Below are 57,671 nucleotides of genomic sequence, written 5' to 3' on the forward strand. Positions count from 1 at the left end.
CGCCGAGCCGCGGATCTGGGTCGGGAACATCTCGCCCAGCATCACCCACATCACCGGGCCCCAGCTGACGTTGAAGAACACGACGTACAGGTTCGCCGCGACCAGGGCGATCAGCCCCGAATGGCCGGGCAGGGCGACGCCGCCGGCCCCGTCCGGCAATGCGGTGGAGAACGCCCAGGCAACCACCGCCAGCGTCACCGTCATGCCGGCCGACCCGACCAGCAGCAACGGCCGGCGGCCGATCCGGTCGATCAGCGCCATCGCCAGCAGGCAGGCGCCGATCGACAGCACCCCCGACAGGATGTTGATCTGGAGCGCGTTGCTTTCGGTGAAGCCCACCGCTTCCCAAAGCGTTGCGCCGTAATAGAAGACGACGTTGATGCCGACGAGCTGCTGGAACACCGCCAGCCCGATGCCCACCCACAGGATCGGCCTGATCCGCCCCGTCGTCCGGTCGATCAGGTCGGCGAGCGTCGGGCGGTGATGGTCCGCCGCCAGCGAGGCGCGGATATCGGCGACCGTGCGCCGCGCCGCCGCCGCGCCGAACAGCCGGGTCAGCACCGCCTCCGCCCGGACGTCATGCCCCTTCACCACCAGATAGCGGGGGCTTTCCGGGATGAAGTACAGCGCGACCAGATAGAGGGCGGCCGGGATCACCTGCAGCCAGAACATCCACCGCCAGGCCGGATAGTCGAGCCACAGCGGCGCGATCGATCCGCCCGCGAACCGGGCCAGCACGTAATTGGCGACGAACGCCCCGGTCAGGCCGGTGATGATCATCACCTGCTGCACGCTGGACAATCGTCCGCGCACCGCCGCCGGGGTGACTTCGGAGATATAGACGGGCGAGGTGACGCTGGCCGCGCCCACCCCCAGCCCGCCGATGATGCGCGCGAGGATGAAGATCGCGGACGATCCCGCCGCCCCCGCCAGCAGCGCGGAGACGATGAAGAGGATCGCGGCGACCATCATCGTGCCCCGCCGCCCGATCCGGTCGGACAGGCGACCCGCCCCGAACGCGCCGATCGACGAGCCGACCAGGATCGCGCCGACATTCACGCCGATGCCGAGCCGGCCGAGATCGAACGCCGCCTCCAGCCCCTTCTGCGTGCCGTTGATGACTCCGGAGTCATAGCCGAACATGAAGCCGCCGATCGTCGCCACCGCGACGATGCGGCCGATCAGCGCACGATTGAGCCCGGTATCGTTGGTATCGGCATCCACGGCCATGATCCTCTCCTTGCGGCGCTCTTCGAGGGGCGCTCCGATTCGTTGGTGGTCGGCGGGCGCGGGGTCAGCGCCAGCCGGCATCCACCCAATATTCGTGTGCGGTGCACATCCGTGCGTCGTCCGAGGCGAGGAACAGCGCCAGCGCGGCGACATCGGCAGGCTGGATACGCCCATCCAGACATTGCGCGGCGACGATCTCCGCCTCCCCCTCCGGCGTGTACCAGCGTTCCTGCCGGGGCGTCTGGACGTTGCCGGGGACGATCGTGTTGACGCGGATGCCGTCGCGGCCGAGATCGCGGGCGAGGCTGCGGGTCAGCCCCTCGGTCGCGGCCTTGGCGGTCTGGTAGAGGATCAGGTCGGGCAGGGCGAGATGCCAGCTGATCGACCCGAAATTGACGATCGCGCCGCCACCCGCCTCGCGCATCGCGGGCACCACCGCCTGTGCCGCGAAGAACAGGTGGCGCAGGTTGACGTTCATCCGCTCGTCCCAGAAGGCGGGGGTCACGTCCTCGATCCGGTGGCGATCATCGTTGGCGGCATTGTTGAGCAGCACGTCGACGCCGCCCAGTTCGTCCGCCAGCGCGGCCATGCCCGCGGCCAGATCGTCCAGCCTGGTGAGGTCGCAGTGCCGGTAGACCGGCATGTGGCGCGCCCCGTCGCCGGTCCGCGCGACCAGCGCCGCCGCCTCGCCGTCGAGGATGTCGAGGAAACCCACGCGCGCGCCCTGCGCCACGAACGCCTCGACCAGCCCGCCGCCGATCCCGGAGGCGCCGCCGGTGACGATCACGCGCCGGTCCTCCAGACTGGGGTAGACGGCGCGGCGGTGCGATCCGTGGGTGGCGCGTCTGGTCTGTTGCAGCATGGCATCGTCCGGAAGGGTCATGCCGCGAGCAGGCCGCGCATGGCGAGATTGTGAAACAGGCCGGCGATGCCCATCGTCCAGACGGGGGCATCGCGCGAGGTGGTGACCGGGTTGACGAGCGTGCCGAGCCGGTCGCTCGCGATGGTCACCACGTCGCCGACCTTGTGGGTGAAGCCGCGTCCCGCCTCGTCGCGGTCCTGCGTCGGCGCGAACAACGTGCCGCAGAACAGCACGAGGCCGTCGGGATAGTGATGCTCGCTCAGCGCCTGACGGAGCAGCTCTTCGGGATGGCGGCTGATCTCGCGCATCGTGCTGGCCCCATCGAGGCGATAGCCGTCGGTGCCCTCGATCGTCATCGCGATCTCCGCCCGTGCAACATCGTCCATCGTGAAGCTGTCGTCGAACAGCCGGATCAACGGCCCGAGCGAGCAGGAGGCGTTGTTGTCCTTCGCCTTGCCCAGCAGCAACGCGGAGCGGCCCTCGAAATCGCGCAGGTTTACGTCGTTGCCCAGCGTCGCGCCGATCGCACGGCCATCCGGGCCGGCGACGACGACGACTTCGGGTTCGGGATTGTTCCAGGTGGAATCGGAACGGAAACCGACAGGTGCCCCCCAGCCGACCGTGGACAGCACCGGCGACTTGGTGAAGATCTCCGCATCGGGGCCGATCGCGACTTCCAGATATTGCGACCACATTCCCTCGGCGATCAGCCGCTGTTTCAGCGCGTCCGCCTCCGCCGATCCGGGGACGACCCCGCGCAGATCGCCGCCCAGCGCGCGCTCCAGCCCCTCGCGCAGGCTCGCGGCGCGGCCATGATCGCCGCGCGCGCGCTCCTCGATCACACGTTCCAGTGCCGATACCGCGAAGGTGACGCCGGCCGCCTTGACGCAGTGCAGGTCGATCGGGCTGAGCAGGTCGAACCCCGCCAGCGTCTCCGCATCGATCGGCGTCCCGCCATCGAACGCGCGATCGGCGATCAGATGCGCCACGGTCGGGCGGACGCGGGCCATGTCATGGGCGACGCCGCCGCGCAGCATGATCGGGGACGGTCCATCGGGGGTGGCGATGCGGCCGATGAACGATCCGTCGCGCCAGTCATGGGGCAGTGCGTCCAGCCAAGGCCGCCTGTCGAGTGCCATCAATCCGCTCCACTCCCGTTGTGTTAGCGGTATCGTTCATGCCATACATGCCGTCAAGGGCGCGCCGGAACGGCGGTCCCGTACATCGGCGATCTGGCCGATTACGGTATCAATCCGATCGATCGGCCCCAATCGCGGCATATCGCGATGGGCCGCCATCGATGACGAGGGAGTGGATGATGAGGAAAGCGGTAGTCGCGGCGTTGCTGACCGGCAGCGTCATCGCCGGTCCGGCATGGGCACAGACCGGCCGATACGAGCGGATCGAAGGCGGCGTGGCGGTCACCCCGGCGGGTGGAACGGCGTCGCGCGTCGCGGTGACGGTGCATGGCGACGGCATCGTCCACGTCGTCGCGACGCCCCGCGCTGGCTCCATTGCCGCCAGCCCGCCCGCCGCCAGCCTGATGGTGCCAGCCGCCCCGGCAGCGGGACCCTATACCGTCACCGAACGGGCGGGCCATGTGCTGATCGCCGCGACGCGCTCGACCGCCGATATCGATCTGGCGGATGGTCGTGTCCGGTTCCTCGACGCTGCGGGCCAGGTGCTGCTGGACGAGGCCGGGGCGCCCGCCTTCGCGCCGACCCGCGTCGACGGCAAAGCGTTCGTCACCGTGTCGCAGCAGTTCAATCGCGGCACCGACGAGGGGCTCTATGGCCTTGGTCAGCACCAGAACGCGCAGATGGACTATAACGGCGAGGACGTCGAACTCGCGCAGCACAATATGGACATCGCGGTGCCCTTCGTCGTCTCGACGCGTGGCTACGGGCTGTTGTGGGACAACGAGTCGATCAGTCGCTTCGGCAACCCCCGGCCCTATGCGCTGGTGGGCGAGGGCGGCGGCAAGGGGATGAAGGTCACCTCCGGCGGTAAGCCGGGCTTCACCGCGCATTACTATCTGGACGGCAAGGAGGTGGTGACCCGGCAGGAGCCGACCATCGACTACCAGTATATCAACGACCAGACCAAATGGCCCGACGCCGCCAAGGCGAAGACGGTGGCGGCGACCGGCGGCCAGAACACCGCCGGCAACGCGGTGCAGAAGCAGACGGTGGTGTGGACCGGCGACGTCACCCCCACCGTGACCGGCAACCACAAGTTCCAGCTCTACGGTTCCAGCTACTACAAGGTGTTCGTCGACGGGCGCGAGGTGCTGAACCGCTGGCGCCAGAACTGGAACCCCTGGTACGCCAATTTCGACGTGGCGCTGACCGCCGGGCGCACGGCCGCGATCCGGATCGAATGGGAACCGAACGCGGGCTATATCGCGCTGCTGCACAACGATCCGCTGCCCGAGCCGGACCGCCATTCGCTGTGGTTCACCAGCGAGGTGGCACAGGCCAAGAATTACTGGTTCGTCCCCGGCGGCAGCATCGACGGCGCGATCGCGGGCTATCGCCAGCTGACCGGCAAGTCGGAGATGATGCCCAAATGGGCTTACGGTTTCTGGCAGTCGCGCCAGCGTTACGACACCGCCGCGGAGGTGACGGGCGTCGTCGACAAATACCGGTCGCTCAACATCCCGCTCGACAATATCGTCCTCGACTGGCGGTACTGGCGTGATCCCGAATGGGGCAGCCATCGCTTCGATCCGGCGCGTTTCGCCGATCCGAAGGCGATGGTGGATCAGGTCCATGCCAAGGACGCGCACTTCATGATTTCGGTCTGGCCGAAATTCTATCCGACCACCGACAATTACAAGGAACTGGCAGCGGCCGGCGCGGTCTATCAGGGCAATCTGAAGCAGGGGAACAAGGACTGGGTCGGCCCCGGCTATGCCAGCACCTTCTACGATCCCTATAATCCCGCCGGCCGCCGCATCTTCTGGCGGCAGGTGGAGGACCGGCTGGCGACGCTGGGCACCGATGCGTGGTGGGCCGATGCGAGCGAGCCGGACATGCATTCCAACCTGTCGATCCCGGAGCGGATCGACACGATGAAGCCGACCGCGATCGGCCCGGCGGCGCAGTATTTCAACAGCTTCCCGCTGATGAACGCGCGGGCCTTCTATGACGGCTGGACGGCGTTCAAGCCCGATGTGCGGCCGTTCCTGCTGACCCGCTCGGGGTTCGGCGGCCTTCAGCGTTATGGCGCGGCGGTCTGGTCGGGGGACGTCGCCAGCCGCTGGTACGATCTGCGCGCCCAGATTTCGGCCGGGGTCAATGCGTCGATGTCGGGCCTGCCCAACTGGACGCACGATATCGGCGGCTTCGCGCTGGAGGACCGGTTCGCCAGCAAGACGCCCACCGCCGCCGATCTCGACGAATGGCGCGAACTCAATCTGCGCTGGTTCCAGTTCGGTGCGTTCAGCCCGCTGTTCCGCAGCCACGGCGAATATCCCTATCGCGAGATCTATGAGATCAGCCCGGCGGGGTCGCCGATGCGGGCGTCGATGGTGTGGTACGACGAGCTGCGCTATCGCCTGATGCCCTATATCTACACGCTGGGCGCCGACACCTATGGCAGGGACGGCAGCATCATCCGGCCGCTGGCGGCGGATTTCCCGCAGGATCGGGCCGCACGCGGGCTGGCGGACGAATATCTGTTCGGCGATGCCTTCCTGGTCGCGCCGGTGACCGAGTACCGCGCCCGCGAGCGCGAGGTCTATTTCCCCGGCACCCGCGACTGGTACGACTTCACGACCGGGCAGGCGTATCGCGGCGGCGGCCGGGCGACGGTGAAGGCGCCGTTCGAACGCATGCCGCTGTTCGTGCGCGCCGGGGCGATCGTGCCGATGGGGCCGGTGATGCAGCATGTCGACGCCGACCGCGCCGCACCGCTGACCATCGTCGTCTATCCCGGGGCCGATGGCCGTTTCTCGCTGTACGAGGACGACGGCACCAGCCTGGGTTACAAGCGGGGCGCGTACAGCCGCATCGCCATCGCCTATGACGATCGGACGGGCACGGTGACGCTCGGCGCGCGGGAAGGGCAGGCATGGTCGGGGATGCCCGCGCGGCGGACCATCCGCGTGAAATGGGCGGCGGCGGGCAAGCCGGTGACCGACGGCAACGGGTACGACGCCCAGACCGTCTATGACGGCCGAGCGACGACGATCCGCCGTCCCTGATCGACCGAAGGGGGCAGCGGATCATGCGATGCCGCTGCCCCCGTTCCGTGCCCTGACGCTACGCTGGGCCGGCCCTTCGCCAAAGGCGACCGGACGCCGGGGCGCCGTGTCCATCACCGTTTCGACAGATGGATGGTCGTGATCGACATCGGGGCCGCGATGATGGCGGGGCGGGCTGTCGGAGGCTGGGGCGCGCCGGCTTCCGCGTCACGTCCGGTGGCCGTGACGGTCGTGGTCGCCGTCCATGACCCCGGTGCCGCCACCGTCAGCCGTCGCGGCGAGATGCCGGCATTGACGTGGACGAACGCCAGATCGCGGCCGTCGCCGGACACCGCGCCGACCGTATCGGGATCATCGACCCGCACCAGCCGGTAGCCGGGCCGGATCGACCGGCTGAAATTCGCCATGGCCCAGTATCTGGTCGTGAGGTGGATTGGGTGGGGTGCCGTGGCAGGCGCCCGCAGGTCCATCTTGATGAGGCCCCAGTTCGATCCGGTGCCCCGTGCGCCCCCCGATAAATCCTCCACCGCCTGCCAGAAGACCCAGGCGACCGGTTCCAGCCGCTTCAGATCGGCGACGATGTGATCGGCCAGCGCCAGCGCGGGGCGGATATCGTCGAAATCCTCCGGCAGCTTGTCGCCGGGGGTGTCGTTTTCGGACATCCACAGCGGGATGCCCGATGCCCGCGCGACGTCACGCACGCCGGTCTGGTGAAGCGTGCCATAGCTGTGCACGTTCAGTTGCCCGATGCGCGCCCGCGTCGCGGCCGGGTAGGCCGCCCAGTCGGTCAGGAACAGGTCGGAACTGGTCTCGTCCATCGCGGCCACGACCGTCGCCAGCCGCTGCGTCCGCAGCGCTGCGGCGGTGGCGTCGATCATCGTCGCCTGCCGGGCGGGTGACCAGTGCGACCCTTCCTGCCGGTTGGCGGCGAACCAGTAATCGGTGTTGGGCTCGTTGACCGGCGACAGGGTGCGAAAGACGATGCGGTGCTGTCGCTGCAGACGATCGACCACGCGGGTCAGATAGGTGGCGAAGCGCCCTTCCTGGCCGGGGCGGAGATTGTCGTCCTTGCCCTTTTCGGCCCCCGACACGCGACCGCTGACGGTCATGAACCATGGCGGCGAATTGGAAAATGCCTCCAGGATCGGCGTCTTCACCCGCGCGGCGATCGCATCCAGCCACCAGCGTTGCCGGGCGTCGGCGGACCAGTCCCACATCTCCGGCTGGTCGGGATTCCACCAATCGGTGCCCACCGCCCCCGCTGGTTGTCGCCAGAAGCCGGGGATTGCCCCGCCCGGCCGCAGATATGGCGGGGTACCTGCCCGGTTGCCCCCGCCGATGTTATACCGGGCGATCGTGAAGCCCAGGCCGTTCCGGCCATAAAGCAGATCCGCCAGCTTTTGCCGGACCGGATCGGGATAGCCGCCGGTCACATCGGCGAACCAGGCTAGTGCCGTGCCCCAACCCTCGAACGCCGGGCCGGGACGATCGATCTCCGGGGTGATCGTGATCGCGACCGTCGGCTCGACGGCGGTTGCTGGTGGGGGCAGGACTGGATTGCGGGCGGACACGGCGGTGGGCACGAAGCACAGAAAGGCGGCTATCCCGAACAGGGGGAACCGGGTCATCCGGTCACCCGTATGCCGAGACGGCCGTTGAAGCGAATGGCGAAGACGGGGGAGGGATCGGCATCTGCGGTGAACGTCGGACGATCCTCTGGTCCGGCCAGATAGCGAGGGTCTGGCGCCACGGACGGTAACGTCATCGGCATTCCGATCGTCGCCATGATGCTGTCAGCGCTCCGCCCCATATCGCTGGATATCCTCTCTGATGTTCCGAACATCATGCTCTGGATCGCATGGAAAGGAAACGATTTGTCCTGGCTGCGGCAATGAGGCCGGTGCGAGATACCCGATTATTTAGGCCAGCTATGCTGATATAATATACGAAACTGCTTGCTGCGATGCTTTATTGTCCCGTAACAGGTCGGACAATTGGCGGTGACGATCCATGCGAGATCGGGCCGCGTCCAAAGGGGGGGATGACCGATGATACGTATGGCGCGATTGCTGGCTGGGGTGTCGGTTTCGACGATGCTGGTCATGGCAACGGGTGCGGCGGCGCAACAGGCGGTTCCTGCCGCGGGGCAACCGGTGCCGGCATCCGGGCAGGACAGTCCGACCAGGTCGATCACCGCCGATCAGGTGGCGCAGCAGCCCGAAGCCGACGACGACATCATTGTCACTGGCGTCCGCGCCAGTCTCAATTCCGCGCAGGAAATGAAGCGCAATGCCAGTCAGATCGTCGACTCGGTGAATGCGCAGGACATCGGCAAGCTGCCTGACGTCAACACGACGGAAGCGCTTCAGCGTATCACCGGTGTCCAGATCCAGCGCCGGTACGGCGAGGGGGCCACCGATTTCGACCATCGTACTTCGCCCGCGGTCACTGTTCGCGGCCTGACGCAGGTGCAGAACTTCCTAGACGGCCGTGCCATTTATTCCGCATCGGGTGGGCGCGCCTTCGATCTGGAAGGTATTCCGCCGGAATTGTTGTCCGGTATCGACGTTTACAAGAACGCACCGTCGAATATTATTGAAGGCGGTGTCGGCGGCGCGGTGAATCTGCGCACGCGCCGGCCGTTCGACACGCCTGATCAGGTCATCAGTTTGACCGCCCGCGGCAATCATTATGACCGTGCCGACAAGTTCGGGGGATCGGTTTCCGGTCTCTACAGCAACCGCTATGACACCGGGATCGGCGAGATCGGCTTCCTCGTGAACGCCGTCTATTCCAAGAGCCAATATCGTCAGGACGGCCTGCTCGCCAACCAGCAGGCACCGATCGTGGCGGGATCGATCGCCGGCGCGCCGGCCAATGCGCAGATACCGCTGGGCTTCCAGGTCTACGACGACAGCGGCGATCGTCGTCGCTTCGGCATTGCTGCCGCCGTACAGTGGCAGGCGGGCGAGAACCTGCTGGTAACGGGACAGTATCAGGGCACCAAATACTGGTTCAACCGCACCGGCGCCTATTACTACCCGATCAACAACCGGAATGCGGCTGATCCGCTGCCGGGCGCCGCCTTTACCTTCAACAGCGAAGGCTATGCGACATCCGGTACGCTGCAGCGTCAGTTGTTCGAGACGGGCCGGTTCGACCAGGAACTGTGGAGCGCCAGCCAGAACCTGACGCTGAATGCGGAGTGGAAGACATCCGACCGCCTGACTATGCGGTTCGATGCGCAATATCTGAATAGTTATTATAATGCCGACCGCAACGGCCATGTGCTGTCGCTGTACCAGCGGACGGGCCAGGATTCGACGACGGCGGCCAACGTCTCGATCGTCGATTTCGATCTGCGGGGCAAATACCCGCGCTGGGACGTGCGCAACAAGGCGCTGCTGACCAATCAGGCGAACTACACCACGCCGTTCATCGCGGACTCGTTGCAGCGCAACGATGCCGACACGCTCGCCCTCGCCTATGACCTGGAGTATGACGTCGAGGGCGGATTCCTGCAGAAGCTGCGCGCGGGTGCCCGTTTCTCGGACAACTCGATCGATCTGCGTGGCACCTGGAACGGCGTCGGCCTCTATGCAAATTACGCGCCCGGTGCGTCCAACGTGCCGGCAGGTGCCCTGCTGCCGTCGCTGTCACGCAATCCGCAGCTGTCCATGCCGGGGCCGTCGAAGAACTGGTTCGATGGCAACAGCGTGACCGGCGGCATCCTCTACCCGGCATTTCCGGCCGGTGACGGCGTATGGGCGCAGACCAAGGCGCTGTATGCGTTGTTCGGGGCGCAGACGAAGGATAATTTCACCGCCGGCGATCTGAACAGCCAGACGGAGAAGACCTATACTGGCTGGGCGATCGCAGATTATGCGTTCGAGGCGGGCGGCGTGCGCGTCGACGGCGGGATCGGCGTCCGCGTGGTGAAGACCGACCTGACATCGCGGGGAACGCAGTTCAACGCGAACGGCACGTCATCGCCGTTGGCGATCGACAAAAGCTACACGCGGGCCCTGCCCAGCGTGAACGTGCGGGCGCGCCTGACCGACGAATTCCAGATGCGCTTCGCCTATTCGAAGGGGCTGGCGCGTCCGAATTTCGACCAGCTTTCGACCAACCTGACCCTGAACAATCCCAATCAGGTCAATCCCGTCACGGGCCGGCCCAGCGCCAGTTCGGGCAATCCCCAGCTGAACCCGATCGAATCGGACAATTTCGACCTGACGGCGGAATGGTATTTCGCGAAGGCCGGGTCGCTCACCGGTGGCGTGTTCTACAAGAAGGTAAAGGGGTTCCTGGCCGGTGGTATCCTCGTCCAGTCGTTCCAGGGACGCGACTACGACGTCAGCACGTCGCTCAATTCGGGTAATGGCGAGGTCAAGGGTGCCGAGATCGGCTACCAGCAGTTCTTCGACTTCCTTCCGGGCCTGTTGAGTGGGTTTGGTGTCCAGGCCAACTACACCTTCGTCGACTCGAACGTCACCAACCCCTTCGCCAGCGCGGGTGGGTCGCTGCCGCAGCAGCTGCCGCTCGAGAAGCTGTCCAAGCACAGTTACAATCTGGTCGGTCTTTATGAAAAGGGTCCGCTTACCGCGCGCGTGGCGTGGAACTGGCGGTCCAGCTATCTCGACCAGACGACCGGCGCAGGGGCGAACGGTGTGGCGCAATATGCCCGTCCCTATGCGTCGCTGGATGCGTCGATCAGCGTGAACCTGAACGATCACGTCGCCCTGTCGGCGGATGTCGTCAACCTCAACAACCGGATGAATGTTACGTACATCACCACGCCGGCGCAGCCGCTGCAATATCAGCTCAACGACCGCCGCTTCGGCGTATCGCTGCGCGCCACCTATTGATCTCCCCCTGACTGCCGGCGCAGGACTTACGCCTGGCGTCGGCATTTTTTTGGGATGGCCCGATGATCGATACTGTCCTGCCGCCCGCCGATCATACGACCGTGCAGGTCATCCATGTCGGCACCGAACGACAGCCCGTCGTGATCGTCGACGGGGTGACCGGTGCGGTCGCTTCCCTGATCGAACAGGCGGCAAGGACGCGGTTCCAGCCGGCAGGCGAGGTGGGCAGTCATTATCCCGGCCTGTTGGGGCCGGCACCGACAACGTATCTCGATGCGATGGTACGGTTGGTCCTGCCGCTGATCGAAGCACATTTCGACACTGGCCCCGTCGCGCCCATGCGGGCGCGCGGCAATTTCTCGCTCGTCACGACGCCACCGGCCGAACTGACCGTCGAGCAGCGTATCCCGCATGTCGACACCGCCGACGCGCTCCAGTTCGCCACCGTGCATTTCCTGTGCGATGGCGGATCGGGCGGCACGGGCTTTTTCCGCCACCGGGCGACCGGGTACGAGACGATCGACGCGTCGCGCCTTGCCGCCTACCGCGCCGCCCTTGATCCCGAACTGGTCCGGACACCACCGGAAGCCGCCTATGCGGTCGCGGCAGGCGACGACCTGTTCGAGGGGATCGGCATGATCGCGGCACGGCCGGACCGGCTGATCCTGTACCGCGCGGGGCTGCTTCATTCCGGGCTGATCGGCACGCCGCCGGTAGCGGCCGCCGATCCGCGGCGGGGGCGGCTGACGGGCAATCTGTTCCTGCAATGCCGGGCGGTGACGGACCGGGCGGTGACGGACCGGGCGGTAACGGGCCGGGCGGTGACGGCATGAACCGCGACGGGCCGTTGCGCAGCATCGCCATCGTCGGCGGCGGCACCGCCGGCTGGATGGCGGCGGCGGCGCTATCACGCGTGCTGGGCACGCAGCGGATCGCGATCACGCTCGTCGAATCGGAAGAGATCGGCACCATCGGGGTCGGCGAGGCGACGATCCCGCCGATCCAGTCGTTCAACGCGCTGCTCGGGCTGGACGAGGACGAGTTCGTTCGCGAGACCATGGGCAGCTTCAAGCTGGGCATCGAATTCGTCGACTGGCTGCGCCCCGGCCACCGCTATTTCCATCCGTTCGGCACCTATGGCGTCGATGCCGGCGCGGTGCCGTTCGAGGCCATGTGGCATCGGCTGCGGCAGGCGGGGCAGGCGCAACCGCTCGACGCCTATTCGATCTGCGCGGCGGCCGCCGCCGGCGGCCGGTTCATGCGGCCGGTCCCCGGGGGCAACTCGCCCCTGTCGCATATCGGCTATGCCTTTCATTTCGATGCCGGCCTCTATGCCCGTTATCTGCGCCGCCATGCCGAAGCGGCGGGAGTGGTGCGACGCGAGGGGCGGGTCGGGCAGGTGATCCGCCGCGAGCCGGACGGGTTCATCGAGGCGGTCGTGCTGGCGGGGGGAGAGCGGATCGCCGCGGACCTGTTCATCGACTGTTCGGGCTTTCGCGGCCTGCTGATCGGCGAGGCGCTGGGCGCGGGGTTCGAGGACTGGAGCGCGTGGCTGCCCAACGACCGGGCGGTCGCGGTGCCCTCCGCCAACAACGGGCCGCCGACGCCCTTCACCCGGTCGACCGCGCGCGCCGCCGGATGGCAGTGGCGCATCCCCCTCCAGCATCGCACCGGCAATGGCTATGTCTATGCGTCCGGCGACCTTTCCGACGACGAGGCGATCGCCACGCTGCTTGCCAACCTGGAGGGCGAGGCATTGGCCGAACCCCGGCTGCTGCGATTCCGCACCGGGCGCCGCGAGGCGTTCTGGGTCGGCAACTGCGTGGCGCTGGGATTGGCGAGCGGATTCATGGAGCCGCTGGAATCGACCAGTATCCACCTCGTGCAGGCCGGCATCGCCCGACTGCTGGAGATGCTGCCGACGCGGGCGTTCGAGCCGGCCGACACCCGTCGCTACAACCGGCTGATGACCGCCGAGTTCGAGACGATCCGCGATTTCCTGATCCTGCATTTCCATGCCACCGAACGCGACGACACCGCCTATTGGCGCCGGCTGCGGACGATGGCCGTGCCGGAGACGCTGGCCGAACGGATCCGTATCTACCGCGCCACAGGACGGATTTTCCGCGAGGCGGACGAACTGTTCACCAGAACGAGCTGGCTTGCCGTGATGGACGGACAGGGGTTGTGCGCCCGTGGCCACGATCCGCTGGCCGCGACGATGCCCCTGGCGGATGCCGCCGGTCGCCTCGACCGGATCGCCCATGTGACCGCGCTCGCCGCGCAGCGGATGCCGTCGCACGCCGACTTCATCAGCCAGCGGATCGGCGGCGGCCGGTCGCCAGGGGCGTAGCCCGGCTTTAGGGCCGATGACGGTGGAACTGCCCTTGGGAAAGGGACTTGGCGGAGCGGGAGGGATTCGAACCCTCGATACGCTTTTGGCGTATACTCACTTTCCAGGCGAGCGCCTTCGACCACTCGGCCACCGCTCCGCATGCTTGGAACAGGCCCCCTAGGCGGGTGGGCGCGTCGGTGCAAGAGATTGCGTGCAGGGGCGGGCTGGGGCAGGTTCGCGGGATGATCGCCCTTCTTCTCGCTTTGTCGATGCAGGCGGCCGCCCCGGCGGCGCCCGTGACGGTTCAACCCGCCGATCCGTTGCCCGCCGACTGGGTGACGATTCCCGACGACGAGGTGCTGGTGATGACGCTGGCCGGCGGGGGTACGGTGACGGTGCGGCTGGCGGCGGGATATGCGCCGGCGCATGTCGGCAACATCCGGCGGCTGGCCGCGGCCAGATGGTGGGATGCCGGCGGCAGCGTGTACCGGGTGCAGGACAATTACGTCGCGCAATGGGGCGACGCGACCGAGAAGAAACCGTTGCCCGAAGGCGTCGTCGCCAATCCGCCCGCCGAATATGAATGGACGGGTGGCGCGGCCCCGGTCGCGAAGCTGACGCGGCGCGATCCCTATGCCGAATGGGCGGGCTACAGCGCCGATGGCTGGCCGCTGGCGGGGAGCGGCACGGCGACGTGGCTGCCGCATTGCTACGGCATGGTCGGGGTGGCGCGCGATCTGGCGCCCAGCACGGGCAGCGGCGGCGACCTGTATACGGCGATCGGCCATGCCCCGCGCGCGCTGGACCGCAACATCGCGGTGGTCGGCCGGGTGATCGAGGGAATCGAGCGGCTGTCGGTGCTGCCGCGCGGCACGGGCGATCTGGGCTTCTACAAGACGGAGGGCGAGCGGACGGCGATCGTCTCGGTCCGGCTGGCGAGCGACCTGCCGGCGGCGGAGCGGCCGCACTACCAGTACCGGGCGACCGCCAATCCCCGCTTCACCGCGTGGATCGCGACGCGGGAGAACCGGACGCCGCCGTTCTTCGTGGTGCCGGCCGGGGGCGCGGACATCTGCAACGCGATGCCGCCGGTGCGGCGGATGCCCACCCCCTGAGGCCGGAAAGCCGCGCGGAAAGTCACACCGGAAAGTCACGAAAGTCGCATCCTACAGGGGTGCGAAAGCGACAGGGGCAGGGCGATGACGGCCGTCATCGCCCTGCCCCTGTCTCCTGCCGCCATCACTCGCGCATCTCCGCCCCGTCCGACGCCCCTTCGCAGGAAGGGGCCATCGGCGAGGGTTATCGCAAGGCGGCGCTGTAGGACAGCGTCAGCGGACGGTGACGGCCTTGGCCAGCGCGCGGGGGCGGTCGATGTTACGGCCGAGCTTTACCGCGCCATGATAGGCGAAGAGCTGACCGGCGACCATCTGGATCACCGGGTCCATGAACTTCGAGACGCTGGGCAGCTGGACATACGCCTCCAGCAACCCTTCCGCGAAACTGGCGGGCAGATCGTGGCCGAAGCCGATGATGTTGCCGCCGCGCGCCGCGATCTCGTGCAGGCTGGAGACGACGTGCGCGAAGGATTCCGGATCGGTCTGTGCGTTCGGGATGAAGGCGACGGTGAAGAACTTCTCATCGATCAGCGAGATGGTGCCGTGCTTCAGGAAGCCCGCGGGCATCGCCTCGGCATGGATGTACGACACCTCCTTGAACTTCAGCGCCGATTCGGCGGCGACCGGCCAGTGGAGGCCGCGTCCGAGGAAGAACCAGTGCTCGATCCAGCGATAGCGTTCGGCGACGTCGCGGATCGTATCCGACATGCCCTGTACCAACTCGTCGAGCTGGGTCGCGAGGGTGGCGAGATCGGTGAGGTCGGCGCCATCGGGGCCGGCGGCCAGTTCGGCGGCGAGGCGCCAGGCGATCGCGGTCTGGCTGACGACCGACTTGGTCGACAGCACGCACACCTCGCGCCCGGCCTGTTGCAGGATCGGGAATTCCGCCATGCGCTGCGCGGTGGAGCCGGCGACGTTGTTGACCGCGACCAGTGCGGCGCCGTCCGCTTGCGCATATTCCATCACCCGCAGCGTGTCGTACGTCTCGCCGGACTGCGAAATGGTGATCAGCGTGGCGTCGGCATCGAGCCGGGCGAGGTTCATGAATTCGTCGGCGGAATGGCAGATCGCGCGGCGGCCGGCGATCTGGTGGAAGAAATACTGGCCGAGCATGCAGACATAGTGCGAGCTGCCCGCGCCGCACAGCGCGATATCCCCCTTGCCCAACCGCGCGACGGCGGGCGCGAAGGCGCTGCGCGGCATACCCGCCACCATCCGCACCGATGCCGCGGTCTCGTTGATCTCCTTGATCATGTAATGCGGCCAGCGGCCGAGTTCGGATGCCTCCGCGACGGTGGTCAGCGCGATCTTCTGAACCTCGCGGACCGGGAAGTCGGGGGTGGCGAACGAGGCGATGCGGACCGCATCCTCGGTGACGAAGGCGATCTCGTCCTCTTCGAGATAGGCGATCCAGCCGTCCTGCCCGGCGACCGCGATCGGATCGGAACAGACATAGCCGGCGCCGCCGGCGATGCCGATCGCGATCGGGCTCATCCGGCGGGCCGCCACGAGCAGCCCAGGCTGGTCGGTGCAGGTGATCGCCAGTCCGAATTCGCCCGACAGCGCGGCGAGCGTCGCATGCAGCGCGGTGTCCAGATCGGCGGTGTCGGCATAATGACGCGCGAGGAGGTGGGCGATCACCTCCGTATCGGTTTCCGAGGCGAAGACGACGCCGGTGGCGGTCAGATCGCGCCGCAACGCCAGATAATTGTCGATGACGCCGTTGTGGACGACCGCGAACTTGCCGTCGAACGAGCGATGCGGATGCGCGTTGGGCACCGATACCTTGCCATGCGTCGCCCAGCGGGTGTGCGCGATCGCGGCATGGGCGGTCGGCAGGCCACCGGCGATCAGGGCCGGCGCCTGTTCCGACAGGGGGCCGACGCCGCGCACGATCTCCAGCCCGGAATCGACGACGAACGCGAAACCATAGGAATCATAGCCGCGATATTCGAGCTGCTCGAGCGCGCGGACGGTGCGCTCCGCGATGGAATGGTCGGCGACGAAGGCGACGATACCGCACATGCGGGCAAACTCCGGAACAGGAACAGTCGATCAGGTCCATGGCAGCGCGCCGGGCCGGACACAACGGGTGCATTTTTCGGCAGTGCCGATGGTTCCCCTGCGGGAAAATATCCGCTGGCCATCATGACCCCGTGGCGGTGGCCCGTGCGATACGCCCTTTTGCGGGGCGGCGGCGACCCCATATCGTCACGGGCATCGTCCTGTCTTTCCTTTCGGGCGCCGATCGGGTAGGGCGACGCGCCTTTACGCTTGCCTGAGGATTTTGTTTGGCCAAGGAAGAACTGCTCGAGATGCGCGGCCGCGTGGTGGAATTGCTCCCCAACGCGATGTTCCGTGTACAGCTCGAAAACGATCACGAGATTCTGGGCCACACGGCCGGCAAGATGCGCAAGAACCGCATCCGCGTGCTGGTGGGCGACGAGGTGCTGGTCGAACTCACCCCGTATGACCTGACCAAGGGGCGGATCACCTATCGCTTCAAGTGACGGCGTGGTGCCGGCCGGGTCCGCGCCGGTGACGCTCGTGCTCGCATCGTCCTCGCCGCGCCGGCGCGATCTGCTGGCGCGGATCGGCGTCGTGCCCGCGCGTATCGCCGCCCCCGCGATCGACGAGGGTCCGCGCGCGGGCGAGGTGCCGCGCGCCTATGCGCTGCGGCTGGCGACCGAAAAGGCGCAGGCCGTCGCGCGGGCGCCGGGCGAGATCGTGCTGGCGGGCGATACCACGATCGCGGTCGGCCGCCGCATCCTGCCCCCCGCCGATACCGAGGCGGTGCAGCGCCGCCTGCTGGCCCTGTTGTCGGGCCGACGCCACCATGCGTTGTCGGCGCTGTGCGTGATCGACGCGGCGGGCACGGTCCGCACCAGGATCGCGGACACGATCGTCGCGTTCAAGCCGCTGACGCCTGCGGAGATCGATGCCTATGTCGCGTGCGGCGAAGGGCTGGGCAAGGCGGGCGGCTATGCGATCCAGGGCCGGGCGGAGGCGTTCGTGCGCTTTCTGTCGGGCAGTCATTCCGGCGTGATCGGTCTGCCGCTGTTCGAGGCGCGGGCGATGCTGCTGACCGCGGGCTATCCGGTCGACGCGCCGCTTGGCTGAGTGGCTGTACGAGGCGGGGATCGGCGAGGCGCGCGCCGCACTGGTCGAGGACGGCCGGATCGTCGCCGCGGCGATCGAGCCGGACGATGCCGGGCCGCTGGTCGGCGGCGTCCACCGCGCCCGGCTGGTCGAGCTGCTGCCGGTGCGGCGGGGGCGGGTGGTGCTGAAGGATGGTGGCGAGGCGCTGCTGGGCGCGCTGCCGGCGGGGATCACCCAAGGCGCGGCGCTGACCATCGCGATCACGCGCGAGGCGATGGCCGAGGGACGACGGCTGAAGCCCGCCAAGGCGATGCCGAGCGACCTGCCGCCCGCGCCCGGTCCCGACCTGCGGGCGCGGATCGCCGCCAGCGGCCATCCCGTCCGCCGGTTGCAGGCGCATGAGGCGGACGATCTGGAGGCGGCGGGCTGGTCCGAATTGCTGGACGAGGCGATGCACGGCGATATCGATTTTGCCGGCGGCGCGCTGCGGATGACGCCGACCCCGGCGATGACGCTGTTCGACGTCGACGGTGCGCCACCGGCCGCCAGCCTGGCGCTGGCGGCGGCGCCGGTGGTGGCGGCGGCGATTCGCCGGCATGGCATCGGCGGATCGATCGGGATCGATTTCCCGACCGTGGCGGGCAAGGCGGAACGGCTGGCGGTGGCCACCGCGATCGACGCCGCGCTGCCGATGCCGTTCGAGCGGACGGCGATGAACGGGTTCGGTTTCCTCCAGATCGTCTGTCCGCGCCTGCGCGCGTCGCTGCCCGAACGGTGGCGCGCCGACCCGGCGGCATCGGCGGCGCGGGCGCTGCTCCGGCAGATCGAGCGGGCGCCGCCGCGATCCGACCGGCGCCACCGGGTGACGCCCGCGGTGCACGCGGCCCTGACGGCGCGGCCGCCCTGGCTGGCGGAACTGGCGCGGCGCACCGGCGTCGTCCACGAATGGGAGAGTGCGTGATGGCCGAGCCGACCTGTCCGATCTGCGGTGACCCTGCGGTGCCCGCGTATAAACCCTTCTGTTCGGCGCGGCACCGCGACCGCGATCTGCTGCAATGGCTGGGCGAGGGATATCGTATCCCCGGCCCGCCGGTGCCGGAGGGGCTGGACAACCCCGAACAGCCCGACTAGGGACGCGCTTCCGATCGCGACAGCGGTCTGCCCGGATAGCTCAGTTGGTAGAGCATGCGACTGAAAATCGCAGTGTCGGCGGTTCGAATCCGTCTCCGGGCACCATTTTTCCCAATAAAAACAGTTAGTTAGCTGCGGGTGTTCCTGGGGGACCACCTGGCGGTGTGATTTTCATGTGATTGGGCCGCCGCGGCAGATCCTGAAATGCCGACATGGGCGATGATGCTGGTGGACTGTCGGTGCGACTGTTCGTTACCGTCGGCATTCCGTCAGGACCATTTATGCCTGATTCTTTCCTTTTTGGGCGTGAGTGGGGAAGCGCTGATCGCCAGTCATCGTCCCTTTTCAAGGTCTTGCGACCAACAATGGGGTCGCCGGTTATGAGGAGGGCGGCTTCGCTACAATGGCAATCGCCCCAATACGGGATATGTTAACTATATCCACACTATTGCAGCGCCGTCCATCCTGCAGCAATCAGGCCGCATCGGAGCAATCTGGCTTCAAAGGGATGGACGATGAAGAAAATCGCATTGGCTGCGGCGCTGTTTGGCTCCGCCGTGACGGCCGGTTCTGCAACGGCAGCACCGCTGCTTTATAATTTTACCGCAACCGCAGCGGAATATCCCAGCTTTTCCTTCAACATAGATAGCAACCCATCATCTTTTAACATGGGTATTTATTCGTTCATGGTCGATGTGCAGAATTACACTGTCAATGGCGCGCCAGCATCTTCCGCTCCCGGCTTCACATTCTACACATCGGTTGATGGCGGCGGACTCAACTCGCCGACCACCTCATATTTCGGTCAGCAGTTGTTCTCCGGCACGTTGAGCACCCCAACGTTGTCGACAGGTAAATTCACGCTGTTTTCCAGCAATTCGCTGGCTATCGTCCTGGGTACCCTCAACGTCACCAGCGCCGTTCCCGAACCCGCCACCTGGGCGATGATGTTGGTCGGCTTCGGCATGATCGGTGCGACCGCTCGCTACCGTCGTCGTGCTACGAAAATTGCCTACGCCTGATTTCTCCCATGACATGGGCGTAAGTGAGGGGTCGCTAACCGGGAGGTTGGCGGCCCTTCTTTCATGTCACGGATCAACCGGGTCTTGATGGTCCCTGTTCGTGCGATCGATGGCGCGACGGGAAAGATCATGGGTATCATCACGGTGGAACGGAAGCGCACGGGCGCCGCGTGACCGCCTTCGACGATGATGCCGAACGCGCCGCGTTAACCAGTTGGATAGTCGTGATCCGTATGCCCCCTTCGGTATCGAGAAGGGGTTATTTCTTTGCATCTAAGAAGGTTAGCGTGTGCGCTGGCAGTGTCGGGGTGGGCGACGCCGACGTCGGCCGGTCTTAACGTGCCCATCGCGGCGCGGGTCGTGTCGTTTACCTTGCCCGCCCGCGCGGGTGCCGTCCCGGCGGCGATCCTGTTCGCCCCCGGTAACGAGGCATCGGAAGCCGAAGCGGAGGCAATCGAGCGTTCGACGGGATCGGGGATCAGCGCGGGGCGCGGTACGATCAGGACGCGGCGGGTGCCGATCGGATCGATGGGCGCGCTGACCGGCTATCAGGTCGCCTTCGTGACGACCGGTCTGCGCGGGGAGCAGGACAATATATCCGCCGTGGCTGCGCGCTCGTCGGTGCTCACCATCTCGTCCGACCCCGCCTGCGTGCAGACAGGCCGTTGCGTGGTCGGGATCGCGACCAGCCCCAAGGTGCAGATCACCGTCAACCGGGCTGCCGCCCGTGCCGCCAATGTCCGGTTCGGATCGGCATTCCTGATGCTGGTGAAGGAAATCTGATGCCCGCTTCCATCCGCCTCCGCACCCTTCGCCTGGTTGCCCTCGTCAGCGCCGCCGTCATCTCGCCCGCCGCGGTCGCGCAGTCGATCGATTATCAGGCGTTGCAGGACGCGATCGGCGAACCGGTGACGACCAGCGTCACCGGCAAGCCGCAACGCGCGTCCGAACTGCCCGCCTCGACGATCATCATCACGCAGGCGGAGATCGCGCGTTCGCCGGCCCGCGACGTGCCGGGATTGCTGAAGACCTATGCCGGCATCGACGTGAACCGCTGGACGGCGGGACATAGCGACGTCGCGGTGCGCGGCGGGGTGCAGACCTATAACGCCCGGCTGCTCGTGCTGCTCGACGGCCGGCAGGTCTATCTCGACCATTACGGCATGACCGACTGGAACCTGCTCGGCGTCCAGCTCGACGAGATCCAGCAGATCGAACTGGTGCGCGGTCCCGCCAACGCGTTGTTCGGGTTCAACGCCGCTACCGGGGTCGTCAACATCATCACCCGGCGTGTCGGCGGGGCACCCTCCGCGACGGCGATGGCGGAAGGGGGCAATCACGGCACCGGCAAGCTGGCGGGATCGGTGATGCTGCCCGTCACGTCGGCGATCGGGGTCAAACTGGCGGGTGGCCATGCCCGTGAAAACGAACGGCGCATCCCCGCATCGCTGTTGCGACCGGCCATGATCGGCGATGTCGTGAGCGATCAGGTGTCGGGCGACGTCACCGGCACGTTCGGCGGGCTGGATCTGGTGGTGGGCGGTGGCCATGCCACCAACCGCCAGATGGAATATCTGCCGAGCCAGTTGCTGTCCAACCAGCGTTATCGCAGCGACAACGTCCATGCCACGGCGGCGCGCGATACGAACTGGGGCGGCGTGACGCTGAACGGTTACGTCAACTGGCTCGATGCGCGATACGGCATCGGCACGGCGGTCGATACCAGTGCTCCGATCACGATGAAGAACCGGATCATCGTCACCCAGGCATCCACGCTCGTCCGCCTCGGCACGACCGACACGCTGCGTCTTGGCGGCGAATACCGCAACAGCCGGCTGCGGTCGATCGACCAGTTCGCGCGGCAGATTTCGTACGATGTGGCATCGGCGAATGCGATGCTGGACGTGCATCCGGACGACCGGATATCGCTGACCGCGGCAGGACGGCTGGATCGCCTGTGGCTGCATCAGGACGGCATGATCGCCCGGCCCGCCTATAACGATCCCCGCGATTTCGACCGGGCGTTCACCCGCGTCACCTTCAACGTCGCGCTGCTCGTCCGTACCGGCGATCAGGGGCTGCTGCGGATCAATGGCGGACGCGGCTATCAATTGCCCTCGCTGGCCAATCTGGGCACGCGCCTGGCCATCATCACGCCGTCGCCGGTGCCCGTCTTCGTCGCCGGATCGCCACGGATCGATCCGGCCGGCGTGTGGAGCGGCGAGATCGGCTATGTCCACGCACTCGGCACGACGAAGCTGGAAGTGACGGCGTTCGCCACGCGGACCAACGATGCGATCGCGTCGCCCGGCGACGGGTTGCAGACCGAGTTGTTCCTGACCCCGCTCCCCTCGCTGGTGGCGCGGTTCAAGACGGTCGGCGATTTCACCACCTATGGTACCGAGGTGTCCGCATCGGGCATGATCGGCGGCCTGTCGTGGCGCGGTAATTACACCTGGACCCATACGGACGAGCGACTGAGCGGCACCGCCCTGCCGATCCCTTATGCGCTCTCGCCCAAATCGACCACGCCGGCACACAAGGCCAACGTCACGTTGGGCTATGCGGTCGGGCGGCTGTCTCTGTCCGGGGTGGCGCGATATACCGCCGCCACCCGTCAGTTCGCCTTCTCGGCCACCCCGCAACTGTTGCTCTACCCGGTCGACGATTCGGTAGCGGTCGATGCCAGGGCCGGCTTTCAGCTCACCCCCAAGCTCGAATTGTTCGCGGCGGGCGAGAACCTGACGCTGGCCGACGGGGCGGCGGTATCGCCCATCCCGGCCGACCGGCGGGTGCGAGCCGGCGTACGATTTACGATGTGAGGTGCGCAGATCCGGCCGTCACGTCACGTCACGTCAAGCCGGACCGTGGTCAGCGGCGGATGCCCGATCCGCTGGCCCTGCCGTTCCCCGTTGGTTCCAACGTTGCAAGGCGCGAATGCAACTCCTACGCGACATATAACCGCCTTGAATTGACGGCGGAATCACTAGTCCGATGCATCGGTCAGGGGAATGATATGACCAAGACGCTGGACCCGCCGAATGGCCCCGCGCGCACGCTGGCGGCGACGACGACGGCAAAACTCGCCCGTCGCATGTTGTGTGCATCGAGGGTGGCGGCGGACTGTTTGCCGTCCGGGCTTTATGGCTCGCCCGGCCTCGACATCCTGCTGGCGCTTCATGTCGCCGAAGAGGATGCCCAGTATCTGTCGGCCGGCGATCTGACACCGCCGGGAAGCCTTGCACCATCCGTCACGGAACGCTGGATCGGCGCCCTCGAACATAGCGGTCTGATCGATCGCCGGGGTGAGTTGCTGGCCCTGAGCGTTCAGGGCCATGCCGTCGTCAGCGATCTGCTGGAACGACTATATGCCGTTCAGCGATCGCTGGATTGATCCGGTCCATGTTCGCCGAGCACGGCCAGTGCGGTTTCGATGTGAGCGGCAACGATATTGTCATCGCATCTGTCGGCTTCGACGATCGCATCCAGCAGCAGCGCGCGCAATCGCGCATGGTCACATTCGGGTTGTGTCGACGTCATGCTCACCAACTTCCGGGATGATCTCTGGTCCAGTTCGCCGCATCGGCGGTGCGAGACTGATTGCCCGGCAACGAAAAGGGCGCCGATCTTCCGATCGGCGCCCATCGATACGATCGTAGCCGAGGCTATATCAGGCGTACACGACCTTCGTGCTGCGACGGCGATAGCGGGCAGCGCCGGCCACCATGCCGAAGCCGAGGATCATCATGCCCCAGGTAGCGGGCTCGGGCACCGCGGTGACGGTGAAGTTGGCCACTTCGAACGCGTCCGTCATCGGCGAATTGCTGAACGACAGGCTGGTGATCGTCTCGCCGGCCGATGCCGCGAACTGCACATACTGCGAGAACGCCTGGTTGCCGTCACGAACCGCGAAGCCGAGGCTGGCGACGTCGAACGCGTAGGTTGCGACGCTGGTGGTCAGCGACAGGCGGTTGTAGACGTCCGGCGAACCCCACAGGAAGCTGACATACGTCGTCGGGTTCGTGAAGTTCAGTACGGCGGGCTGGCCGGCCTGAACGCCGGCGGCGAGAAACGCGTTGCCGGCAATGTCACCCTCGGGAATGTCGGCGAAGGGCAGATCTGCCGTGTAGACCGCACCGCCCGAAAGCGTCGCAATGGCGCCGTCGTCGAGACCGGCCGAGGTCAGGGTACGGAACGGACCCGTGCCGCCACCCAGGCTGCCGACCAGCGCTGCATTCGCGGTCGAGGGCACGGCAAATACCGCTGCGGCAAGCAGCATCGTCTTGAAGGAAGTCATGAATACACCCGGTTACGCGCATCTCAGCGGTGATTCGCGAGACGCAGGGGCGTCACTAGGGGTAGCTTGTTCGGATGTAACCAAATTTTAACACTTCATTGGCGTGTGACGACCGACTGTTCCAGTATGGGACAGGTAAAATGACGTATTTGGCCCTGCGAACCGCGTCTGCCTCGTCGAAGGATCGGACGCCCCTTTTCGCCACCCTGCGGACAGGGCAGGAGTGATGCAAGACCAGCGTATCGTCATGGGTGCCCGTTGGCCGGAATGCGCGTCACCTGCCGCTTTTCGACAGGATGAATGCCGCGAGAAAGCCGACAACGGCGATCAGCCCGGAATAATCATGAGTAGCTTCGGTCGCCTCGGGAATCATGGTGTCGACCAGCATCGCGAGGATGGCGCCTGCCGCGATGGCGGTCACTCCGGCGATCAGGTCGGGGCTGCTGCCGGCCAGAGCGACATTGCCGATCATCGCCGCGATCGCCGATATCACCGCGATGCCGCCCCATACGCCGAAGACGTAACGGGCGCTTCTGCCGGCGGCCTTCATCCCCGCCGCGCTCGACAGCCCTTCGGGTACGTTGGACAGAAACACCGCCGCGACCGTGACGGTGCTGACGCCGCCGCCGCCCAGCAGGCTGACGCCGATCACCACCGATTCCGGAATACCGTCCAGCAGGGCGCCGATCGCGATGGCCGCGCCGGAATCGGACCGCGCCTCGGGCTGTCGGGCCTGCGGGTTGGAGCCCGACCGCTTCCTGTGCCTGGCGCCGCGCCGGGATATCACGATGTTCGCGGCGGTGTAGACGATGGCGCCGCCCAGAAATCCCGACGCGGTGGCATCGAACCCGCCCTGCCGGAATGCCTCGTCCATCAGGTCGAAGGCGACCGCCGAGATCAGCACCCCCGACCCGATCGCCATGATCGATGCGATCAGCCGCTGGGGCAGTGTCGCGAACCAGGCGATGGCCGCGCCCAGGATCAGCGCCGATCCCCCGACGAGACCCCAGAACCCTGCCGTCCATACGCCCATCATCCGACTCCCTGCCGCGCTATCAAGGGTGGGGGGCGTCGATCGTTCCCCGCATTTCGCCCGTCGGCATGTTCGGGTGGCATCGGTGGATACGCCATGTTCCTATTGGCTTGCCCCCGGCGCGGAATTTCGGCTTCAACGTCGCGATGATCCGGACATCCATCCTGGCCGCGGCGGCCCTTGCCGTCGCGACGCCCTCACCGCCGGCCAAACCGATGTTCCGCGACCCGGTCTGGGACGGGGCGGCGGACGCCTCGACGGTCTATGACCCGGCGCGGCGCGAATGGCGCATGTTCTACACCAATCGTCGCGCCACCCTGACGGGGGATGACGAAAAGGACGTTGCCTGGGTCCACGGCACGGCGATCGGCGTCGCGGTGTCGAAGGATGGTACCCATTGGCGGTATGGCGGGACGGCGGCCATCCCGACGGCCTGCACGGGAGAGACCTTGTGGGCGCCCGAGATCGGTTATTACCGCGGCCAATGGCATATGTGGCTGACCGTGGTTCCGGGTATCTTCCACGATTGGCAGGGCCCGCGGTTCATCGTCCACCTGACCAGCCGCGACCTGCGGAACTGGACCTGCGGCGAGCGGCTGGCGCTGGGCTCGGACCGCGTGATCGACGCCAGTGTCGCCGAGATCGCCCCGGGCCGATACCGGCTATGGTATGACGAGGAACGGTCGGGCAAGACGATCCGCAGCGCCGACAGCACCGATCTCGTTCACTGGACCCCGGGACCCCGGGTCGTCGACACGCCGGGCGAGGGGCCCAAGGCCTTCCGGTGGCGCGGGCAATGGTGGCTGGTGTCGGATGCCTGGAAGGGCCTGCTGGTCATGCGTTCTGACGATGCGACGCGATGGACGCGGCAGGACGGGTATCTGCTCGCCGAACCCGGCACCGCCCGTACCGATCGGGCAAAGGGGCAGCATCCCGACATCGTCGTCGTCGGCGATCGGGCGTTCATCATCTATTTCGTCCACCAGTCCGGCGAGCCGGAGGCGGCCACCGATCCGCGATGGGGGCGGCGGACCGTCCTGCAGATCGCCGAGCTCGATTATACCAACGGCCGCCTTGCCGTGGATCGTGCCCGGCCGGTCAGCCTGCCGAATCGCAAGCCGATCGGATAGGTCCGATCGTCCTTCACGCGGGCCGCATCCGGACCGGACCGGATGGCCTGCTGGAGAGGCGCGGGTGGGAGGGACCCGCAAGACCCCCCCCGCACCGGTCAGAAGTTCACCGCCGCCCGTGCGTAAAGGAAGCGGCCGTTGAAGCCGAACGGCGAGAAGCCGCTGTACGGCAGGAACTGGTAGGTGGCCGGATAGCTGCCCCCGACGCTTGCCGGACGCGGGCCGAACGGGCGACGATCCGGATAGACGTCGAACGCATTGTCGACGCCCAGCGTCAGCTGCAGGCCCTGAAATTCGTAGCTGAGCGAGAAATCCGTGATCCACTTCGGACGCAGGCGCTGATCGTCCGGGCCCAACGCCGTCAGGCTGGTCGCTTCCGCCCCGAGCGGTGCGGTCGTCTCCGGCGAGATCACCGAACCATAACGCGTGGTCCGCGCCGATACGCCGATCCCGGCGATCTTGCCGTCGGTGGCGAATACCGCTTTCGTCCGCGGCTGGCCGCGCTCGAAGCGGATGCCCTCGACCCGGCCGAACAGCACCAGACCCGGAATCTGGGCGAGGGGACCAAGATTGTTGAGCCGCTCGTCGATCCTGTTCTGCGTGTAATTGTAGGCCGCCGACAGATTCCAGGCGCCCAGCCCGCCCAGATTGGCCCGGTAGGTCGCCACTGCGTCGACCCCCTGCGTCGTCGTGTCGAGACCGTTGATGAAGAAGCGCGCGGCCCCGACATTGCTGAAGCCGTTCGCGGTCAGCACCGCCTGCACCGCGGCATTCTGCGCCGCCGTGCCGACACCGGCCGCGCCGAGATTTTCCGACAGCACCACGCGATCCGTGATCTTGATCCGGAAATAATCGACCGTCAGGTTGAAGCCCCGAAAGGGATTGAACGTCGCGCCGCCCGAGAGATTGAACGACTTTTCCGGATCGAGCGGTTGCGATCCCAGCGCGCGGGCGACGGGGCTGCTGACCGGCACGGTCGAGACGTCCACCGGCACGCCCGCCAGGAAGTTGGTCGACGTGGTCGTGAAGAACTGCTGGTGCAGCGATGGCGCCCGGAACCCGTTCGACACCGAACCGCGCAGGGCGAAGCCGTCCACGAATTCGTAGCGCAGCGCCAGCTTGCCGTTCAGCGTGTCGCCGAAGTCGCTGTAATGTTCGTAACGGCCAGCCGCGGTGGCGGTGAGGCCGGTCAACAGATCCGCGTCGAATTCGACATAACCCGCGAAACTGTCGCGATCGACGTTGGTGCGGGCCGACGCGGGCAATCCGCCGAACCCCTGCGCACCCGCCGCACCGGCCCGACCGGGGAAGGAGCAGATGCCGCTGGCGAAGACGCCGCCCAGCACGGTGCAATTGGCGCTCGTCGTCGCTCGTGCAGGCACGAACAAAGGCCCGGTCTGATAGGATTGCGGGTCACCCGGACGGATCTGATAGATTTCGTGCCGGTATTCGCCGCCGAACGCGAACGACAGCGGTCCCGCCAGCCCGACATCGAATTGCCGGGCCAGATCGGCGTTGGCGAGGATCTGCGAGAAGGCCAGCCCGCCCGCATCGAACGACCGCTGCCCCTGCGGGCCGAACGACACGTTGACGCTGTCCTCGGTCCGGTAGTTCAGTTCGTTGCGGCCGAAGCCGAGCGAGAAGTCGCCCTTGAAGCCGGCGATGTCGGCGCGGATGCCGCTGGTCGCCGACATGTCGTCGATGTTCGACTGGATCTTCGGCAGGTAACCGTCCGGCGTCAGGCCGACGAAATTGCCGTTGTTGGGCACCGTGGTCGGCGTCAGCGTCGAGAAATCGCGGTTGGTCGCGGCGGATTGCTGGCGGAAATTCGCCGCCGACAGGCCGTCGCGGTGACCATAGGTGAAGAAGCCGTAGAATTCCGCCGCGCCCAGCGGCACGCCGGTGTTGATGAGAAAGTTGAAATCCTCCGTCTTGGCATCGCCATAGCGGAAGTTGAGCCGGTCGAACGTCGTTTCGCGCGGATCGAAGGTCGTGGTGGTGGGACGGATGTAATTGGGCCGGAGATCGTACCCCTGCCGATTGGTGAAGTTGCGATCGCGATATTCGCCGGTGAAGTTGAAATAGCCGCCATCGCCGACCGGCAGGCCGACATTGACGCCGAACGTGGTGTAGCCGCCGTCGCGCGCCTTGCGCTCGCCCGAGCCATTGGCCTGGAGATAGCGGGTATCCGCCGTGCCCAGCACCGGCTGGCCGCCGGCGGTGACGAGACCATCGAAGTCGGACACGCCGTCCAGCGTGGTCACATATTTGCCGTAACTCACCTGCGCGCGGCCACCGGAACTGGCGGTCTTCAACTGCACGTTGATGACGCCGGCGATCGCATCCGAGCCATATTGCGACGAGGCGCCGTCGCGCAGCACCTCGATCCGCTGGATCGCCAGGGTCGGGATCATGTTCATGTCGACCGCCGCAGCACCACGGCCGACGGTGCCGTTGATGTTGAGCAAGGCGGAAACGTGGCGGCGCTTGCCGTTCAGCAGCACCAGCGTCTGATCGGGATTCAGGCCGCGCAACGTTGCGGGACGCGTGACATCGGACCCGTCGGCGATCGACGGCTGCGGAAAGTTGAACGAAGGAACGAGCTGGTTGAGCGTCTTGTTGAGTTCGCCCGTGCCCGACGCCTGAAGCGCGCTTTCGGAGATGACGTCGATCGGCACCGGGCTGTCGGAGACGGTGCGATTGGCCACCCGGCTGCCGATGACGACGATCTGGTTGCCGGCATCGGCTTCGGGGGCGACCTGCGCCTCGGCCGTGGTTTCCTGGCTGGGCGCCGACTGGATCGTCTGCGCGCCGGCGGACGATACGAACGCCAGTACCGATACGGACGCCGACAGGCCCGTGAGCAACTTTCCGTGCTTCATGAAATTCCCCCCTGTTCCGAACAGTTTGCCACTGCCCGGTCAGGCGACACCTTATGAGGCCCACGTCACCCGGCAAGATGACGGCGCCGGTCGAAGGCGTTTGTCGTCCCGCTGTTGCGGCGCTGCCACAAAGCGGCGCCGTTGCCGCGGATGACGGACTCTAACGCCACGCCCTGACGCCCAGCATCCCCAGTCCGCCGCCCAGCGTCAGCACGCCCAGCATCACCATCACCGCACTGAAATCATGTGGCGTCGCCAGCATCCAGGTCAGCGGCGGGCCGAGCAGCGACGGCAGCGTGTTGGCCAGATTGAGCAGCCCCAGATCACGACCGCGGTGCGCGGGGTCGGGGAGCAACTGCATCGCGAAGGCGGCGTGGAGCGCAACGAATACCGACGATCCGATCGTGTAGACGACGAAGGCGGTCGCGCCGCCGGCCCAGCCGGTCGCACCCGCCATGCCCATCAGCCCGGCCGACGCCACCCCGGCGGCGATCAGCAGGAACGGCTTGCGCCGCCGCGTCACGTCCGACAGCCGGCCGAGCATCAGCGCGATCGGCAGCGGCAGCAGAAATGCCAGCGTCAGCAGATGGCCGATCCGCGCCGGCAGGCCGGCGCGTGACCCGTCCGCGAGGATGCTTTCGAAATAATACAGCAGATATGCCTGGGTCACCACACCCGCAATCTGCACCAGCAATCGCGACATGCCGGCCACGACGAGGTCGCGGCGCGGAAGCAGCGGCAGGACAGCGCCGCCATCGCCCGCGCCGAAGGAGGGGACCACGAGGCGTCGGCGGCTGATCAGCAGCGGTAACAGGCAGGCGGCAACCGCGACGGGAACCAGCGCGAACCGCGCCGATTCCGGCAGCAGCGCCTGTCCGACCAGCCATGCCGAGACGCCCGAGGCGACCGGGCTGCCGAGCGACAGCAGGCCACCGGCGACGCCCTTTTGCGTGTCGGGTATCTCCTCGGACATGATCGCCATCATCGGCGCCAGCAACGCGTTGACCGCCAGCTGGAACACGACCACCGCCGCGACGATCTGGACCGGTGTCGTCGCCAGCGCCATCAGCGCATAGCCGGCGGCGGTCGCGATCAGGCCGCCCGCCATCCAGCCGCGCCGGCCGATGCCGCCCTGTACCGACCGGTCGGACAGCCAGCCGAACAGGATGCCCGCCACGCTGGCGGCGATCGCCCCGGCGGTGACGCAGGCGGTGAAGACGCCGATGCGCGCCGGCCCGCTCAGAAGCTCGATCTTCAGCGGGAGCAACAGCGTCAGCAGCGGCAGATACGCGATGACGCCGCCGACATTCGCCAGCGCGAAGACGAACAGGAAGACGGGCGACCGGCGGGGCGGGGACGGCAAGGTCATCGATCCGCGATCCTGCCCGCGTTGCGCGGCCCCGGCAACCGCGCCCCGGCCCCGTCAGGGTTTCATCGTCGCGGCCTCCAGCGTGGTGGAGGACACCATCGTCCGATCGGCGGCATCATGGCCCAGCGCGACACGATAGCGGCCGGCGTCGATCCGCCAGCCCGGCAGCCTGACATCGTAATCGGCGACGATGCGCGGCTCCGCGGTCAGGGTGATGCGACGGCTCTCCCCCGGCTTCAGCGTGACGCGCATGAACCCCGCGAGCCGCATCGGCGCGCCGCCGGCTTCGCGTGCCACGTACATCTGCGGCACGTCGGCGCCGGTCCGCGCGCCGGTGTTCACCACGTCGAAGGTGATGCTCAACGTCCGCCCGCCGGTGACGACCGGGTTGCGATAGGCGAACCGCGTATAGCCGAGGCCGTGACCGAACGGGAACAGCGGCGTCATCCGCTTCCGCTCGTACCAGCGATAGCCGACATCGGCCCCCTCGACATAATCGACCGGGAAGCTTTCGAGCGCATGCGTCGATGCCGCCCCCGGATCGGCCGCCGCGGCGGCGTCCAGCCCGGTCAGACGATCGAGGCCGACCGGGCGGGGGCGCACTGGCTGCGAGGCGGCGGCGGGGAAGGTGATCGGCAAGCGGCCCGAGGGATTGACCTTGCCGGTCAGGATGTTGGCGATCGCCTCGCCGCCGCGCTGGCCGGGATACCAGGCTTCGACCACGGCCGGGACCTGGTCGATCCACGGCATCAGCACCGGGCCGCCCGTCTCCAGCACCGCCACCGTGCGCGGCTGCACCGCGGCGATCGCGGCGATCAGAGCATCCTGATGATCGGGCAGGCGCAGGTCGGGAACGTCGTCCGCCTCGGTCGTCCATTGCGTGGCGAACACGATCGCCATGTCCGCACCCTTGGCGGCATCCACGGTGGCGTTGAAGTTGCGACCGTCGAGCCATGTCACCTGCGCGCCGGGCAGCGCCTTGCGCAGCGCGGCGAGTGGCGAGGAGGCGTGATAGGTGATGCGCGCGAACGACGCCGACCCGCCATAGGCCAGCGGGGTCTCGACGGGCGCGCCGCCGACCGAGCGGACCTGCGACGACCCACCGCCCGACAGCACGCCGACGTCCGCGTTGCCGCCGATGACCACGATCCGCCTGGCGGTCCGCGCGATCGGCAACACGTCGCCCTGGTTTTTCAGCAGCACGATGCCGGCCTCCGCGGCGCGCTGCGCGACATCGGCGTTGCGCGCATAGGGCGGGATCGTCGCGGCGGCGGGCACCGGCGTATCATAGGCCCCGGTCTGGATCAGCCCGGTCAGATAGCGCGCGACCATGTCGTCCAGCCGCCGCCGGGACACCGCGCCCTGATCGATCGCCGCCCGCAACGGCGCCCCGAAATAGGGGGCCTTGTCCAGTTCCTGCCCCGATTGCTGGTCGAGACCGGCGTTTGCCGCCCTGGTGGTGGAATGGACCGCGCCCCAGTCGCTCATCACCCAGCCGGGATAGCCCCAGTCGCGCTTCAGCACGTCGTTCAGCAGATGGCCGTTCTCGCACGCCCACTCGCCATTGACCTTGTTGTAGGCGCACATCACCGATCCGGGACGGCCCTGTTCGATCGCGATCTCGAACGCCAGCAGGTCGCTCATCCGCAGCGCCGCCTCGCCGATCCGGGCATCGACGACCATGCGCCCCGTCTCCTGCGCGTTGAGGGCGAGGTGCTTGACCGTCGAGACGATGCGGTTGCTCTGCACGCCGGCGATGTGCGCGCCCGCCAGCGTGCCCGCCAGCAACGGGTCCTCACCCAGATATTCGAAGTTGCGGCCGTTCCAGGGATCGCGGGTCAGATTGACGCCGCCCGCCAGCAACACGTTGAAGCGCTTGGCGCGTGCCTCCGACCCGATCATCGCGCCGCCGGCGCGCGCGATCCTGGGATCGAAGCTCGCCGCGGTCGCGAGGCTGGAGGGAAGGGCGGTCGCGACGTCGCCCTTGCGCTGTTCGACCTGGTTGGCGACGCCGAGCGAGGCGTCGCTTTCCCGAACCAGCGGTACGCCGAGCCGGGGGATGCCGTCGATATGACCGGCAGACGGGATAAGCTCGTTCGCGCTCTTGCCCGCCGCCATCGGGGGGAAAAGCCCATGGACCAGCAGCAGCTTCTCGTCCTGCGTCATCCGCGCCACGATCGCATCCGCGCGCGCCCGGGCTTGCGCCGCGGCGGCGGTCGCGGCCGATGGTGTCGTGGCCGATGCGGTTGTCGTCTGTGCGCCGGCGCCGGTCTGGATCGCCGCCACGGTGGCGGCCCCTGCCAGGGCGACTTGCAGCAATCTGGACATCGTCTCTCCTATCGATCCCGACCGCGATGCATCGTGGGCAGCCGGCAGTCGGCGGTGCAGATTTGTCACACCGTTACGGCATCAACAGCATATCCGGTGAACGTTCACAATACCGGCTGCATCTGCTTGACATTTTTCGGCAAAAAATGAAGTGAACGTTCACAGGAGAAGGCACGAGCAATGCGTGCCGCATAGGGAGGATACAGGATGCGTGGCTTCACGGCTCGCTCGCTTTCGCGTTTGATCATCGGCACCTCGGCCGTCGCCCTCGCCGGCGTTCCCGCCGTCGCGTGGGCGCAGGATGCCGCCGCCACCGTCGGCAACACCGGGTCCTCACAGATTGCGCCCCAGCCGGCGCCGGCCGCGGCCGACCCTGCCGAATCGGACGACATCGTCGTCACCGGCATTCGCGCCTCGCTGCGCGCCTCCGCCGACATCAAGCGCGATGCGCAGGGCATCGTCGACGCGATCTCGGCCGAAGACATCGGCAAGTTCCCCGACACCAACCTGGCCGAATCGCTCCAGCGCATCACCGGCGTGTCGATCGACCGGTCGAACGGCGAAGGCTCGTTCGTCACCGTCCGTGGTCTCGGTCCGGAATATAACCTGGTCGTGCTCAACGGCCGCCAGTTGCCGACGTCGGTCATCGGCGACGGCAACAGCGCGCCGGGCTCGCGCGCGTTCGACTTCGCCAATCTGGCGTCGGAAGGCATCGCCGCGCTCGAAGTCTACAAATCGGGTCGTGCCTCGATCCCGTCGGGCGGCATCGGCGCGACGATCAACATCCGCACGCCGCGTCCGCTCGACAAGGTCGGCACGCGCGGCTCGATCGCCGCGCGCGGCGTGATCGACACGTCACAGAACGGCAAGAACGACATCACGCCGGAAGTCTCCGGCATCTTCTCGACCACCTTTGCCGACGATCGCATCGGCATCCTCGTGAACGGCGTCTACCAGAAGCGTCGCGCGTCGGTGAACCAGGCCAATGTCGGCTATCGCGACGGCTATCTGGGGTCGGAGAACAACTGGGGATCGCTGGCGCAGCCCGGCACGCCGGGCGCGACGCGGATCACCAACCGTCCCGATCCGACCGACGTCTACGAAGTGCCGCAGAACGCGTCCTACGACCTGAACGACATCACCCGCGAGCGTATCAACGGGCAGCTGGTGTTGCAGGCGAAGCCGACGGACGCACTGACCGCGACGATCGACTACACCTATTCGCGCAACGAGGTGAAGACGCGCAACGCCAATGTCGGCATCTGGTTCAACCACAACGACACCTCGTCGGCATGGACCGACGGCCCCGTCGCCGGCCCGCAATTCTACACCGAACGGTTCACCGCGGCGGAAGCCAAGGACCTGTCCTATTCGAGTGCGCTGACCGCCTACCGGACCGAGAACAAGTCGATCGGCGGCAATCTGGCATGGGAAGCGCCGGGTGGCGTCACGATCGCGCTCGATGCGCATCACTCGACCGCGGAATCGAAGCCGACCAACAAATACGGCAACAGCAATTCGCTCGGCACCGCGGTGTTCGGCGTCGCCAGCCAGACGATCAACTTCGAGAACGACCTGCCGGTCTTCTCCTATCAGATGCAGCCGGGCATCGATCCGCTCAACGCCGCGCTGATCGTGCCGACAGGTAATGCGTTCCGCAATTCCTACTTCCGCGACCGGATCAACCAGGTCCAATTGAAGGCGCATTACGACCATGACGGCAGCTTCCTCGATTCGATCGACTGGGGCTTCACCTTCACGGACAACAAGGTGCGCTCCGCCTATGGCGTGCTCCAGAACGACACCTGGGGCGGCACCGGCGGCGACAGTGCGGCGCAGCGTGCGGCGGCGGCGGCGCTGTTGCCCGACGACATCTTCCAGGCGATCGATATCCCCGGCAGGTTCAAGGGGATCGACGGCGTCGGCAGCGCCGATATCGCCAGGCAATTCTATGGCTACAGCTTCGAGCGGGTCGTCGACCTGCTGGATCAGACCTACAATATCTGCGGCGGCGACCGGAACTGCCTGACGCCCTACACCACCGATCGGCGCATCCGCGAAAAGACGATCGCGCCGTATCTGCAGATCAACAACGCGTTCGATCTGTTCGGCAATACGGCGCACCTGATCGGCGGCCTGCGCTACGAGAACACCACGGTCCGATCCACCGCGCTGGTGCCGCTATCGACCGGTACGCGACAGAATTCGCAGAATGAATTCAACGTCATCCAGCCGGCGGGGCAGAACACCTTCACGACCTTCACCGGCGAATATGACGAATGGCTGCCCTCGGTCGATCTTGACGTTTCGCCCCTTCGCGACGTGAAGCTGCGCGCGTCGTACAGCCACACCATCACACGGGCCGATTACGGATCGCTGCAAGGCGGGCTGACGCTCAACACGCTGTTCCGTGCCGGTGGCAACGGCGATGGCGCATTGGGCAATCCGAACCTCGTGCCGTTCAAGTCCAAGAACATCGATCTGTCGGCGGAGTGGTATTACACGCGCGAAAGCTACATGTCTGTCGGCTATTTCCGCAAGCAGGTGTCCAATTATATCGGGACGACGCAGGTCCGCCAGCAGGTGGCCGGCCTGACCGATCCGTCCAATGGCCCGCGCTACCGCGCGGCGATCGCCGCGCTGGGTACGGGGGCGACCTTCGGGCAGATCCGCGACTATATCGGCGCGAATTTCCCGGGCAGTGTCGTCAACGGCACGATCCTGGGCTCGCCCGCCGACGCACCCGTCAACTTCGTGATCTCGACGCCGTTCAACAGCGACGAGACCGCGACGATCAACGGCTTCGAATTCGCGATTCAGCACAGCTTCTGGGCCACCGGGTTCGGCACCCAGCTGAACTACACGCTCGTCAACGGCAATCAGGACTATAACAACGCGTTGCCGGCCAGCGTCTCGCAATTCGCGGTCAACGGCCTGTCGGACAGTGCCAACGCCAGCGCCTATTACGACAAGAACGGCATCCAGGCACGCGTATCGTACAACTGGCGCGCGGAGTTCCTGGCCGGTGGTGGCATCAACCCGTTCTATACCGAGGGTTATGGTCAGGTCGATGCGAGCGCCAGCGTCGAGGTGATGCCGGGGCTGACCGTCTTTGCCGAGGCGATCAACCTCACCGGGGCGGACCGTCGCGGCCATCGCCGATCGGATCGCAACGTGACCTTCATGGTCAGGCAGGACGCGCGGTATTCGGGCGGCGTCCGGGTCAACTTCTGACCGCGTCCGCCGCGACGAACGGAGCGAGCCATCGTCGTGCGATCGATGGCTCTTTTCGTCTTGCCGCGGTGGCGGCAAGGGATAGGGCTACCCGTGCGGGACAGCCGCGTCCGCGCCCCGGCGCGGACATGGGCAGGCCACCGACGACTGGATAGGATCGATATGCCGGATCACGCCCTCCTGACCGCCGCGACGCATGGCGAGACGCGTGTCCACCACGACCGCGGGGCCGCATTCGGCGATGCGGTCATGAGCTGCCTGATCGTTCCCGACGAGTTCCGGCGGGTGCAGGGTGATTACCTGATCCTGTTCCGCCGCCATATCGAGGATGGATCGACCGTCGCCCTCGCGCTGTTCGGGTTCGAGAATGGCGAGAATCTGTATCTGTCCGACGGTGGCTGGGATGCCGGCTACATCCCGCTGGCGATGGATATCCAGCCGTTGCTGATCGGTGCGCCGCGGCCGGGCGACGAGGGCGCGCAGGTCCATATCGACATGGCGAGCCCGCGGATCGGCTCGACCGGGGGATCGCGGCTGTTCGACGAAAATGGGCGGCCCTCGGCGTTTCTCGAAGACCGGATCGAAAAACTGGGGGCGCTCGATGCCGGCTATCGTACCAGTGCCGCCTTCTTCGCCGCGCTCGATCGACACGAACTGCTCGAACCGCTGACGCTGGAGGTGCCGCTGGACGACGGATCGATCAACAATCTGGTCGGCTTTCACGTCATCGACGAGGAACGCCTGCGCGCGCTCGATGCCACCGCGCTGGACGATCTGCATCGCGGCGGGCATCTGATGCCGATCTTCATGGCGCTGGCGTCGCAGAGTCACCTGCCGGGGCTGATCGCCCGCAAGAACCAGACGCTGGGCGATGACTGACCGGGGTACCGATATCTTCGCGGGGTTGCCGCCCGTTCCCGAACGCGTGGTGGCGGATGCCGCGGCGCTCGACGCGGCGCTGCGGACCGCCGATCGCCCGTTCGTCGTTCGTGGCCTGATCGCCGACTGGCCGCTGGTGCAGGCCGGGCGGCGATCGGCGGCGGCGGCGCGACGCTATATCCTCGACCATCGCCGCGACGTGCCGTTCACCGTCTCGGTCGGCGCGAACGGCAGCGACGGCCGTTTGTTCTACGATGCGGCGATGGCGATGAACTTCGCCACCTTCAAAGCGCGGCTGGACGAGGTGTTCGCGCATATCGACACCGGCGAGCGGAGCGGCGACCCCCGGCCGATCTACCTCGCCTCGATCGACATGCAGGGTTATTTCGATGGATTGCACGAGGCGAACCATGTCGATCTCGGCGACCGCGCGCCGCTGGCCAGCATCTGGATGGGGACGCGGACGCGGATCGCCGCGCATAACGACGTTCCCGACAACCTCGCCTGCGTCGCGGTCGGCCGGCGGCGGTTCACGCTCTTCCCGCGCGAACAGTTCCGCAACCTGTACCTCGGCCCGATCGACAATACCCCGGCCGGGCGTGCGGTGAGCATGGTGGATTTCCACGCACCCGATTTCACCGCCCATCCGAAGTTCCGCGATGCCCTGCGCCATGCACAGGTCGCCGAACTTGAAGCGGGGGACGCGCTCTATATTCCGGCGATGTGGTGGCATCATGTCGAGGGGCTGGCGACGTTCAACGTGCTGGTGAATTACTGGTGGCGGACGACGCCGCGCTGGCTGGGGCAACCGCAGGACGCACTCAACCACGCGATCCTCGCGGTGCGCGACCTGCCCGAGGATCAGAAGAGGCACTGGCGCGAGATGTTCGACCATTATGTGTTCGACAATGACGAGGCGACGACCGCGCATATCCCGGAACAGGCGCGCAGCATCCTGTCGACGCTGACCGCGGAAAGCGCGGGGCGGCTGCGCGCCTTCCTGTTGCGGGCGCTGAGCCGATGAGCGGCGAGGCACCGGTCCGCCGCATCGTCATCGCCGGCGGCGGCACAGCGGGGTGGATGGCGGCGGCGGCAATCGCGCGGACGATGGGGCGTACCGTCGACCTGACGCTGGTGGAATCGGACGCGATCGGCACCGTCGGCGTGGGGGAATCGACCATCCCGCCGCTCGTCACCTACAACCGCCTGCTGGGTATCAACGAAGCCGATTTCATGCGGGCGACGCAGGCGACGTTCAAACTCGGCATCATGTTCGACGGCTGGAAACAGGCGGGCGAGAGCTATTTCCATTCCTTTGGCCTGACCGGCAAGGATCACTGGTCGGCCGGGTTCCAGCACTTCTGGCTCCATGGGCGGGAGAAGGGGCATACCCAGCCTTACGACGATTATTGCCTCGAACTGCTGGCGGCGGCGGAGGGACGGTTCGCGCATCTGCCCGACGAGGGGATGAACTATGCCTATCAGCTCGATTCGACGCTGTACGGCCAGTTCCTGCGCCGCATGGCGGAGGCGGACGGCACGCGGCGGGTCGAGGGGCGGATCGCGCGGGTCGACCTCGATGGCGAGAGCGGCGATATCGCGGCGCTGGTGCTCGAATCGGGTACGCGGATCGAGGGCGACCTGTTCCTCGATTGCACCGGCTTTCGCGCCCTGCTGATCGAGCAGGCGCTGCATGCGGGGTTCGACGACTGGACGCATTACCTGCCTTGCGACACCGCGATCGCGGTACAGACCGGGAATGTCGGGCCGCCGCCGCCCTTCACCCGCGCGATGGCGCACGATGCGGGCTGGCAATGGCGCATTCCGTTGCAGCACCGCACCGGCAACGGCATCGTCTATTGCAGTCGTTACCTCGATCATGACGCGGCACTGGAGCGGCTGCTCGGCAATCTGACCGGGCCGGTGTTGACCCAGCCCAACAGGCTGCGCTTCGTCACCGGCGCAAGGCGCCGGCAATGGCATCGCAACTGTATCGCGATCGGCCTGTCGGGCGGGTTCATGGAGCCGCTGGAGTCGACCAGCATCCACCTGATCCAGCGGGCGATCCTGCGCCTGATCCGGATGATGCCGGCGGGGCCGGTCTCTCTACGGGATATCGCCGAATTCAACGACCAGCAGCATCAGGACATGTTGCAGATCCGCGATTTCCTGATCCTGCACTACAAGGTCACCGAACGCCGCGACAGTCTGTTCTGGCGGCAATGCGCGGCGATGGATATCCCGGACACGCTGGCGCAGAAGATCGAGCTGTTCCGCGAAACCGGGCGCGTCTTTCGCCGCAACGAGGAGTTGTTCGCCGAGAACAGCTGGGTGCAGGTGATGATGGGCCAGGGGATCATGCCGCAAAGCTGGCATCCGATCGCGAGCAAGCTGCGCGACGACGAACTGGCGACGCTGTTGCAGTCGCTGCGGGATTCGGCGCGGCGGACGGTGGCGGGGTTGCCCGCGCACGGGGCCTATGTCGCACGCTACTGCGGCGCGTCGCGTTAACCCGTGGCGATGTCGAAACGACGGCAGTCGGTGACCATCAGGCATGTCGCGGCCGACGCTGGCGTATCGTTGCAGACGGTCAGCCGGGTGGTCAACAAGGCCCCGAACGTCCGGCCGGAGACGGCGAGGCGGGTGCAGGAATCGATCGACCGTCTGGGCTATGTGCCGTCATTGGCGGCCCAGCGGATGGCCGGCGCGCATTCCTATTTCATCCTCGCGCTCAACGATCGCGAACGCACGATCGCCGACTGGCGGGCACGGCAGGGTACCGACTGGGTCGACCAGATGCTGCTCGGGGGCATGCTGACCTGTGCCGAACATGGCTATCGCATGATCATCGAACTGGTCGATACGCATAGCGACCATCTCGACCGCGAACTGCTCGCCGCGATCGCCGCGGTACAGCCGGACGGCATCGTCCTGACCCCGCCGCATTCGGGCAATCGCCAGATCGTCGATCTGCTGGAGGCACAAGGGATCAGCTTCGCACGGATCGGTTCGGTGCGACCGGGCGGCGGGATCAAGCTGACGATGGACGACGAACGCGCCGCCAGGATCGCGACCGAGCATCTGATCGGGCTGGGGCATCGCCGGATCGGCTTCGTCGCCGGTCCCGCCGATTACGAACTGAGCGGCTGGCGCATCGACGGCTGGCGTGCGGCGATGGAGGCTGCGGGTCTGCGCACGGACGATCTGCTTGCCATCGGCGACTTCAGCCATGCATCGGGGCAGTCCGCCGCAGGGCATCTGCTCGGGCTGGACGACCGCGTGACGGCGCTGGTCGTGAGCAACGACCAGATGACGCTCGGCGCGTTGCTCGTCGCCGAGGAGCAGGGCCTGTGCGTGCCGGCGGACCTGTCGCTCATCAGCTTCGACGATACGCCGTCGATGCGCTATGCCAATCCGCCCTTGACGGCCGTCGTCCAGCCGATCGCGGCCGTATCCGCCCGCGCGGTGCAACTCATCATCGAGCAGCGACGGACCGGACAGACTCCCGCCACGCCGGTGGTCCTGCCCGCGGAGCTCGTGTTCCGGCAGAGTACGGGGCCGGCCCCGCACTGATCTCCGCCATCGCTGTCGATGGTGTCGGTCAGCCGGCACCATCGTCATCGTCCGCCCGCGCCTTTACGCCACGACCGACCAGCAACGCCTTCAACTGGCGCTGGATGCTGATGCCGCCGAGATGCTCATGGATACGGTCATGCCTTTCGGCACTCAACTGCACCCGGATTTCCTCGACGGAATGGCACGCCCCCGACCGGGCCAGCTGGAAGGCGCGCTCGATGGTGCCGACGTTCCTGTCCCCGCTCATGCCTCCAGTCCCCGCTGACGCAGTTCGGCGGACAGGGCATCCGCCTCCGCATCGCCGGATTCCCGGCTCGAGCGCCCATAGGCATCGACCAGCCGGTCATCGGACCATGCGGCTTCGATGGCGTGGATGTCGGCACGGCAGGATGCGATCGCCTCGCCGTCATCGGTGACGAACCCGGGGCGTTCCATTTCGAGCAGGGTGTTCCGCAAGACGCGTAGGCGAGCGATGTCGCGAGTGTCATGATCGTTCATCGCCCGACGGTAGGCCATCCTGACGGTAAGGAAAGCACGGCATCATTGCTGTCGATCAATGGCGGCGTCGCCGCACGTCAGCCACGCATCACCGCGATCCGGTCCCGGGAGCGGTGGTTGCCGTCAATCGGGCGCGGAATCCCTCGTGATCAATTCCACCGGCAGGACGGTCGAAGGCGTGTCGATGCCTTTCATCCGCTGGAACAGCAGATCGACGAGCGTTTCGCCCATTGCCGCGACGTCTTGACGCACCGTCGTCAGCGACGGGCGGGCCTGAACCGCGATGTCGGTATCGTCGAAGCCGACCACTGCGATATCGTCGGGGCATCGCAGTCCGCTCGCCTCGATCGCACGGATCGCAGACCAGGCGATCCCGTCCGATGCGGCGAAGACGGCGTCGAAGACCACGCCGGAGGTGATCGCCGCGGTCACGCGGTCATGGGCCTCGCTGCCGGTGAAATGAGCGGGAATGGACAGGGCGGGATCATGGTCGATCCCATGCCGGGCAAGCGTGTCGATATAGCCGGCGAAGCGCCTGTCCACCTGCGGCAGCGTGGCGGGGCCGATGAACAGGATACGGCGCCGGCCCGAGCGGATGAGGTGTTCGGTCGCCAGCCGCCCTCCCTCGTAATTGTCCGAACCGACCGAGCAATAGCGTTGGTCGGGCAGTTCGCTGCCGCCCACCACCATCGGCAGAAATTCCGATGCGGCAAGGTTCAGGCTTTCATGCTGGTCGCTCTGGCCGACGATGATGTACCCGTCGGCCCGTTGCGAGCGGATCAGCCGCTGCAACCAGAGCGCATCGGGTGCGGGTTCGCGGACGAGCAGGATGTCGTAGTGGCGTCGTGCCACCGCGTCGGCCATATGGCCGAACAGCCGCAGGAAGAACGGGTCCGTCACGAGCTGATCCGTCTCGTGACCGAGCGGCACCGCCACGCAGATGGTCATGGTCAGGCTCTGCCGCAGGTTGCGGGCCGACCGGTTGACGACATAGCCGTGTTCGGCCGCGATCGCCTCGATCGCATCGCGGGTCTGCTCGGGAATCTTGGCGCTGCCGGCGAGCGCACGGGATACGGTCGAGGCGGACACGCCCGCCAGGCGGGCAATATCTGCCATCTTCAGGGGATTCGTCCGTGCCGTACTCGGCTTTTTGTCGGTCATGGCGCTTCTATAGGCCTGCTGGCGATTCTGGGGAGACGTTGCGACATAAGAAACAGGCGCATAGTCAAGCGACTACCGCGGATGCCCGCCGTGTCGACAGCCCGGCCAGCACCGCCGCATGTCGGGCACGCGTCAGCTTGTACCGCCATAGAAAGGGGATCGCGGCAAGGCACAGTATCGCCGAACCCGGCCCCCATAACAGCCCCATGCCCAGCGTGGTGCCGGCAGACAAGGTGGCCGGCGTGCCACCATCGGCACCCGCGGAAAAGCCGATCGCCTGAAGGCCGACACCCGCCACGAACGCCCCCAGACCGGTAGCGGCCTTTGAACCGATCATCAGCGCCGCCGCATAGAGCGCCTCGCGACGCATGCCGAAACGGAGATCGTGTTCGTCCACGGCATCGGCGATCATCGAATAGAAGCAGACGAAACACATCGCGCCACCCGCGCCGAAGATGGCGCCGTTGCCGACCACCAGCACCGTGGCGACGAACGACCCGGGAGCGATGACGCCGGTCGTAGCGAGCGCAACGATCACCGCCGGGTAAAGCGCGATCACCACCAGCGCGCCGATCACGCCGTCGCGCTTTTCGATCCGGCCGAGCAGGAGACCGGCCGCGACCGTGCCGAGCAGCATACCGACCGGCTGGATCAGGAGCGGAAGCTGGATCAGGTTGCCCGGCAGTTTCCAGAAATAGCGCAGGGCGTGAAGGCCGATCGCGCTCGCCATGCCCTGCCCCACCAGTGCCAGTACCGCGCCGGTGAACAGGAGGACGAAGGACGGGTTCCTGAACAACTGGGCAATTTCCGCGAGGAAGCCGGTTGCGTCGTCATGATCCGATGTTTCGGGCCGGGGCAGGGTCAGGACGCCCCTGGCGATGCCCAGAACGCACATCGTCCCGAACACTGCGAGCAGGACGGCCACCAGCAGGCCGAGCGACGGATATCGGCCATGATCCTGCAAGCCGTTCTCGCCGGCGAAGATGATGCTGAAGGAGGGGACGAGAATGGCGGCGAAACCGACGACGAGGAACAGCGCCCGAAAGGTGCTGAGAACCGAGCGCTCGCGGTAATCGTCGGTCAGTTCCGCATTCAGGGCGGAATGGGGCAGCGCGAAGACGGACAGGCCGATCCGCAGCATCAGGTTCAGGATCAGGACGTATCCGAACAACAGGCCGGAACCCAGCCCGCGCGGCAGCGAAAACAGGAGCAGCGCTGCGATCATCATCGGCGGCAGCGCGGCGACCATGAACGGCAGCCGTCGTCCCCAGCGCGACCGCCAGCGATCGGAGAGGCGGCCGATAAAGGGGTCCAGCACGCCATCGATCGCCAGCGAGACGAGAAAGATCGCACCTGCGGCGGAACCGGACATCCCGCAGACGGCCGTCAGGTAGAAGAGCAGGAACGTGTTGATCGCGCCGTCGACGATCGCATTGATCGCCTGACCACTGCCATAGAAGAATTTCAGCGCCATCGGTACGGATCGGGCCGGTTGCGGCAATGCGGTACTTATCATGCGCCTCTCCATGGCTATGCCGAATCAGATCGGCCGTGACTCGCATGCCGCTTGACAGTCGAGCAATCGTTTGCCTAATAATGGACAATCGATTGCACGTACAAGTGCAACTTGGCTCTGATTCGCCTCAAGGAGAGGGAAAGACAATGCTTCACAAGCATATCGCCGCATTGGCCGGCGTCGCCATCAATGTGATGGCCGTTGCCACCGCCGCGCAGGCACAGACCACCACCGCACAGACCACCACCGCACCGACCCCGACGGCCCCGCCCGCGTCCCCGGATGCAGGCGCGCAGGCGGCCGAGGACGCCGCCGCGCAGGACATCGTCGTCACCGCATCGCGACAGGGCGCGCAGGCATTGCTGCAGGTACCGTTGGCGATCCAGGCGTTCAGCGGCGAGCAGCTGGTCAATCGCGGCATCCGCGAGCCCACCGATCTGGTCAGCGCCGTGCCGGGCGCGTCGCAGGGCGAACAGGTCGGTTCGGTCATCAAGACCTTCAGCCTGCGCGGCGTCGGCGCGGCGGGCGGGGTCGGTGACTCGCCGATCGGCTATTATATCGACAACGTTCCGTTCGCGATCCCGAACACGCCGCTTGCCCCGCCGATCCGCTTCGTCGACCTCGACCGCGTCGAGGTGCTGCGCGGCCCGCAGGGGACGCTTTATGGTCAGGGTTCCGCCGGTGGCACGATCATCTTCCACACCCGCGATCCCAACCTGACGCGGGTGGAGGCGCGCGGCGAAGCGTCGATCTCGACGATGAGCGATGCGGGCAAGCCGGGCTATTCGGCCTCGGCCGCCGTGTCGATCCCGGTGATCGACGACAAGCTGGCGATCCGCATCAGCGGCGGATATGACAAGCGCCCGGGCTATGTAGACATCTATGGCGGCACGCCAGCGACGGGGCCACGGATCGCCAAGGACGCCAACGTCATCACCAGCCGCGACGTCCGCGCGGTCGTGCTGTTCAAGCCGGTCGACGCGATGACGATCCGGGCACAGGCGGCACATTTCGAGCCCCGGCAGGACTATACCCAGAGCATCAATTCGCTCGATCCGCCCCAGCAATGGTTCACCGGCGGCGTGAAGGGGAACGAGCGGGGCAATTTCGACCTCTACAGCCTGTCGCTCGAATATGAGGGCGAGGTCGCCAACCTCTCGTCGTCGACCAGCTATCTGAACGCCGATTTCTCGTACCTCGCCGGGCAGGATTTCGGGCCGCTCGGCACCGGCTCCCTGTTCAACGGCACGACCGGCGACAGCGTGACCCAGGAAATCCAGCTGCGCTCCGCCGGTAAGGGGCCGTTCCACTGGCTGGTCGGCGGCTTCTTCCAGGATGCGAAGTCGACCTTCGCTTTCGATGCGAAGCTGACGGCGTTGACGCTGAGCGGCTTCAACACCACGCGCACCCGCAATTATTCGGCGTTCGGCGAGGTCAGCTACGACCTGCTCGGCGGCAAGGTCGTACCGCTGTTCGGGCTGCGCTATTTCAAGGACAACCGGACGCTGGAAGCCGCATCGGCCCTGACCGGCAGTGGGTTTGGCCGGACGCGACCCGACAAGGTCACCTATCGCGCCAACGTCTCCTATTTTCCGAACGACGACCTGACCGCGTTCGTGACCGTGAGCACCGGGTTCCGCAGCGGGATCACGCAGACCGACTTCCAGGCGGGCGTGCTCCAGGCCAGCGGGATTCCGGGGACGACGGCGCTCAGCCCCGATACGCTGACCAATTACGAGGCGGGGATGAAGGCAAGGCTGCTGGACGGTGCCGTGCAGGTCGGGTTGAACCTGTACCGGATCGACTTCAAGGATCTGCAGTTCGGCCTGACGCCGTTCGGCATCGCGGCGTTCGCCAATGTCGGCGAGGCGCGGACGACCGGCGTCGATGCGGAAATCCGCTGGCGGACACCGGTGCGTGGCCTGAACATCGGCGTCATCGCGAACGTCAACGACAGCAAGTTCGGTACCATCCTGCCCGCCGTCTCCGCCGGGCTGCCGAACGTTACCAGTGGCCGCCGCCTGAGCAACACGGCGAAGTATAATTACCGGATCGACGCCAATTACGACCGGTCGATCGGCAACGGCCTGCAACTGGTCGCGAACGCCTCGGCAGCGCGGACCGGCAACCGGCTGATGTACGACGGCTACGACGTCGGCGCCTATTCGCTGTACAACGCCAGCATCGGCATCCGGCGCGGTCCGGTGGAGCTGACGCTGTTCGGCGAGAATCTGGCCGACGAACGCGGGCCGAGCTTCGTCCGCAACAGCCTGTTGCTGGCGGGTCCGTTCCCGCGGACGATCGGCCTGCGGCTGCGGGCCAATTACGAATGACGCGTCATCTTCCCGTCTGGCCCTCGCGCGCCGATATCCCGCTATCGCCGAAATCGAGCCGGTCATGAACGCACCCACGCTCTGGACCCGCGCGCATCTCGACGCGCTGGCCGCGCGGTCCTGTCCGACCGCGCCGGTGATCGCGGCGGGGGAAGTCGTTCCCGTCGCGGCGGGGATCGGCGTCTGGGACGCATGGCCGGTGCAGACGCTCGACGGTGCGATCCATCGAACCAAGGACGGTTTCGAATTATGGCTGGCGCTGGCCACGCCGCTGTTCGACGATCCGGACCAGCGCCATGATCATGCGCGCATCCACCTGTTCCGCCGCCGGGGCGACGAATGGCAGCATGCCGGCCCGGCGATGCCGGACGGATTCTCCCCTGGCAGTCGCGAATGGTCCGGGTCCGCCGTCATCGATGCCGCCGGGCGGGAGGTGACGTTGTTCTTCACCGCGGCCGGGCGCCGGGGAGAGGCGGCGACGTCGTTCGAACAACGGCTGTTCGCGGCCGAGGTGTCATTGATCGACGATGACGGCGCACCGGTGCTGACCGGCTGGCGGGACCTGCGCGAGGTCGTGGAACGCGATCCGGCATTCTACATGCAAACGATCGACCCCGCCGGCACCATCGGCAAGATCAAGGGGTTTCGCGATCCGGCATTCTTCCGCGATCCCGCAGACGGTGCCGCGTATCTGCTGTTCACCGGATCGGACGCCACCGCACGATCCGATTATAACGGCGTGATCGGCATCGCCCGGGCAAAGGGGGCGGCGTGGCAGATCCTGCCGCCGATCATCACCGCCAATCACGTGAACAACGAACTGGAACGACCGCACGTCATCCATCATGCCGGGCTGTACTATCTGTTCTGGGTGACGCAGCGTCACGTCTTCGATCCCGAGGGACCGACCGGGCCGACCGGGCTGTACGGCATGGTGTCCGACGATCTGTTCGGGAACTGGCAACCGCTCAACGGATCGGGTCTGGTCTTCGCCAATCCGGATCAGGCGCCGGCACAGGCCTATAGCTGGTTCGTGTTTCCCGATCTGTCCGTGACCAGTTTCGTCGACAACTGGGGCGGGGGCGATGGGCGCCGTTTCGGCGGCACGTTCGCACCGTTCCTTCACCTGCATCTCGAAGGGCCCCGGGCCTCGCTTCGGGAAGGCGCCATGACGAGGGACGTTATGACAGGGAACGCCATGACAGGGAGTGTCGGACGATGACGACCGGCAATGCCGTGCATGGCTGGGCCGATCCCGATTTCGCGGAATGCCTCTATGCGTTCCGCGACAATGTCACCGGTGGCGGGGAATTGGGGGCGGCGTGCGCCATCTATCGACACGGCAAACCCGTGCTCGACGCATGGGGCGGCATCGCGGATCGGCGAACGGGCACGCCATGGACCCGCGACACCGCCGTGCCCGTCTTTTCGGTGACCAAGGGAATCGCGGCGCTGTGCGTGCTGGCGCTGGTCGAACGCGGCCTGATCGATCTGGATCGGCCCGTCAGCACATATTGGCCGGAATTCGGCAGCGAGGGCAAGGACCGGGTCACCGTCCGCGAGGCGCTGGCCCACCGCGCCGGCGTGCCGGTGATCGGGGGGCCGGTCGATCGCGCGCAGCTGGTCGATCCGATCGGCATGGCCGCGCGGCTGGCTGCGGAAAAGCCCTTGTTCACGCCGGGATCGGCCCATGCCTATCACGCGATCACGATCGGCTGGATCACGTCCGAACTCACCCGGCGGGTGACCGGAGAATCGATCGGGACATGGCTTCGCCACCACGTCGCCGGCCCACGATCGCTCAACATCGCGATCGGACGGACGGACGCGGACGCCAGTCCCGTCGCCACGGTCGACGTGCCCCCCGAACACGACACGCCCGACATCGATCCCAACGACCTGATGGCACGGCCGATCAGCATGAACGGCCTGATCGTCCCCCGCATCAGCGGCGTGGCCGCGCTGGTGAACGATCCCGCGATCCAGCGCGCCGAACTGGCGGGGGCGAACGCGATGGTGGACGCTGCCTCGCTTGCGAGGCTTTACGCCGCGACGCTCGATCCGGTCGATGGCGAACGGCTGCTGTCGGCCGCGACGGTCGCCGATGCATGCACGATCATGTCAACGGGCGACCAGTGGGGTGGTATGCCCGGTCCGACCTGGGGCGCGGGCCTGATGCTGCCGGGCGGTGTCCAGCCGATGCTGGGTGACGGGTCCTATGGCCACGACGGCATGGGCGGATCGCTGGCCTTCGCGCATGCGCCGTCGGGCATCAGCTTTGCCTATGTCCGCAATCGCGCCGGCCGGTCCGGCGTGGTCGATCCGCTGGTCTATCGCATCGTCACGCGTCTGGCCGACACGTTCGGCCTTCCACTTCCCCGGCTCTGAAAAAGGCTCCGATCATGCCACTCGACCCCATTTTGCAGAATCTTCTGAACCAGATTCCGGCCGTGCCGCCGGGCCCCGTCGACTATCCGGCATTGCGGCAGATGTCCGCCGCCTTCATCCCGATGCTCGCCCCCCCGGCGACTCTCTCTCCCATCGGCAGCATGGAGGAACTTTCCATCGATGGCGCGGGCGGCCCGATCCCGCTCCGGATCTATCGCCCGGTCGGCGACGCCGCGGGCATCGTCCATTACATGCACGGTGGCGGCTGGGCGCTGGGCGACCTGCCGTCGGTGGATCATACCGCGCGGCGCTTCTGTCACGAACTGTCGATGGTGATCGTCACCAGCACCTATCGGCTGGCACCGGAAAATCCGTTTCCCGCAGGGTTCGACGACAGCCTGCTGGCGGCCCGCTGGGTCCTTGCGCATCGCGTCGAGCTGGGCGGGGAAAGCCTGCCCACGGCGATTGCCGGCGACAGCGCGGGGGGCAATCTGGCCGCGGCGATCGCCCTGGCGCTGCGTGATGCCGGGGATGCGTCGTTCGACGTCCAGGCCCTGCTGTACCCGGCCGTCGATTTGCGGGAGGACGCGGACTATCCGTCGCGGCGTCGCAATGCCGATCCGACGCTGAATGCCGAACAGCTCGGCACCTATATCGACGATTATGCCGGCGGTTCGGACCTGTCCGACCAACGCCTTTCGCCGCTGGCGGCGGACAGTGTCGCCAACGTGCCGCCCGCGCTCATCGTCGTCCAGTCGGTCGATCCGCTGCACGACGAGGCGGTCGCCTATGCCCATCGCCTGCAGGAAGCGGGGGTGCGGGTCGAACTGATGGAATTCGACAACATGACGCATGGCTTCGTTCATCTGTCCGCGCTCGTACCGGCGGCGGCGGCCGCCACCGCAGAGGTCACGGCACGGCTGCGCGCGATGATGACCACGATCGACTGACGCTATGACGTGCGATCCCGGCGGCTGACGCTTCTGCACAGGGTATGATGATGACATTGCTTCCGGCATCGACAAGCGGGCGAGGGGGGCGGCAGATCGCCGTGGAAACCCTGGCCGCATTTGTGATCTTCGTATCCGGGCGCGGGCGATGACGGATCTGTCCTACGCGGCAGGTCCGTCATCGGGGACGATTCCCGACGGCACGATCGCCATGTGGCTGGACGCGGCAGCGGTGCAGGCACCGGACGGTCCGGCGATCGTCGTGCCGTGGCAGGATGTCCGCTGGACATGGGGCGAGTTGCGCGACCGGGTCGAGGCGGTCGCGAAGGGGCTGATGGCGCTGGGGCTGCAGACCGGGGACCGGGTCGGCATCTGTGCGCCCAACTGCATCGAATGGGTCCTCGTTCAGCTGGCGACCGCCCGCCTGGGTCTGGTGCTGGTGTCGATCAATCCCGCCTATCGCTCGCACGAGCTGGGACATGCGTTGCGTTTGTCGGGCATTCGCGTCCTCGTCACCGCATCGCGCTTCAAGACCACCGATTATGTCGGCATGCTGGCGGAACTGATGCCCGCAACGGCAGGGTCGACGCCGCCGCCGCTGTTCGACATGGCGCTGCCCGATCTGCGTCACGTCATCGAGATCGGGGGATCGCCGGTCGCAGCGAGGATCGGTTTCGATGCCATGGTGGCGGCCGGCCACGACATGGTCCTGCCGCCGTCGCCACGCGACACGAACGCGCCGATCAACATCCAGTTTACCAGCGGCACCACCGGCGCGCCGAAGGGGGCGACGCTCAGCCATCGCAACCTGCTGCACAACGCCGTCAGCGCCGGGGCGGGCATGATGCTCACCGATCGCGATGTGCTGTGCATCCCCGTCCCGCTCTATCATTGTTTCGGCATGGTGCTGGGCGTGCTCGTCTGCCTCGTCACCCGTGCGACCATGGTCTTCCCGGGGCCGGCATTCGATCCGGCCACCGTGCTGGGTGTCGTCGAGCGGGAGCGGTGTACCGCGTTGCACGGCGTGCCGACGATGTTCCTCGCCATGCTGGACCATCCGGACTTCGCGCGGTTCGACCTGTCCAGCCTCAGGACCGGGATCGCGGCCGGGGCACCGTGCGCGCCACCGATGATGCGGCGGATGATCGCCGACATGCATCTCGGCGACATCACGATCGGCTATGGGATGACCGAAACCAGCCCGCTCAGTACGCAAACGCTGGCCACGGCGGATATCGAGACGCGCACCGAAACCGTCGGGCAGATGCTCCCGCATTTCGAGGGGCGGGTGATCGACGATGCCGGCGCGATCGTGCCGCTGGGCGACGTAGGCGAATATTGCTCGCGCGGGCCGGGGGTCATGCTCGGTTACTGGAACCAGCCGGATGCGACGGCGGCGGCGATCCGCGACGGATGGATGCATTCGGGCGACCTCGCCACGATGGATGGCGACGGTCGCATCAGGATCGTCGGGCGGATCAAGGACATGATCATCCGCGGCGGCGAAAACGTCTATCCCGCGGAAGTCGAGGGATTTTTGCTGACCCATCCCGACATCATCGACGCAGCGGTGTTCGGCATCCCGGACGATCGTTTCGGCGAACAGGTCTGCGCCTGGCTTCAGGTGCGCGGCAACATCGACGGCGAAGCGGTACGCGACTGGTGTCGTGGCAAAATCGCCCACCACAAGATTCCGGCACTGATCCGCATCGTCGATGCGTTTCCGATGACCGTTACCGGCAAGATTCAAAAGTTCGTCATGAGGGACGTGATGGTATCCCCTGATCTGTGATAGCGGAATAATTTACAGACCATCGAAGATCGGGAATGTCTTAACCGGACAAAGGCGGCAAGCCGGCAATAATACCAGGAAGCGGGCATCACGGCGGTACGCCACGCCGGACGCGCATACGCTAATTTGATGAAGAAAGCCTCCGGATGGATGTTTGGCATTACAAAGGGCAAAACACGCTTCATGCGCTGACCAGCGATGAAGACGGTGCCAATCTGCCGGCGGAATTGGGGCCATGGACATTGGTCGGCGTGGCGGAGTTGCTCGACGAAGGCGAGGATGAGCAGGACGCGGCCTTGCTTGTCAGTGAATACGGCTATTGCTGCTTTGAATAGCTGCCGGACGTTTCACAGCCGGCCGCGTCTGTGAGGCGTGGAAGCCGAGCAGGGGGAAGCGAACGGTGACCGGGCCCGTGATGGTGCCGCAACATTCCCCGGCATTCACGGGTGATGTCCCATTCGTCGCGGCGGCTACCGGCCTGGTCCGAACGCCGTCTGCGAATGCATCAGAGGGCCTTGGCGTGGGTCCGCGCTCTTGCTGCGTTCGCGTCGACCGTGTGGGGTTTCAGCATCATCATCCGTTTGACGTGTTCAGGGTCGACGAGTCCAGGTGAGGGTCGGCCGATGATGTAGCCCTGAACCGCAGAGCATCCTTCCCGGGCAATGATCGCCAGTTGCGACGGCTGCTCGACCCCTTCCGCCAGCACCGCCATGTTCAATGTCCGGCCCAGCGTTGCGACGGATCGCAGGATCAGGACCGCCTGTTCGTCATGGTCGATCTCCGCGACGAACGAGGCATCGAGCTTGATGCAGTCGAACGGAAACGATCGCAGCACGTCGAGGGAAGAATAGCCGGTGCCGAAATCGTCGAGCGCGATCGCGATCCCCATCGCCTTCAGCGCCTGCAGCTGCCCGAGCGCGAATTGACGGTCATCGATGATGGCGCTTTCGGTCAGTTCGAGCATCAGCCGTTCGGCGGGAAGTCCGCTTTCCACAAGGGCTGCCCGTACGGTCTCGACCAGACGGGGATCGCCAAGGTGTTTCGGCGACAGATTGACCGACACGACATGCCGGTTCGGCCAGAGGGCCGCCTCGACACAAGCCTGACGCAATATCCAGATGCTCAGCGGGACAATCTCGCCACTTTCCTCCGCCAGCGGGATGAAGCAGGCGGGCGAGATCATGCCCCTGGTCGGGTGGTTCCAGCGTACCAGCGCCTCGTAACCCTTTATCTCGCCTGTCGGGAGCGATGCCTGGACCTGGTAATGGAGTTCGAACGCCCGGGTCTCGATCGCATTGCGGAGATCGGCGACGAGTTCGCGGCGGGCACGTACAGCATCGTCCATCTGCGCGTCATAGAAGCAGGGCTCTGGCGAATGGGCGGCCTTGGCCCGGTACATGGCAAGGTCGGCCTTTGCGAGCAGCGCGTCGGCATCGAAGCCATCGTGATGGGCCAGCGCCACACCGATATTGGCACCGATCGAGGCGCTGAAGCGGTCGAACACGAACGGGTTATCGAAAGCGGTGCGCAGCCGCGCCAGAAACCGCGTCAGGTCGTCCGGTTCCCGATAGGATATGACCGCGGCGAATTCATCGCCGCCCAGCCTCGCCACGCACTCTCCCGGCTGCAGATTGGCCGAGAGCCGGGCCGCCAGCGCCATCAGCACCTGATCGCCGGCCTGATGGCCATAGGTGTCGTTGACGACCTTGAACCGCGAGAGGTCGAGCATCGCGACCGCCATGCAACCGTATCCGCCCTTCACCTTGAACCGGCGTTCCAGTTCCTCGTTGAAACTCATCCGGTTGGGGAGGTCGGTCAGGGCGTCATGAAGGGCCATGCGCCGCAGCCGGCGATAGGATTCGCCCCGGGTGTGACCATCGATAAGGGCACTGATCGCGGCACAGCCGACAACGATCCCCGCTGCCACCGCCGTCGTGACCGCCAGCGTCGTCATGGTCAGATCGGACAGCCCGTCACCCAGCTTCAGCACGGCGATGCTCATCGCCGCCATGCCCGTGAAATGCAGCGCCGCGACGGCCAGGGCGAGTAGCCCGGCGGCGCTCACGCTGCTGCGGACACCACGCCCGCGAAGGACGTGAAACGCGGCCCCCGCAATCAGCGTGGACAGGGCGACCGACGCGGCGACATACCGCCCGTCCCATGTGACCAGCCCATCGACCCGATACGCGGTCATGCCGAGATAGTGCATGATCGAGATCGCGATGCCGACGATCCCGCCACCCAGCAGGCCCGCCCATCGCCGTCGATGGACGGCGATCGCCAGCCCGGGTGCCGCCAGCGTGATGGCGGCGAGCAGGGAGACGAGCGTCAGTACCGGGTCGAGCACCACCGGCGCACGCGTGCGAAACGCCATCATCGCGACGAAATGGGTCGCCCAGACCATGGTACCCGTGCCAACTGCCGTCAGCACGACCCAGCCGAGGCGGCTATATCCCCTGGTCGATCTGATGCGGCCGGAAAGCTGGATGGTCGCCGCCGACCCCACCAGCGCGACCAGAAGCGCCAGGATCACGAGGCGCAGGTCGTGTTCCTGCACAATGCACCACGCCACGCGCATCATGCCGCATTGCCCCAGATGTCCAGCCGGGCGTCGAGCGCTGTCGATGCCTGGCGTGCGAGGCCGACCAGATAGGCGGTTTGATCCGCCGATGCGGGGGGACGCCTGACGGTATCGATCACACACAGCGTGCCGACATCGATACCACTCAGCAGCCGCAACGGCGCGCCGATATAGTAGCGGACCCATGGATCGCCCGTCACACCGGGCAAAGCGGCGAAGCGGGCATCCACTTCGGGATCGCAGCATTCCAGCACGCCGGGGCGATCAAGCGCATAGGTGCAGAAGCTGTTGCTTCTGGCCATGCAGTCGAGCGGGAAACCATGGCTGGCCATGATCGACTGCAGGTCGTCATGGATCAGGGTCAGGGCAGCGATGGGTGCGTTGAACGCCAGCGCTGCATCATCGGCAAAGCGGGTGAAGCCAGGTTCCCCCGATGCATCATGGATGGAGAGGCCGTGCGCGACGCCGGAACGACGCCGCTCCCTGAACAGGTTCTTGAACATCAGCATCCCGATACCACCGCTGTCGCAGCGATGATAAGGCTTGGAAATTAACAACTTCCGTACCGGCGCGATGGCGGCTTGCGCCATGGCCTACCTGCATGGCGGCATCCATGTGGCACAAGCCGGGTTATCGGCGCGGGAGAGTGGGGCGGTCGCTGCGGTATGTCGCATACTTGCCGACCGGATGTCCCGTTATCGTCCGTTGAATATATCCGCCGATCGCGATCGGCCGTACCGCTCGGTCACCTGGACTTCGCCTGGGGGAAGGCGTTCTGCCGAGGGTCAGACCGTCAATGGGGTGGGTGAGCATCGGGCTGGTGTGTGGACAGCCTGCGGTGTCGGAGGCGCAGGATCAGCGATGCGACGTTCCATGACCCGAGGGCGATGAACGGGGACGCTGACGCATGGCGCGCCGGCGTCCCCGTGCCCTGTCAGGCGTTGATGTCGCGCTTGAAGGTTTCGGGCAGGAACAGCAGCCCCAATACCAGCGTCACCACCGCCAGCACCACCGGATACCAGAGCCCGTAATAGATATCCCCCGTCGCCGCGACCATCGCGAAGGCGGTGGTCGGCAGGAAGCCGCCGAACCAGCCATTGCCGATATGATAGGGCAGGGACATCGAGGTGTAGCGGATGTTGGTGGGGAACAGCTCCACCAGCAGCGCCGCGATCGGGCCGTAGACCGCCGTCACCAGCAGCACCATGAAGAACAGGATCGCGATGACCAGCGGCGTGTTCATGCCCGCCGGATCATATTTGGCGGCATAGCCGGCCGCGGCGATCGCGCCCTTCAGTTCGCCCTGATAGGCGGTGATCGCGGCCGCGCGCGCCGCCCCGGTCACCTGCGTCGGATCGGGCGCGGTGAAGGTCTGCTGCCCGATGCGGATCTGCGCGACGGTGCCGGCCGGCGCCTCGATATTGGTGTAGTTGACGCCGTTCTTGGCAAGGAACGACTTGGCGATATCGCAGCTCTTGCTGTCGAACTTGTTGCGGCCGATCGGATCGAACTGCACCGAGCAGTCGGCGTCGTGGCTGACGACGGTGATCGGCGAGGCCGCCTGTGCCGCCGCCAGTGCCGGGTTGGCCGCCTGGGTCAGCGCGCCGAACAGCGGGAAATAGGTGAGCGCCGCCAGCGCGCAGCCGGTCATGATGATCGGCTTGCGCCCGATCTTGTCCGACAGCCAGCCGAAGATCACGAAGAAGGGCGTGCCCAGCGCCAGCGCCACCGCCATCAGCACGTTGGTGGTCGCCCCGTCGACCTTCAGCATCTTTTCGAGGAAGAACAGCGCATAGAACTGGCCGGTGTACCACACCACCGCCTGACCCATCGCGGCGCCGAACAGGGCGATCAGCACGATCTTGAGGTTGCCCCAGCGGGCGAACGCCTCCGTCAGCGGTGCCTTGGAGGTCTTGCCCTCGTCCTTCATGCGCTGGAAGGCGGGGCTCTCGGCGAGCTGGAGGCGAATCCATAGCGATACGCCCAGCAGCAGGATCGAGATGATGAACGGCAGACGCCAGCCCCATGCCGCGAACGCCTCCTCGCCCAGCAGATAGCGCAGCCCGATCACCACGAGCAGCGCCGCGAACAGCCCGAGCGTCGCAGTCGTCTGGATGAAGCTGGTATAGAGGCCGCGGCGATGCTGCGGCGCATGTTCGGCGACATAGGTCGCGGCGCCGCCATATTCCCCGCCCAGTGCCAGCCCCTGGAGCAGTCGCAACAGGACCAGCAGCAGCGGCGCGGCGACCCCGATAGAGGTGTAGGAGGGCAGCAGGCCGACCGAGAAGGTCGACAGGCCCATGATCCCCATCGTGACGAGGAACGTGTTCTTGCGTCCGACCAGATCGCCGATCCGCCCGAACACCAGCGCGCCGAACGGCCGGACCGCGAAACCCGCCGCGAACGCGCCGAGCGCCAGGATAAACCCGGTCGTCTCGTTCACCCCCGAGAAGAACTGCGCCGAGATGTAGGTGGCGAGCAGCCCGTACAGGTAGAAATCATACCATTCGAACACGGTGCCCAGCGACGAGGCGATGATGACCTTCTTGTCGCTCTGGAACGTCGCGCCCGGATCGGTCGCCCCGTCATATGTCGTCGCCATCGCGCCGCTCTCCCTGATTGTTTTAAAAACCGAACTTGAATGCGAATTCCAGGCGGTCGAGCGCCCCGGTGTCGCCCGACAGCAATTCGTGGACGGCGTGCCGGTATTCGACGCCGATGTCGAAGCCCTTGCCCGGCGACCAGAACAGGTTGGCCGCCCCGCCATAGGATCTGGCGTTGGACAGGCCGGTCACCGCGATGCCATCGGGATAGTCGGCCGACTGGTAGCTGCCCATGAAGGTCGAGCGGATCGTATCGGTCCAGCCGATCTTCAACGCCGCAAAACCGGCGAAATTGTCGATCCGTGCCAGCCGCTGCACCGTCCCGCCGAAAATGGCATCCGGTACGTATCCAAGCCCCAGATAACGGCCGATCCCCTGACCATAGGTCGCCATGACGCGCAGGTCGTTGCGTCGTCCGATGGGGATCCTGCCCGATCCCGACAGCCCCCAGCCGAACGTCGAATGGCCGACGCCCAGCGTGTCGGTGCGAATCTCGCGCGCGATGCCGGCCAGCGCGAATTCGCCCAGCGACGCCTTCCAGTTGATCCGCGCGACCATGTCGGGCAGCCGGTCGTCGTCGGTATCGACCAGCGCGGGGTTGGTCGGCAGCGCGGTCTGCGTGGTGGCGTTTTCGGCGGCGACCTGCAGCGACAGGCCAGGGCGCAGCGGGATCGTGTAGCGGATCAGCGCCTGCCGGTTGAACACGGTGCCGTCGAGCGGCCCGACGAAATCGGTGGTTTCGGGCAGCACGCCGAGGTTCTGGAAAGTCGACCATTCCTGTCCGACGAGCAGGTTGCCATATTCGATGAAGCCACGCCGGAAGGTCGGTACATAGGGATTGGTCGCCCGCTGCGCGCCGACCGGCGCGGTCGCCAGCGCGAAGTCGAACTCGACCAGCGTCTTGGCCTCGATGCCGTTGACCGGCGTCGCGGTGCTGAACACCAGCCGCGTCTGACGTGCTGAAAACAGCAGGTCCTGGCTGGAGAAGCCGCCGCCGACGGGAATCTGCTGCGGCAGGAAGAACTCCTTGCCCAGACCACCGACCGCGACCTCGCCGTCGCTGTACCGGCTGCCGATCACGTTGAGGCGGACGAAGCCGCCCAGCTTCACCGTCGTGTTGCCCATCCGGAACCCGTCGTTCGACGCCGTCGCCGTGCCGGTGGCGGCGCTGTTGGCGGTCGGACGGCCGGCGATGCCGCTGTTCGCCACCTGCGGATTGGCCGCTTCGCGCGTCGGGCCGGATGCGACCGCG

At 66.4% G+C, this 57,671-nt stretch carries 43 protein-coding genes, 2 tRNA genes and 2 pseudogenes (2 of these 47 running past the window's edge); 26 read left to right on the forward strand and 21 right to left on the reverse strand.

From position 1 onward, the window contains the following. The 3 genes from ABD719_RS02135 to ABD719_RS02145 all read right to left on the reverse strand — a co-directional run. On the reverse strand, positions 1–1,230 hold the 5' portion of the coding sequence (locus ABD719_RS02135) for a sugar porter family MFS transporter (RefSeq protein WP_344691714.1). It extends 192 nt beyond the left edge of the window; only the first 1,230 of its 1,422 coding nucleotides appear in the window; the start codon lies at positions 1,228–1,230; its stop codon lies off the left edge, out of view. A gap of 64 nt (positions 1,231–1,294) precedes the next feature. Continuing rightward, entirely contained in the window at positions 1,295–2,092 is a 798-nt protein-coding gene (xylB, locus tag ABD719_RS02140; protein WP_344691953.1) for a D-xylose 1-dehydrogenase, read from the reverse strand. Between the two features lie 17 nt (positions 2,093–2,109). Next, complete coding sequence (locus ABD719_RS02145; RefSeq protein ID WP_344691715.1) at positions 2,110–3,231, reverse strand: fumarylacetoacetate hydrolase family protein; 1,122 nt, start codon at positions 3,229–3,231, stop codon at positions 2,110–2,112. A 179-nt stretch (positions 3,232–3,410) separates the two neighbouring features. Here ABD719_RS02145 and ABD719_RS02150 point away from each other — a divergent pair, with 179 nt between their 5' ends. Beyond that, the gene (locus ABD719_RS02150; protein ID WP_344691716.1) at positions 3,411–6,299 is read left to right on the forward strand and encodes a glycoside hydrolase family 31 protein; all 2,889 of its coding nucleotides are present in this window, start codon (positions 3,411–3,413) and stop codon (positions 6,297–6,299) included. 113 nt (positions 6,300–6,412) lie between these two features. Here the strand turns inward: ABD719_RS02150 and ABD719_RS02155 are convergent, their stop codons facing one another. Further along, on the reverse strand, positions 6,413–7,927 hold the full coding sequence (locus ABD719_RS02155; RefSeq protein ID WP_344691717.1) for a glycoside hydrolase: 1,515 nt from the start codon (positions 7,925–7,927) through the stop codon (positions 6,413–6,415). Beyond that, positions 7,924–8,064: a hypothetical protein gene (locus ABD719_RS02160; RefSeq protein ID WP_344691718.1), complete on the reverse strand. Its 141-nt coding sequence runs from the start codon at positions 8,062–8,064 to the stop codon at positions 7,924–7,926. Before ABD719_RS02160 ends, ABD719_RS02155 begins: the two co-directional genes overlap by 4 nt. Positions 8,065–8,347: 283 nt before the next feature. Here ABD719_RS02160 and ABD719_RS02165 point away from each other — a divergent pair, with 283 nt between their 5' ends. From ABD719_RS02165 to ABD719_RS02175, 3 genes are all read left to right on the forward strand, one after another. After that, positions 8,348–11,167, forward strand: a complete 2,820-nt coding sequence (locus ABD719_RS02165) for a TonB-dependent receptor (protein WP_344691719.1) — start codon at positions 8,348–8,350, stop codon at positions 11,165–11,167. Between the two features lie 62 nt (positions 11,168–11,229). Further along, on the forward strand, positions 11,230–12,000 hold the full coding sequence (locus ABD719_RS02170; protein WP_344691720.1) for a DUF6445 family protein: 771 nt from the start codon (positions 11,230–11,232) through the stop codon (positions 11,998–12,000). Next, positions 11,997–13,520: a tryptophan halogenase family protein gene (locus tag ABD719_RS02175; protein WP_344691721.1), complete on the forward strand. Its 1,524-nt coding sequence runs from the start codon at positions 11,997–11,999 to the stop codon at positions 13,518–13,520. Before ABD719_RS02170 ends, ABD719_RS02175 begins: the two co-directional genes overlap by 4 nt. Positions 13,521–13,568: 48 nt before the next feature. Here ABD719_RS02175 and ABD719_RS02180 read toward each other — a convergent pair. After that, positions 13,569–13,659: transfer RNA gene (locus ABD719_RS02180), tRNA-Ser, on the reverse strand. A gap of 85 nt (positions 13,660–13,744) precedes the next feature. On the opposite strand from ABD719_RS02180, the gene ABD719_RS02185 reads away from it, so the two are divergent. Further along, complete coding sequence (locus ABD719_RS02185; protein WP_344691722.1) at positions 13,745–14,617, forward strand: peptidylprolyl isomerase; 873 nt, start codon at positions 13,745–13,747, stop codon at positions 14,615–14,617. A 213-nt stretch (positions 14,618–14,830) separates the two neighbouring features. Here the strand turns inward: ABD719_RS02185 and glmS are convergent, their stop codons facing one another. Beyond that, on the reverse strand, positions 14,831–16,642 hold the full coding sequence (gene glmS / locus ABD719_RS02190; protein WP_344691724.1) for a glutamine--fructose-6-phosphate transaminase (isomerizing): 1,812 nt from the start codon (positions 16,640–16,642) through the stop codon (positions 14,831–14,833). A 266-nt stretch (positions 16,643–16,908) separates the two neighbouring features. On the opposite strand from glmS, the gene infA reads away from it, so the two are divergent. The 9 genes and pseudogenes from infA to ABD719_RS02235 all read left to right on the forward strand — a co-directional run bounded on the left by infA (position 16,909) and on the right by ABD719_RS02235 (position 23,263). Then, positions 16,909–17,127, forward strand: coding sequence for a translation initiation factor IF-1 (gene infA, locus ABD719_RS02195; RefSeq protein WP_007403889.1), 219 nt, complete (start codon positions 16,909–16,911; stop codon positions 17,125–17,127). A gap of 28 nt (positions 17,128–17,155) precedes the next feature. Continuing rightward, positions 17,156–17,737: a Maf family protein gene (locus ABD719_RS02200; protein ID WP_344691725.1), complete on the forward strand. Its 582-nt coding sequence runs from the start codon at positions 17,156–17,158 to the stop codon at positions 17,735–17,737. Further along, the gene (locus tag ABD719_RS02205) at positions 17,730–18,677 is read left to right on the forward strand and encodes a ribonuclease (protein ID WP_344691726.1); all 948 of its coding nucleotides are present in this window, start codon (positions 17,730–17,732) and stop codon (positions 18,675–18,677) included. The genes ABD719_RS02200 and ABD719_RS02205 overlap by 8 nt, the downstream gene beginning before the upstream one ends. Then, on the forward strand, positions 18,677–18,847 hold the full coding sequence (locus ABD719_RS02210) for a DNA gyrase inhibitor YacG (protein WP_192125698.1): 171 nt from the start codon (positions 18,677–18,679) through the stop codon (positions 18,845–18,847). Before ABD719_RS02205 ends, ABD719_RS02210 begins: the two co-directional genes overlap by 1 nt. Before the next feature lie 29 nt (positions 18,848–18,876). After that, a tRNA-Phe gene (locus ABD719_RS02215) sits at positions 18,877–18,952 on the forward strand. A gap of 770 nt (positions 18,953–19,722) precedes the next feature. Next, positions 19,723–19,869 (forward strand): annotated as a pseudogene (locus tag ABD719_RS18655) (PEPxxWA-CTERM sorting domain-containing protein); the annotation flags it as partial. 360 nt (positions 19,870–20,229) lie between these two features. Further along, positions 20,230–20,652: a YfiR/HmsC family protein gene (locus ABD719_RS02225; protein WP_344691728.1), complete on the forward strand. Its 423-nt coding sequence runs from the start codon at positions 20,230–20,232 to the stop codon at positions 20,650–20,652. Continuing rightward, complete coding sequence (locus tag ABD719_RS02230) at positions 20,652–22,691, forward strand: TonB-dependent receptor plug domain-containing protein (RefSeq protein WP_344691729.1); 2,040 nt, start codon at positions 20,652–20,654, stop codon at positions 22,689–22,691. The genes ABD719_RS02225 and ABD719_RS02230 overlap by 1 nt, the downstream gene beginning before the upstream one ends. A gap of 59 nt (positions 22,692–22,750) precedes the next feature. Further along, positions 22,751–23,263 (forward strand): hypothetical protein, encoded by a 513-nt coding sequence (locus ABD719_RS02235; RefSeq protein ID WP_344691730.1) that lies wholly within the window; start codon positions 22,751–22,753, stop codon positions 23,261–23,263. Here the strand turns inward: ABD719_RS02235 and ABD719_RS02240 are convergent. From ABD719_RS02240 to ABD719_RS02250, 3 genes and pseudogenes are all read right to left on the reverse strand, one after another. Next, positions 23,245–23,514 carry a hypothetical protein gene (locus ABD719_RS02240; protein WP_344691731.1) on the reverse strand — a complete coding sequence of 90 codons (270 nt, stop codon included), beginning with the start codon at positions 23,512–23,514 and terminating at the stop codon, positions 23,245–23,247. The two genes, ABD719_RS02235 and ABD719_RS02240, sit on opposite strands and share 19 nt — an antisense overlap. Positions 23,515–23,539: 25 nt before the next feature. Beyond that, positions 23,540–23,962: pseudogene (locus tag ABD719_RS18765) on the reverse strand (PEPxxWA-CTERM sorting domain-containing protein); the annotation flags it as partial. Positions 23,963–24,440: 478 nt separating this feature from the next. Continuing rightward, positions 24,441–25,199, reverse strand: coding sequence for a ZIP family metal transporter (locus ABD719_RS02250; RefSeq protein ID WP_344691733.1), 759 nt, complete (start codon positions 25,197–25,199; stop codon positions 24,441–24,443). 146 nt (positions 25,200–25,345) lie between these two features. On the opposite strand from ABD719_RS02250, the gene ABD719_RS02255 reads away from it, so the two are divergent. Next, a complete protein-coding gene (locus tag ABD719_RS02255; protein WP_344691734.1) occupies positions 25,346–26,329 on the forward strand; it encodes a glycoside hydrolase family protein in 984 nt (327 codons plus the stop codon). 98 nt (positions 26,330–26,427) lie between these two features. On the opposite strand, the gene ABD719_RS02260 is transcribed toward ABD719_RS02255, so the two are convergent. The 3 genes from ABD719_RS02260 to ABD719_RS02270 form a co-directional block, all read right to left on the reverse strand. Next, the gene (locus tag ABD719_RS02260; RefSeq protein WP_344691735.1) at positions 26,428–29,211 is read right to left on the reverse strand and encodes a TonB-dependent receptor plug domain-containing protein; all 2,784 of its coding nucleotides are present in this window, start codon (positions 29,209–29,211) and stop codon (positions 26,428–26,430) included. A gap of 160 nt (positions 29,212–29,371) precedes the next feature. Next, complete coding sequence (locus ABD719_RS02265; RefSeq protein ID WP_344691736.1) at positions 29,372–30,580, reverse strand: MFS transporter; 1,209 nt, start codon at positions 30,578–30,580, stop codon at positions 29,372–29,374. 54 nt (positions 30,581–30,634) lie between these two features. Beyond that, on the reverse strand, positions 30,635–32,908 hold the full coding sequence (locus tag ABD719_RS02270) for a beta-glucosidase family protein (protein WP_344691737.1): 2,274 nt from the start codon (positions 32,906–32,908) through the stop codon (positions 30,635–30,637). 207 nt (positions 32,909–33,115) lie between these two features. Between ABD719_RS02270 and ABD719_RS02275 the strand changes: the two genes are divergently transcribed. The 5 genes from ABD719_RS02275 (at position 33,116) to ABD719_RS02295 (ending at position 40,594) form a co-directional block, all read left to right on the forward strand. Further along, positions 33,116–36,142, forward strand: coding sequence for a TonB-dependent receptor (locus ABD719_RS02275; RefSeq protein WP_344691738.1), 3,027 nt, complete (start codon positions 33,116–33,118; stop codon positions 36,140–36,142). 162 nt (positions 36,143–36,304) lie between these two features. Next, positions 36,305–37,021 carry a SapC family protein gene (locus tag ABD719_RS02280; RefSeq protein WP_344691739.1) on the forward strand — a complete coding sequence of 239 codons (717 nt, stop codon included), beginning with the start codon at positions 36,305–36,307 and terminating at the stop codon, positions 37,019–37,021. Further along, entirely contained in the window at positions 37,014–38,045 is a 1,032-nt protein-coding gene (locus ABD719_RS02285; protein ID WP_344691740.1) for a cupin-like domain-containing protein, read from the forward strand. The genes ABD719_RS02280 and ABD719_RS02285 overlap by 8 nt, the downstream gene beginning before the upstream one ends. Next, entirely contained in the window at positions 38,042–39,532 is a 1,491-nt protein-coding gene (locus tag ABD719_RS02290; protein WP_344691741.1) for a tryptophan halogenase family protein, read from the forward strand. Before ABD719_RS02285 ends, ABD719_RS02290 begins: the two co-directional genes overlap by 4 nt. A 9-nt stretch (positions 39,533–39,541) precedes the next feature. Beyond that, positions 39,542–40,594, forward strand: a complete 1,053-nt coding sequence (locus tag ABD719_RS02295) for a LacI family DNA-binding transcriptional regulator (RefSeq protein WP_344691954.1) — start codon at positions 39,542–39,544, stop codon at positions 40,592–40,594. 28 nt (positions 40,595–40,622) lie between these two features. Here the strand turns inward: ABD719_RS02295 and ABD719_RS02300 are convergent, their stop codons facing one another. The 4 genes from ABD719_RS02300 to ABD719_RS02315 all read right to left on the reverse strand — a co-directional run bounded on the left by ABD719_RS02300 (position 40,623) and on the right by ABD719_RS02315 (position 43,772). Beyond that, entirely contained in the window at positions 40,623–40,844 is a 222-nt protein-coding gene (locus tag ABD719_RS02300; protein ID WP_344691742.1) for a hypothetical protein, read from the reverse strand. After that, the gene (locus ABD719_RS02305) at positions 40,841–41,095 is read right to left on the reverse strand and encodes a hypothetical protein (protein WP_344691743.1); all 255 of its coding nucleotides are present in this window, start codon (positions 41,093–41,095) and stop codon (positions 40,841–40,843) included. Before ABD719_RS02305 ends, ABD719_RS02300 begins: the two co-directional genes overlap by 4 nt. A 123-nt stretch (positions 41,096–41,218) precedes the next feature. Continuing rightward, positions 41,219–42,256 (reverse strand): LacI family DNA-binding transcriptional regulator, encoded by a 1,038-nt coding sequence (locus ABD719_RS02310; protein WP_344691744.1) that lies wholly within the window; start codon positions 42,254–42,256, stop codon positions 41,219–41,221. A 64-nt stretch (positions 42,257–42,320) separates the two neighbouring features. Beyond that, a complete protein-coding gene (locus ABD719_RS02315) occupies positions 42,321–43,772 on the reverse strand; it encodes an MFS transporter (protein WP_344691745.1) in 1,452 nt (483 codons plus the stop codon). Between the two features lie 146 nt (positions 43,773–43,918). Here ABD719_RS02315 and ABD719_RS02320 point away from each other — a divergent pair, with 146 nt between their 5' ends. The 6 genes from ABD719_RS02320 to ABD719_RS02345 all read left to right on the forward strand — a co-directional run bounded on the left by ABD719_RS02320 (position 43,919) and on the right by ABD719_RS02345 (position 51,570). Then, positions 43,919–46,105, forward strand: coding sequence for a TonB-dependent receptor (locus ABD719_RS02320; RefSeq protein ID WP_344691746.1), 2,187 nt, complete (start codon positions 43,919–43,921; stop codon positions 46,103–46,105). Between the two features lie 64 nt (positions 46,106–46,169). Beyond that, positions 46,170–47,327 (forward strand): glycoside hydrolase family 68 protein, encoded by a 1,158-nt coding sequence (locus tag ABD719_RS02325; protein ID WP_344691747.1) that lies wholly within the window; start codon positions 46,170–46,172, stop codon positions 47,325–47,327. Further along, positions 47,324–48,493, forward strand: a complete 1,170-nt coding sequence (locus tag ABD719_RS02330) for a serine hydrolase domain-containing protein (RefSeq protein WP_344691748.1) — start codon at positions 47,324–47,326, stop codon at positions 48,491–48,493. The genes ABD719_RS02325 and ABD719_RS02330 overlap by 4 nt, the downstream gene beginning before the upstream one ends. 14 nt (positions 48,494–48,507) lie before the next feature. Next, positions 48,508–49,443: an alpha/beta hydrolase gene (locus ABD719_RS02335; RefSeq protein ID WP_344691749.1), complete on the forward strand. Its 936-nt coding sequence runs from the start codon at positions 48,508–48,510 to the stop codon at positions 49,441–49,443. 148 nt (positions 49,444–49,591) lie between these two features. After that, a complete protein-coding gene (locus ABD719_RS02340; RefSeq protein WP_344691750.1) occupies positions 49,592–51,235 on the forward strand; it encodes an AMP-binding protein in 1,644 nt (547 codons plus the stop codon). A 146-nt stretch (positions 51,236–51,381) separates the two neighbouring features. Next, positions 51,382–51,570 (forward strand): hypothetical protein, encoded by a 189-nt coding sequence (locus ABD719_RS02345; protein ID WP_344691751.1) that lies wholly within the window; start codon positions 51,382–51,384, stop codon positions 51,568–51,570. 170 nt (positions 51,571–51,740) lie between these two features. Here the strand turns inward: ABD719_RS02345 and ABD719_RS02350 are convergent, their stop codons facing one another. The 4 genes from ABD719_RS02350 to ABD719_RS02365 form a co-directional block, all read right to left on the reverse strand. Continuing rightward, positions 51,741–53,816: a putative bifunctional diguanylate cyclase/phosphodiesterase gene (locus tag ABD719_RS02350; protein ID WP_344691752.1), complete on the reverse strand. Its 2,076-nt coding sequence runs from the start codon at positions 53,814–53,816 to the stop codon at positions 51,741–51,743. Further along, positions 53,813–54,325: a GAF domain-containing protein gene (locus tag ABD719_RS02355; RefSeq protein WP_344691753.1), complete on the reverse strand. Its 513-nt coding sequence runs from the start codon at positions 54,323–54,325 to the stop codon at positions 53,813–53,815. Before ABD719_RS02355 ends, ABD719_RS02350 begins: the two co-directional genes overlap by 4 nt. Positions 54,326–54,750: 425 nt before the next feature. After that, positions 54,751–56,418, reverse strand: coding sequence for an MFS transporter (locus ABD719_RS02360; RefSeq protein ID WP_344691754.1), 1,668 nt, complete (start codon positions 56,416–56,418; stop codon positions 54,751–54,753). Between the two features lie 22 nt (positions 56,419–56,440). Next, a protein-coding gene (locus ABD719_RS02365; RefSeq protein WP_344691755.1) for a DcaP family trimeric outer membrane transporter crosses the window boundary here: on the reverse strand, positions 56,441–57,671 show its 3' portion. It continues 266 nt past the right edge of the window; 1,231 of the gene's 1,497 nt are visible here — the last part of the coding sequence; the start codon falls outside the window, past its right edge — the gene reads right to left on this strand; it ends in the stop codon at positions 56,441–56,443.

This window comes from Sphingomonas cynarae (assembly GCF_039537815.1).
GTDB classification, from domain to species: Bacteria; Pseudomonadota; Alphaproteobacteria; order Sphingomonadales; family Sphingomonadaceae; genus Sphingomonas; species Sphingomonas cynarae.

What these genes read in the sequence shown, in the direction of transcription:
- xylB (WP_344691953.1), bottom strand. Translation starts at nt 2,092, where the DNA reads ATGCTGCAACAGACCAGACGCGCCACCCACGGATCGCACCGCCGCGCC.
- ABD719_RS02145 (WP_344691715.1), bottom strand. Translation starts at nt 3,231, where the DNA reads ATGGCACTCGACAGGCGGCCTTGGCTGGACGCACTGCCCCATGACTGG.
- ABD719_RS02150 (WP_344691716.1), top strand. Translation starts at nt 3,411, where the DNA reads ATGAGGAAAGCGGTAGTCGCGGCGTTGCTGACCGGCAGCGTCATCGCC.
- ABD719_RS02155 (WP_344691717.1), bottom strand. Translation starts at nt 7,927, where the DNA reads ATGACCCGGTTCCCCCTGTTCGGGATAGCCGCCTTTCTGTGCTTCGTG.
- ABD719_RS02160 (WP_344691718.1), bottom strand. Translation starts at nt 8,064, where the DNA reads ATGACGTTACCGTCCGTGGCGCCAGACCCTCGCTATCTGGCCGGACCA.
- ABD719_RS02165 (WP_344691719.1), top strand. Translation starts at nt 8,348, where the DNA reads ATGATACGTATGGCGCGATTGCTGGCTGGGGTGTCGGTTTCGACGATG.
- ABD719_RS02170 (WP_344691720.1), top strand. Translation starts at nt 11,230, where the DNA reads ATGATCGATACTGTCCTGCCGCCCGCCGATCATACGACCGTGCAGGTC.
- ABD719_RS02175 (WP_344691721.1), top strand. Translation starts at nt 11,997, where the DNA reads ATGAACCGCGACGGGCCGTTGCGCAGCATCGCCATCGTCGGCGGCGGC.
- ABD719_RS02185 (WP_344691722.1), top strand. Translation starts at nt 13,745, where the DNA reads ATGATCGCCCTTCTTCTCGCTTTGTCGATGCAGGCGGCCGCCCCGGCG.
- glmS (WP_344691724.1), bottom strand. Translation starts at nt 16,642, where the DNA reads ATGTGCGGTATCGTCGCCTTCGTCGCCGACCATTCCATCGCGGAGCGC.
- ABD719_RS02210 (WP_192125698.1), top strand. Translation starts at nt 18,677, where the DNA reads ATGGCCGAGCCGACCTGTCCGATCTGCGGTGACCCTGCGGTGCCCGCG.
- ABD719_RS02230 (WP_344691729.1), top strand. Translation starts at nt 20,652, where the DNA reads ATGCCCGCTTCCATCCGCCTCCGCACCCTTCGCCTGGTTGCCCTCGTC.
- ABD719_RS02235 (WP_344691730.1), top strand. Translation starts at nt 22,751, where the DNA reads ATGCCCGATCCGCTGGCCCTGCCGTTCCCCGTTGGTTCCAACGTTGCA.
- ABD719_RS02240 (WP_344691731.1), bottom strand. Translation starts at nt 23,514, where the DNA reads ATGGGCGCCGATCGGAAGATCGGCGCCCTTTTCGTTGCCGGGCAATCA.
- ABD719_RS02250 (WP_344691733.1), bottom strand. Translation starts at nt 25,199, where the DNA reads ATGGGCGTATGGACGGCAGGGTTCTGGGGTCTCGTCGGGGGATCGGCG.
- ABD719_RS02255 (WP_344691734.1), top strand. Translation starts at nt 25,346, where the DNA reads ATGATCCGGACATCCATCCTGGCCGCGGCGGCCCTTGCCGTCGCGACG.
- ABD719_RS02260 (WP_344691735.1), bottom strand. Translation starts at nt 29,211, where the DNA reads ATGAAGCACGGAAAGTTGCTCACGGGCCTGTCGGCGTCCGTATCGGTA.
- ABD719_RS02265 (WP_344691736.1), bottom strand. Translation starts at nt 30,580, where the DNA reads ATGACCTTGCCGTCCCCGCCCCGCCGGTCGCCCGTCTTCCTGTTCGTC.
- ABD719_RS02270 (WP_344691737.1), bottom strand. Translation starts at nt 32,908, where the DNA reads ATGTCCAGATTGCTGCAAGTCGCCCTGGCAGGGGCCGCCACCGTGGCG.
- ABD719_RS02275 (WP_344691738.1), top strand. Translation starts at nt 33,116, where the DNA reads ATGCGTGGCTTCACGGCTCGCTCGCTTTCGCGTTTGATCATCGGCACC.
- ABD719_RS02280 (WP_344691739.1), top strand. Translation starts at nt 36,305, where the DNA reads ATGCCGGATCACGCCCTCCTGACCGCCGCGACGCATGGCGAGACGCGT.
- ABD719_RS02285 (WP_344691740.1), top strand. Translation starts at nt 37,014, where the DNA reads ATGACTGACCGGGGTACCGATATCTTCGCGGGGTTGCCGCCCGTTCCC.
- ABD719_RS02290 (WP_344691741.1), top strand. Translation starts at nt 38,042, where the DNA reads ATGAGCGGCGAGGCACCGGTCCGCCGCATCGTCATCGCCGGCGGCGGC.
- ABD719_RS02295 (WP_344691954.1), top strand. Translation starts at nt 39,542, where the DNA reads ATGTCGAAACGACGGCAGTCGGTGACCATCAGGCATGTCGCGGCCGAC.
- ABD719_RS02300 (WP_344691742.1), bottom strand. Translation starts at nt 40,844, where the DNA reads ATGAGCGGGGACAGGAACGTCGGCACCATCGAGCGCGCCTTCCAGCTG.
- ABD719_RS02305 (WP_344691743.1), bottom strand. Translation starts at nt 41,095, where the DNA reads ATGAACGATCATGACACTCGCGACATCGCTCGCCTACGCGTCTTGCGG.
- ABD719_RS02310 (WP_344691744.1), bottom strand. Translation starts at nt 42,256, where the DNA reads ATGACCGACAAAAAGCCGAGTACGGCACGGACGAATCCCCTGAAGATG.
- ABD719_RS02315 (WP_344691745.1), bottom strand. Translation starts at nt 43,772, where the DNA reads ATGATAAGTACCGCATTGCCGCAACCGGCCCGATCCGTACCGATGGCG.
- ABD719_RS02320 (WP_344691746.1), top strand. Translation starts at nt 43,919, where the DNA reads ATGCTTCACAAGCATATCGCCGCATTGGCCGGCGTCGCCATCAATGTG.
- ABD719_RS02325 (WP_344691747.1), top strand. Translation starts at nt 46,170, where the DNA reads ATGAACGCACCCACGCTCTGGACCCGCGCGCATCTCGACGCGCTGGCC.
- ABD719_RS02330 (WP_344691748.1), top strand. Translation starts at nt 47,324, where the DNA reads ATGACGACCGGCAATGCCGTGCATGGCTGGGCCGATCCCGATTTCGCG.
- ABD719_RS02335 (WP_344691749.1), top strand. Translation starts at nt 48,508, where the DNA reads ATGCCACTCGACCCCATTTTGCAGAATCTTCTGAACCAGATTCCGGCC.
- ABD719_RS02340 (WP_344691750.1), top strand. Translation starts at nt 49,592, where the DNA reads ATGACGGATCTGTCCTACGCGGCAGGTCCGTCATCGGGGACGATTCCC.
- ABD719_RS02345 (WP_344691751.1), top strand. Translation starts at nt 51,382, where the DNA reads ATGGATGTTTGGCATTACAAAGGGCAAAACACGCTTCATGCGCTGACC.
- ABD719_RS02350 (WP_344691752.1), bottom strand. Translation starts at nt 53,816, where the DNA reads ATGATGCGCGTGGCGTGGTGCATTGTGCAGGAACACGACCTGCGCCTC.
- ABD719_RS02355 (WP_344691753.1), bottom strand. Translation starts at nt 54,325, where the DNA reads ATGCTGATGTTCAAGAACCTGTTCAGGGAGCGGCGTCGTTCCGGCGTC.
- ABD719_RS02360 (WP_344691754.1), bottom strand. Translation starts at nt 56,418, where the DNA reads ATGGCGACGACATATGACGGGGCGACCGATCCGGGCGCGACGTTCCAG.